Here is a 53,076-nt window from a genome sequence, read left to right as displayed (position 1 = left end):
CGGCAGAGGTTACGAAAGTGGGCGATAAAGGACTCGAACCTTTGACCCCCAGCTTGTCGAGCTGGTGCTCTAACCAACTGAGCTAATCGCCCTGGAGATGGACGGCGGCCTCGACTGGCCGGTCCAAATGACAGACCTGTAAATTTGACGCATGGTTCGCGGGTCGTCAAGGGTCGGTCGGCGATCACGGCGACGGTCCCGGCGGGCTCAACGTGCAACTGTCCCGGGAATCGTTAGAATCGGGGCCTTTCCGGTCTCCTCGAAAACGAGCCTGGTGCGCCGATGGCGGCTGATTCTGACGGCGCGCGGGAACAGGCGTTGCAATTCTTGCTCGGCCGGATCGATTTCGAGCGCTTCGTCGTCACGCCTTACAGCGAGCGGCGGCTGAAACTGGCCCGGATGCGGGAATTACTGGCTCGGCTCGGCAACCCGCAGGACACGCTGCCGATCGTGCATGTGGCTGGCAGCAAGGGGAAAGGCTCCACGGCCGCGATGATCGCGGGAATGTTGACCGCGGCGGGCTACCGGACTGGTCTGTACTGCTCGCCGCATTTGCATCGCATTGAGGAGCGGTTCACCGTCGATGGACTGCCTTGCGAAGGGAATGAGTTGGCCGAGTTAGTCGACATGCTACGGCCGGCCGTGGCGGCGATGGACGCGGCCGCCGAGGGCGATCCTGATGAAACCGGTCCGACGTTTTTTGAATTGACGACGGCGATCGCACTGCTGCTTTTTGTCCGGCGCGGCGCGGCCGCGGCGGTGCTGGAAGTGGGGCTGGGCGGCCGACTCGATTCCACGAACGTCTGCCAGCCGCGCGTCGCGGTGATCACCAGCATCAGCTTCGATCATACGCGACAACTAGGGAAAACGCTCGACGCCATCGCGCGCGAGAAGGCCGGCATCATTAAACCCGGCGTGCCCACCGTGAGCGGGGTGCGATCTGAAGCAGCGCGCCGTGTGATTCAGGAGATCGCCGCGGAACGGGGCAGCCCGTTGCTGGAAGTCGATCGCGATTTTCGATTTACGTACCGCGCGGGTGCAAAACAGCGCGCCGGCGAAGTCGATCGCGCGGCGCTCCTGGGGCGCATTGATTTTCAAATCGATCGGCCGCCGTTCGAGTACCGGCTCGACGATGTGTCGATCGGCCTACTGGGACAACACCAGGCGACGAACGCCGCCGTGGCGCTGACGTCGCTGGCTGTGTTGCGGTCTGAAGGTTGGCATATTTTGGACGACGCGCAACGTCGTGGTCTCGCCTCGCTGCGCTGGCCGGCGCGGGTGGAGGTCTGGTCGGATCGCCCGACGGTGATCATCGACGCCGCGCATAATTTGGCGTCGGCGGAAGCGCTCGTGGCGACACTCAACGAATGTTTTCAATCGCGGCGGCGATTACTGGTGTTCGCGACGACGCTGGATAAAGACGTCGCCGGGATGTTGCGCGTGCTGTTGCCGGAATTCGATCACATCTACTTCACGCGCTATTCGAACAATCCGCGCGGCGTGCCGATCGAGACGTTGGAGGCGTTAGCGAATGAACAGGGCGCGACGAATTTCGCGCCGTGCGCGACGCCGGAGCAGGCGTGGCGGTTGGCAAGCGACGCGGCCGGCGCGGACTCGTTGATTTGCGTGACGGGATCGTTCTTCATCGCGGCGGAAGTGCGGGCGATGCTGGTCGCGTCCAGTAGCTAGTTGAATCACAGCCCCGAAGGGGCGATAGACAATAGCCAGCGGTGCAAAACGCTGGTTAGTTGACCAACGCGATACCAAAGCCCCAACGGGGCGATACTTGGTAGGTTCGTGTCGCCCCGTTGGGGCTCAGGGAATTTGTTTACGTTTTTTCCCCAGGGGTTCGCACCCCTGGCTATTACCTATCGCCCCTTCAGGGCTAGTCGTCAGTTCGCCGGATGTGCACAACGCGATAACTCGTTCATCGCGATGGGCACACTTGCGTGCAGCGCAGAAAGCGCCAAGAGTTGCGTCAGGCCGCCTGCCCCGCAGGACGCATGCGGGCTGGCACTCCCGGATGCGTCCTGATTGGTCGACCCAACGGTGTTCCCTGACCCGTCGGGGTGACTTGCGTCACCCCGACGGGCAGTCTAAGTCCCATCGCGAAGCGCCTATCGGAGCGATCGACCCAGTAATCGCCAACCCGAAAAGCTTGAGCTCCTACCCAGGAGGGTGGGCACGGTTCAGGTTCCCGCAAACCCTACACCGATCGATGGGACTTCAAATGGTTCCTTGTTTGCGTTGTGTATTTTGTTTGCCGAGGTCGTCTATTCGCCTAGTGATGAGTGCGGAGTGATGAGTGATGAATGTTTCAAAATACTCATCACTCATCACTCCGCACTCATCACTTCCTACCTCACGCTCCCGCCCGGAACATTTCGCGCGGGGCGATGGCTTCGTAGAGCCAGTCGCGGGCGACTTCTCGGTCGTCGAGCGGGATGCGTTTGCCGGCGATGATTTGGTGGGCGCTGTTGCCGCGGCCCGCGATCAAGATGCAATCGCCGGGCTGCGCTTGATTGAGCGCCCAGCAAATCGCATCCGCGCGATCCGGTTCCACGTGTACGCGTCCAGGATGATCGAAACCTGAGAGGACGTCGCCGGCGATGCGGCGCGGGTCCTCGTCGTGGGGATTGTCGGTGGTCAACACCGCGAGGTCGGCCGCATTCTCGACGACCGCGCCTAAGAGCGGTCGTTTGGCGCGATCGCGTTCTCCGACGGCGCCGAAGACACAGATCAAGCGGCCTTCCGTCACGTTTCGCAATGTGGCCAAACTGCCGGCGAGGCTTTCCACCGTGCGTGCGTCGTCAATGAACACGCCGAAGGTCTGCCCACATTCGAGGCGTTCCAGGCGACCAGGGATTTTGTCCAAGGCTTCCAATCCGCGGACGATGGTGGGAAGGTCGATGCCGTAGGACAGCCCCATCGCGGCGGCGGTCAGGCAGTTGTAAATGTTGTGCGTGCCGATCAGCGGCGTGCGGACGGGAATCGTCTCACTGCCGGCGCTCAGCAAGAAAGTTTGTTCGCCGCGCGATTGCTCCAGCGGCGTCGCACTGACCTCGGCCGGCTGGTCGATGCCGATGGTCAACATCGGTCCGTCTAGCAGCCGCAGGCAAGCGTCGCAGGAAGGATCGTCCGCGTTCAGCACGGTGATCGCTTCCGGCGCCAGGTGTTGAAACAACTGGTGCTTCACGGCACGGTAGTTTTCGTCGGAGCCTGGCTGATCGAGGTGATCGTGGGTGATGTTCGTAATGCAGGCGGCGTCGAGCGTGATGCCGGCCAGGCGAGCCTCGGCCAGGGCCCGATTCGAGACTTCCACCACGGCGTGCGTGCAGCCGTTCGATTGCATCCGCTCCAGCCAGCGGGCTAGCACCGGCACTTGCGGCGTAGCACTGTCGGCTGGCGCGACTTTGATGCCGTCGTAGTAACCGAGCGTGCCCATCACTCCGGCATAGAAGCCGCCGGCTTCCAGCACCGCGGCGACCAAGTAGCTGGTGACTGTCTTGCCTTGCGTGCCCGTGATGCCAATGACTTTGAGTTGTTTGCTGGGATCGCCGACGAGGGCGTGGCAGATCCGTCCGTAGGCTTCGCGGCAGTCCGGCACGACGCAGAGCGGCAGTTCCTCGGAGGCGATCGCGCGATCCGTGACCATGCCGACGGCGCCGCGCTTGCGGGCCAATCGCATGGCGCGATCATTGGGGCCGGCTTCGTCCGCAATCGCGACGAACAAATCGCCGCGTTTGCAGCCGCGAGCCTCGCCGCAGCAACTCGTCACGCGAATATCGGCCGCACCGCGGAACACCGCCTGGGGCAGCAATTCGCGAAGACTGATCCCGCGGACCTGAGGGGTCCGATCACCCATAGCGTGAGGCCTCCTTGCCTACGCACGAACTCAACGAGGTCGAGCAAAAGGGGCGGTGCGGGGGCAATCCTTGCCTCGCGGCGACCACCCAGGTGGTTGATTTGCGGGGCGGATTGTCGCAGATTCGACTAACGTGTCAAGGCAACTTTGGGCAAGGTTGTAACCCAAAATACGAATAACGACTTAGGAGCAATGTGGCCCCCTGTGAGAGGCGTCTCCGACGCCGATGGAGAAAGCGGTGAATCCGCAAAAACATCCATGACAGCATCCGCGCCAATTCCATCGGCGTCGGCGACGCCTCCCACAGGCGCGCGGGTCAAGGCGAATCGTCATTGGCCGAAGGTTGCTTGGTGCCGTGCGTGACATACGGTTAGGATATTGAGACCGCTGCTGCGAGATCTGCCGTTGCCCTTGTGATGCCCTGATGAAACCCGTCGCCGCTCCCGAACCGAATGACGCCTCGGACCAAATTCTGGCCGAGCTGATGGAGCGCATGGACGCCGGGCAGCGCGTCGATCGGGAGGCGTTGCGGGCCGCGTTTCCGGATCTGGCCGACGAGCTTTGCGCCTACCTCGATACGGCCAATTGCGTCGAACGCATGGCGGGCCCGATTTCGCCGTCGCTCGAACAGAGCGCGCAATTGGACACCGTGGCCTTTCAGCCATTCGAGATCGCCGATGCGGTCCATGGGGCCTTCAGCACTTCCGGCGAGTTGTCAGTGCCGGCCTCCGGCACCATCTTCGGCGAATACGAATTGCAGGAAGAAATCGCCCGAGGCGGCATGGGCATTGTGTTCAAGGCCCGGCAATTGAACCTGGGCCGCACGGTCGCGGTGAAGATGATTCTTACTGGACGACTGGCGACCAAGGAGGACGTGGCCCGATTTCGTCAGGAGGCCGAGGCTGCGGCCAACTTGAGCCATGAGAACATCGTCGACATTTATGAAGTCGGCGAGGTCGAAGGGCATCATTATTTCTCGATGGAGTACGTGCCCGGCAGCGACCTTGGCCGGATGGTGCGGGATCGTCCGATGCAGGCCGAGCGCGCGGCGAAATATGTGCGCGACGTGGCGATGGCGATTCAGTTTGCGCACGATCGCGGCATTCTGCATCGCGACTTGAAACCGTCCAACGTGCTGATCGACGCGGACGATCGCCCGCAGATCACCGACTTCGGTTTGGCCAAGCGCGTGCATCAGGAAGGGCTCACCGATACGGGACAGGTCGTTGGCACGCCGAGCTACATGCCGCCAGAACAGGCCTGGCCGGGGATGGGCGAGATCGGTCCGGCGAGCGATGTGTATTCGCTGGGCGCGATTCTTTACGAGTTGCTCACCGGCCGCCCGCCGTTCCGCGCCGCGACGGTAATGGACACGCTGATGCAAGTGCTCGACACCGAGCCTGCTTCGCCGCGGCTGTTGAACAACAAAGTCCCGCGCGACCTGGAGACGATCTGCCTCAAGTGCTTGGCGAAGGACCCGCAGCGCCGTTACGCGGCGGCGTGGGAGATGCAGGAAGAACTGGATCGCTACCTCACGGGTCAGCCGATCAAGGCGCGGCCGATCAATGTGGCGGCGCGCTTGATGCGATGGTCGCGGCGCAACCCAGTCGCGGCGGGCTTGATTGCTTCGTCATTGCTGTTGTTGATGGTCGTCGGCAGCCTCGCGTTCTCCACGGCGCGGACGCTGGAAACCCAACTGCGCGACGTGATGCGGCAAAGTCTCGTGTACAGCGCCGAGCACGTTGCGCATACGGTGCGCGATCGCCTCAATGAATTGGCCGAGCCGGTGCTCGCCACGTCGCGCAGCGCGGAACTAGCCGCATTGGTCAGCGAGGGCGATTCCGCCGCGTTGCAGGCGTACATGACACCCGCGCATGGGTTCGTGGCCGCGGGGGGCACTTCGACGGAGACGACGTGGATTGTGCTGGACGCCAACGGCAAGGGACTGATGCGCGTTCCGGAGTCCGAGGAGTTCGTCGGCGTCGACTGGCGCTGGCGCGACTATGTGTCCGGCTGTGTGAAAGACGGCCGCTGGATTTCTCCGTCGATGCCGTACATCTCCCGGCCGTATCACAGTCGGCTAGGCAAGCTCCATAAGTTCGCCATCGTGGCGCCGATTTATGATCGCCAATCCGAAACGGAAGGGGCGATCGTCGGCATTGTCGCCCGAACATTTGCTACCGACGCCGATCTGGGCGTGCGCGAGTTGCATGACGAGTCTCGCAAGACGGTGGTCGTGGCGCTCGACGACCCAGACTCCAAGACCGATCTCAAAGTCGTGCCGCAGCACCGCATCATCGTGCATCACAGCTATACGCACGCTGGCGAGATGGCGGAGAAAATGGCGCCTGGCAAACTCCTCGACCATCTCAGGAGCGTCGACAATGTCGCCGCACCGGTTGAGCGGACTTTGTCCACCGAGCCGATCACAACGGACGACTACGTCGACCCGATGTCGCCCGACGCCGAATGGTTAGCGGCGTTGGCGCCGGTGCCGCGATCACCGTTCTGGGTCGTGATTCAGGAGCGGACCGACGAGGCGATCGGCTTGCAAGGCATTGCCAGCCAATTGGCGCTCGGCTTCGCCGTCGCACTCGGCCTCAGTGTATTCATCATGAGCAACGCCATCGGCCACGCCATCCGCCGCGGCACTTGGCGACGGTCGTGAGGAGGGGACTCTCCCAGTGCCTCCGCAGTTCAATCGATCCATCCCTCGCGCTTCATCAACCGCAGCGTCGCCTGAAACGCTTCCGCGGTTTGTTGCAGGTCGCGGTCGGTGTGGACCATCGATGTCGGTCCACCGGGCCAACTGAAGAGCTCCACGCCGTGGGCCAACATGCCGAGGCGCAGCGCGGTGATGACTTCCGGTCGCCGGGCTTTCAAGACTTGGTAGTCGTAGCGACAGGCGTCGATCTCATGCGGGCGGATCGACAGGTGCTCTGGATTCGTGAAGACATGGAAACCGGAGAACGTGCCGTAGACCGACCAATCGACTTGTTCCATCGCGAGCACGTCGTTGAGGACGTTGCGTAGTTGCTCCGCGAATTCGCTGGCCCGTTCGCAGGCGTCGGTCGTGGCGATGATCTCCAGCGCGGCGATGCCGGCCGCGGCGGACAACGGATTCGCATTGAACGTGCCGTGATGCGAAATTTTTTCTCGCCCCCGCGCTTTGGCGGCGACTGGGTCGAGCTCCTCCATCAGTTCAGCGCGGCCGACGACTGCCGCGCCTGGCAGCCCGCCAGCCACGATTTTGGCAAGGGTTGTCAGGTCGGGGCGAATGCCAAGCACCCCTTGCGCGCCGCCCGGGCCGCAGCGGAAGCCGGTGATCACTTCATCGAAAATCAACACGATGCCGCGCGCCGCGGTCGCTTTGCGGAGCGTGAACAGAAATTCGGGATCTAGCGGCACTTGTCCCCAACTGGCGCCGGTCGGCTCGATGATGGCGGCGGCGATATCGTCGTGCGCGGCGAGCGTCGCCTCCAACGCGGCCGCGTCTCCCGGCGGAGCGACGATCATTTGTTCCGCGACGGCCGGCAAGACGCCGGGAGTAGGGGAACCGTCGAAGTGCGATCCATAGGCCGAGGCGACGTGATCGTGCCAGCCGTGGAAGTGCCCGGCGAAGCGCAGAATCTTGGTCCGTCCGGTGGCGGCGCGCGCGAGGCGCAGGGCGAGCAACGTGGCTTCCGTGCCGGAACTGGTGAAGCGCACTCGTTCGGCGGACGGCATCAGGTGGCGAATCGTTTCCGCCCAGCGCAGTTCCAGTTCATGGCACGCGCCGTAGTGCGTGCCGCGCTCCAACTGCTGTCGCACGGCGGAAACTACCGCAGGATGATTGTGCCCGAGCAGCAACGCCCCATGCCCGCCGGAATAGTCGACGTATTCGTTATTGTCGACGTCCCACTTACGCGCTCCTTGGGCTCGCGCGACATAGATGCCATGCGGCTCCAGCAAGCGCGCATCGTGAACCACGCCGCCGGGCAAGAGTTCGCGCGCCGTGGCGGCCAACTCGGCCGAGCGTGACGTACGTGCGCGATAGAGATCGAGGATGGTGGGTTGATTCATGTGCTGGGTTTTGATCCGTGTCGCATGCAGTTGCAAAGCTATCACGTATCGCAGGGTACGATCGCGCTGACACTTGCGATTAGGCAAATTGCGTTTGCTGAGTAAGGGTTATCACCTACTCCAGTTGTGCGGGACTGTCGTGCGACTAATGCGTTGAATTCTATCAATTCAAACTGGATTTGCTCAAGCTCCCTGACAATACTGATATGCGTGTCGTACTGAATAGGCGCAACGAAGCATCGCGCAACGCATTTTCAACTAGCGCCGGTGCGACACGAGCGGCCGCCCCAGGGATCGGGGCCCAATCGTCGGCGATCCAACATGTCATCCACTCCGTTCGAGCTCCCCGCCGGGGCTCGGTTCACTTCCGACGCGCAGCATTCGCCGGTCTCGGTCGATCAGTTGTTCACGGATTTCTTGAACGACGTGCATCAGCGCTTGCTTGGTGCGCACGATCATCGCGATATCGTCCATCGCGTGCTCGACGAGCTGTTCCTCGGCCTGCGCACGCGGCGGCTTAGCAGCTCGCCGCACGAATGGGCCGAGTGCATTCAAACCAGCCGACGGCACGCGCTGCTGAAACTGGTGCATCAGGACCCGTTCACATACCGCGCGTTCTCGAAGCCGCGCGGCTATGCGGGCGACGCCCAGATGATGGACTACATCTATGGCCGCGAGGAACGCTGGTCTCCGCCAGAAGCGGAGCGGCTGGGACAGTTGATTTTCGACTTCACGACCGGGGCGCCGGCTTCCGAAGGAGTCCGCGCGCGGCGGGGCTACGTGGCCGAGATGATCGATCGCCTGGCGGATCGCTGTGCCCGGCCGCACGTGCTGGCAATCGCGTCCGGACACTTGCGCGAAGCGAATCTCTCATCGGCCATCCGCCGTGGCAAGATCGGACGGCTCGTCGCCCTCGACGCCGACTCCAAGAGCCTGACGGAAGTCGATCGTGCCTACGGGCATCTGGGCGCGATTACCGTGCCGGCCAAGTTCCGCAGCCTGTTGACCAACAAGCTCAATTTGGGCCAATTCCATTTGGTCTACTCGACCGGGTTGTTCGACTACCTGGAGCAGCCCGTCGCCCAGCGCCTGGTGGCCACAATGTTTCAGATGTTGCGGCCGCGCGGCAAGCTGATGGTGGCCAATTTCCTGCCGGGCGTGCGCGACGTCGGTTACATGGAAACCTACATGGACTGGCAGCTTGTCTACCGCACGCGGCAGGACATGATCGACCTGACGGCGGAGATCGCCGAGTCCGAAATCCACGACGTGCGGCTCTGTTCCGAGGATCAACGGAACATCATTTTCCTGGAAGTGCGCAAGCGCTAAAGCGGCTACTGGCGATTGTCTTCCGGCTGGCGACCCCAGTTTTTGGGGGTCGCGATCTGCTTTCCGACAAAGATCGCACCGCCGGCGACGAAAATCTGGCTGGGGAACAGTCGGTCCGTTAAACTGGGCCGGCGACGCCGTACTCCTGTCAGGTGAGCCAGTTATGCCGATTTCGTTTATCTGCCCGCATTGCGGGCGACACACGGACGTGTCCGAAAAGTTCGCCGGAATGACCGGTCCTTGCGCCGGTTGCGGCCGCCCAGTGGCGATTCCCAGTGTCGCGGAGTGGCAGGAGCAGAAGCACGAGCAGCCTGCGGGCAAGGGCGCCGTTGGCTTGGCCGTGGGCGGCCTCATCGCCGTGGTGCTGTGCCTGCTGGCCGCGGCTTTCGTGGTTCCCACGCTGCTCCGATTGCAGACTCAGGCTCAACTGGGCACGACGGAAACCAATCTCAAGGTCATTGCCGGGGCGATGCAGGCCTACCACGACGTCTGGGGGAGCTTTCCGCCGGCCGTGACGTTAGGGCCGGATGGAAGCCCGTACCATTCGTGGCGCGTGTTGCTACTCCCGTATCTGGAGCGCGACGATCTTTATGTCCGCTACAACCTGCGCGAACCGTGGGATAGCCCAAACAATCGCTCCTTGGCGAGATTGATTCCGGACGTCTACAGCAACGGCACGCCCGATGGCCAGGGACGCACGCAGTTCGTGGTGGTGATCGGCGAGCGCACAATGTTTCCCCCTGGAACCACCACTTCGCGGGCCGATGCGATTAAAGGCATGGGGGGCACCGTGCTGGTCGTCGAGTCGTCCTACAGTCCAGTGGAATGGATCGCGCCAGAAGACCTCGCCTTTGACAGCATGAGCTTCAAGATCAACGATTCGCAAGGAACGAGCCTTTCGGGCGATCAACCGGAAGGCGCCCTCGTCGCCTTCGTCGATGGCAGCACCGCGCTACTTTCGGAGCAGACCACGTCAGAACCCGCGGTGCAAAGTTTGCTGCTGCGAGACGCATCGCCGTTTGGCGGCAGCGCCGCTGGCGTGGCCGCGATCTACGCGCCCGCGATGGACATCACACGCATGTTTGAGCCGGTTTCGTTCACGGAACTCGCGAACCAGGGCATCCATGAAGACCTACATGGCGGCCGCGCAGGGAACAACCTGGGGACGCTCAATCCGGGCGAGCAAGTTTTGGGCGGCGTCAACTTCAACGTACCGGACCGCGTGCTTTGCCTCGGCCACAAGGACGGCACCGCGGCGCATTTTCCGGATCGCATTGACGGCATTGAGATCGGCGAAACCTGTGAGCGCCTCCACTTTTTGCACGCCACGGGCTGGCCGGCGCCGAAGGACGGCGTACCCATCGGACACTACGAAGTTCACTACGCTGACGGAGGCGTCGAAATGATGCCGATCGTCTACGGTGTCGACGTGCGCGATTGGTGGGACGCCGATGGCACTAAGGCCGTCGATCGGGGGCGAATGGTTTGGACCGGCTCGAACCAGGCGATTGGTCAGCAGAGTCCAGGCGCACCGCAAATTCGGCTGTTCCTCACCAGTTGGGACAATCCTCGACCCGAGACGCCGATCGAAACGATCGACTACGTTTCCTATCGCGAGACAGAATGTGCGCCGTTCTGCGTGGCGATCACGATCGACAATCCGCGCGATCGGCCTGAAGAAAAGTCGAGCGCGACGACCACTCCGGAGGAGCCGCCAACGCCAGCTAACGCGTTCGCAACGCCTGCGGAACCAGCCGCGACTTCCGAGTCGCCAGCGTCGACCGAGACAACGGAAGAGGCGCCGAAGGACGAAGCTGCCGAGCAAGCGCGTGAGCAAGTGACGCCGTCCGAATCGACGCCATAGCATCGCGTGAACCACAGTCCCCTTTCGCGGAGCGATAGGAGACTATGGGGCGACAACGTGGCGCGGATCGAACGCAGTTAGTCCGACCGCTCCGTGCGAGTTTCTTCGCGTGCCCGCAAGTCCAGCGTGGGGTCATCTTTCGTCGGACGCAAGGCGCCCTCGTCGCGCAGGTCGTCAACGCTGGTGGATTGATTCCAAGAACGCATCACGTAGGCCCAGAGTCCTGTGACGATGATTACCATGGCCGCCACGCCCAGCAGGCTGCGCGTAATGGCGGCCCGTTTGAGAGGCGAAAGGGCCTCGCCGATCGCTTCGTCGTAGCGTTCCTGCACGATCACGAAGAGCCCGGTCTCCTCGTCGCGCACGCGGACCGGTGTCTTTGCCGCCAGCCAATCGCCGCGGTAATCGGCGCCGAGCAGGTCTTTGGCGAACGGGTCTTGATAGCGGTCCTCGGTATCGCCGATCTGCTCGATCGGCACGCGATAGTCACGGAAACGGCGCAAGAACTCGCCGCGCTTTTGTTCCAGTAGCTTCGTGAACAACTCGTGCTGGACGATGACGCCCGGGTTGCTCGTTCGGCCGTCGACCATCACCGCGAACTCGCGATTCTGCCCACTGCCTCGCAGATCGGCGAACTGCCCGACTTCGACCGTGAGCGCCAGCACGCCCAAGAATTCGTCGCCGCGATAGACGGGCGTGGAAATGCCGACGACCCAAAGATTCGAGCTGGTACTTTGAAACACCGCCGAGAGTTGCGTCTCTTGGACGTGATCGTTCGGGCCGGGTCGCCACGTCGAGGGCTGCTCCAGCGGGCCGCCATGAAAATAGGTGCGCCAACCGAAGTTCGAGCCGATGTTCACTCGATTCGACGGTACGCGGACGATTTGAAGGCCCCGCGTGTCGGTGAAAAACCAGCTCGCCACTTTGATGCCGCGGACGTTGCTGAGTTTTTGCTGGAAATAATCTTCCAAATACAACCGGGCTTGATTCTCCAGCAACGTCTCCTGCAGTGCGGTCTGTTCCGCCCGCAACGTTGGAGTGAGTTGATTGTCGGGAACGGCGAATGCCGAAGCGCTGAGTCGCTCCATGGTTGGCCGCAGCGCCTCGTCGTCGATCAACGGAGCGAGACGCTGACGAAACTCGCTCTCCGCGGCAATGTCTTCCACCAGTTCGAAGCGGCGTTCCAATTCGTACGCCGCGGCGTTCGCCACGAACCGCGCGTAGTACTGCTTGCTGTCCAGAGCTTTTTTCGTCAGCTCCTGATCGGCGACCTTATATGCGGCCTCGAAACCGCGCCAGGCAAAAAATGCCATCACCGCCATCAACAACAGCGGGCCCAAGGCGCCGAGCAAGATCAACGGTTGTCTCGACCGCCGGGCGTCGCGCGCACGCAAGGCATCGAGCACCGCCTGTACGTTGGGATAGCGATTGTCGGGATCGATCTCCAGGCACCGTTCCAGGATTTCCGCCAGCGCCCGATCGACGCCCGGCGTTTTGCGATGGGCGTCGGGAAGCGGGTCATTGCGCAGCAGTTCACGATAGCGTTCCAACCGGTGCGCCAGGCCGCTGGGCTGCTCCAGGGCCGTGACCGTGCGGGGCGAACGATGCGGCGGCTCGCCAACAAGCATCGTGTACAGCAAAGCCCCAAGCGCGTAGACGTCCCACCGTGCGTCGGGCGCCGCTTGGAGATCGGCTTGCTCCGGCGCCATATAAAACAGCGTACCAAGCGAGGGAGTTTGCTCATGCGAGAGCCGTGCCTGGCCGAAATCGGCGAGCCGGGGTCGACCGTCTTGATCTAATAACACGTTGGCCGGCTTGAGATCGCAGTGCAGCACGCCCTTGCCGTGGGCGTGCACTAGCCCGATGGCTACGTCCCTGAACACACGCGTCGCCTCTTCGACCGGCAACCGCCCGACCTCGCCCAAGCGTTTAGCGAGCGAGCCGCGCTCCACGTATTCCATGACGTAGTAGGGAGGATCGGCATCCCAGCCGACGGCGATCAGTTGCACGACGTAGCGATCGGCGAACAGGAATCGCAGCTTTTCGACCTCGCGCGTCAGCAGCGACCAGTCGAGTCCCCCATGATGCGAGTAGAACTTGATAGCCACGCGCCGCCCGGTGTTGCGGTCGATCGCCACCCAAACCTCGCCATAGGCCCCCGCGCCGAGGAACTCCTGGGGCTCGAAACCAGGGGCCTGCCCCGGCGGCCGGGTGCGCCGCAGACTCAATTCGATCGCCTGACGCCGTTCGTCGGGAGACTGCCCTTCGGTACGTTCGGTGGACGCGGTCACGCGGTGCTAAGCGCAAAGGAACGGGAGAAATCGCGGAACAAGCGAAACTCCGCACCCGCGAAATCCCGCCTGACACGGTGTACACTAGCACTTCGCCCGGTTTGGCTCAAGAAACGACTGCGAGACGATGCGATTCGAGGTCCGAGACGGGCAAGTCCGGAGGCAGTTCGATTGCGTGGGCGCCGATGGCTTGCTTCGGCGAGTCGCCGCCATCCGCGCTCTCCCTCAATAAAATCTCGGCGCGGCAGCACAACGCCTGACTTGAGAATTGCACCATGAGCACGCGGTACTATACTCTCGACCACTGGCGAGGCCTCGCCTGCCTGATGGTGGTTGTTTCGCACTCGTTGGGCCCGGCTGTTTGGCGCGGGACCATTGGAGTTGTTCCACCGCTAGGCAGGATGGGCGTGGGGATCTTTTTTGCGATCTCAGGGTACTGCATTGCCGCCGCGGTCGACTCGTCGCGAAAAAAGGAACATAGTTTCGGCCATTTCATGTTTCGCCGCTTTCGGCGCATCTTCCCACCGTACTGGGCAGCGCTCCTATTGATGCTGACCCTCCACTTGGCACAACAAGGGATGCCGAAAGTTTGGCCGTCCCATTGGATGGTGCTGGGGAATCTCACGCTTACCGAGAGTTGGCGCTACCTGGTAGTTGGCCCAAGTGAATCGCAAATGTTTCTCACACAGGCCTGGACGCTCTGTCACGAAGAACAGTTCTACTTGACCTGCGGCCTCTTACTGCTGCTGCCGCAACGAGCGTTTCTCTCGATCGTAATTGGACTTTGCGGGCTGACTGTCGGTGTGATCGTGGCGGATCGGGTGGGACTCGTGGACCTAACCGGCGTGGTATTCGCGGGGACGTGGTTATCCTTTGCGCCCGGCGTGTTTGTATTCCATGCTTTGCATAGCAAGTCGCGCTGGGAGGTATGGGCCAGCCGGGCTGGAATTCTGTTGGCGGTGATCGGCGGCTGCGCCATCTGGAACGAATCGGTAGGCATTGCGTCGGGCTGTTTTTTCTCGGCTGTCATGCTCGGGCTGCATCGCTTTGACAAGTCAATCGCCGGGATGCAATCGCTGACTTGGCTCTACCGCTGCGGAGTAGCCAGCTATAGCTTGTATCTGACGCACACGATCGTTTGCGATCCAGTGCAACGCTGGCTGCGCGAGCACGGGCTAAGTTCACCTGCCGAGCGATTGCTGATTGTTGTGCCGATCTGCGTTGCAGGCTCCCTGTTGCTCGCCTGGCCGTTTCACGTCTTTATTGAGCGGCGCTTTATGCCCGCGGCAAAACCCGTGGGATCACAGGCGGATGATGGAGAACATAAACATCGGTCCGAGGTCGTCTCTGTTCAAACCGTGGCGTCGTAGAGCGCTCCAGCACTATCTGGCACCGGAATGCACGCAAAGAATTCCACGATTGCTGCAGCTGACCTTGAATGGGATTGGATGGGCTCGCCTTTCCCGTGACGGTGGGCCTGACATCTTTGGCGTTGCGTCGTTGTACTTTTGTCGTCGCGTACGCGGTCAAATTGGTCCTGTTGTCGCACGGCCCACCCTACTCGGACTTGGCTATGAAATCGATTTTCGTGCGACTTTCCGGCGTGGTATTCTGCCTCGCGCTGTTTGCGGACGGCGCTTCTGCGCAGCCGGCGGCTCCGCAGCTGGATGGCCGCGAGGGGCGGGATTTGGCGCTCGATCAGTTTCGCCCGCGGTCGATGCTGCAATTGAAGCAGCACGAAACTCGGCGCGCCAAGTTTCCGGTCGTGGACGTGCATCTCCATGGGCGTATCAAGTTGGAGCAGTCCGCCGAGGCGCTCGACGACTATGTGCGGATCATGGACGAGCAGAATATCGCCGTTTCGGTCAGTCTTGACGGCCATTGGGGCGAGGAGATCGACGAGCATCTCCGCTTTCTAAACGGGCGGCATTCCGGACGGTTCGTTACGTTCGCCAATATCGATTGGCAAGGCGCGGGGCGCACCGACGAACCGGCGACGTGGGATTGCAATCAACCGGACTTCGCCCAGCGGGTCGTGGAACGCCTCCGTGACGCCAAGCAGCGCGGCGCGAGCGGCGTGAAGATCTTCAAGCAATTTGGGCTCGGCTACCGCAACGCCGACGGTTCGCTGCTCAAGATCGACGACCCTCGCTTCGATCCGATTTGGCGGGCGTGCGGTGAGTTGGGTCTGCCGATCTTGATTCATGTCGCCGACCCTGCCGCGTTTTTCGAGCCGATCGATCAACACAATGAACGCTGGGAGGAATTGAACCGCCATCCGGAATGGAGTTTCTACGGGCCACAGTGGCCGCGGCGCGAAGCACTACTTCAGGCGTTTATCGCGATCGTGGAACGTCACCCGCAGACGGTGTTCATTGGCGCGCACGTGGCGGGGAATGCGGAGGATTTGCGCGCGGTTGGCGCGTGGCTGGAGAAATATCCGAATCTGAATGTCGAAATCGCCGCCCGCATCGCCGAATTGGGACGGCAACCGTATTCGTCGCGCAAGTTTTTCTTGGATCACGCGGACCGTATCCTGTTCGGCACCGACGGCCCGCGCTCGCGCGAACGGCTCTATCCGCACTGGCGGATGCTGGAAACTTGGGATGAGTATTTTCCTTACGCGAACGAACCGTTCCCGCCGCAAGGCTTATGGAACATCGACGGACTCGGCCTGCCGGACGATGTCCTGCGCAAGGTGTACTATGTGAACGCCTGTCGGATTATTCCCGGCGTCAAAGCGCTTGTCGACACTCGGTTGCCGGCGATCGAGAAATAGAGTGGCGCACAGTCGCCTTTCGCTCCGCGAAAGGCGACTATGGGGAAACGCAACAACGCTACGTAGCGGTCTGGGCGACAGTTTCTTGCGCGGCTTTTTGGCGCGTCGCGTAGGTATTGCTGAGGGCCTTGCGCCAGCGCGTCAGCCGATTGATCGTCTCCGTGAGGACGACGATCAGTTCGTCTTTGTCGAGCGGCTTCAACAAGTAGTCGGTCGCCCCGAGTTCCATCGCGTCGAGCAGCAAGTCGACCGTGGAGTGGCCGGTCAACATCAGCGCTTGCGTATAGGCGTTGCGCCGCTTCGCACAACGGACAATTTCCAGGCCGTTGACGCCCGGCATTTCCATGTCGGTGATCACAATGTCCACCGGACTCGATTCGATCATCCGCCGGGCAATGCGCAGATCTTCCGCGACCTCGACCGAGATCTGATCGGGAAACGACCGCTCGACAATGGCCCGAATCAATTTGAGCATGCTCGGATCGTCGTCCACGAGCAGCATTCGCACGGACCGGCTCTGACACCCCGACATTGCGACAACTCCCGACAGCCAAGGAATCTGAAATACCTGGGGGCGCAACAATTATAGTTTGCTCCCAAGCCTTGGCATAAACGCGGGTCGTAGCGATCGTGCCGCCGGCGGACGGCCAATTAGTCCTCGTCCGCTACGCCTTCCGCTTCACGTTCGGCGCGCTCACGTTCCTCTTCTTCCTCTTCCTCGTCTTCCGCGTTTGGATCGAAGGAGAGTCCCAGCGAGGCGAGCCCTTTACCGTGCGGACCCGCCCAATCGGCCGGATACGGCGCGTCGACTCCTTTGACCGCGTGCCAGATAATGCGGTTCAGCGAATCTTCGTCGGCGCGATCGACCTTGGTGAAGTCCTGTTTCAGGCTTAGCTCGGCCCAGTGCCTTTCTTGCGGACCGAGCTGCGCCATCGCCGGATTCAACTCGTCGAGCGGAATGTTGTTCGGCAGCACAGCGTACGGAGTCAAGTCCGGCGCAGCGACGAAGCAATCGCTCATCAGCGGCGCGAGGGCGTCCATCTGATTCATCGGCGGCAGGCTGAGCATCCGCTCGATCGTATGAATGACGGACGTCTGATTGTAGAACTTGCTGACCACCTCGCCGCGCTTCGTATAGGGGCTGACGACCAGGCAGATCGAACGATGTCCGTCCACGTGATCGAAGCCGTTCTGCGGATCATCCTCGTTGATGAAGATGCAGGTCTTCGGCCAGAACTTGCTTTTCGAGACGGCTTCGACCAGTCGCCCTACCGCAAGGTCGTTGTCCGCCATGTGTGCGCGCGGCGTCGGTGAGCCGGGCGACATGCCGGAGCCGTGATCCTGCGGCAACGTCATGATGATCAGATTGGGCAATGCGCCTGATTCCTCGAACTTGCGGAATTCCTCGAGGAAGACGTCCATTCGCTGAACGTCGCTGATGTTCATGTTCCAACCTTGAAATTCCGGATGGCTGTACTGCCGGAGCCGGTCGATGCCGATCGTGTGGCGGAACTGAATCTTGCCAGCCTTGTTTTGGTAGTCGCGATAGATTTCCAGGAACGTGGCCTGCTTCGGCACGGTTTCGGTGGTGTCGAATTCGCCATAGTTGCGGAACGACAGCCCGTGCCCCAGTGCGTTGTCCCAGATGAAGCCTGTCGAGGAATAGGTGATCGGATCGTCGCCGAACGTATAGCTCCGCGCGAACCCGCCGAAGGCTTTTTCCAGATGGTCGGTGACGTTGCCTTCGGTCGCCCAGGAGTGCCCGTCGGCGGAGAGGACGCCGTTGCAGTAGTAGTTGTCAAGAATCACGAACTGCTCGGCGATCGCGTGGTGATTCGGCGAGACATCGCGACCGAAGATGCAGAGCGACGGATCGGCGTTGGTGTGGGCAAAGTCGCCGAAAACCTGGTCGTAGGTGCGGTTCTCTTTGATGACGTAGATCACGTGCTCGAACACCGACGGCTCGCCCTGCTTCGCTGGCACTGGCACAGCGTCTACTTTGCTTTGCGACTTTTCCAACGCCCGCAATACGGCGGGAATCTGGGCGTCCGCGACGACTTGTTCCGTGTATTGTTTCAATGTCTCAGCGGACGGCAGCGGACATTTTGTGATCGTGCCGCGGTGCCAGTGGCTGTTCCAACCTTTGTTCGGCTCCTCTTCGTTGCGCGAACCTTCTCCCTTGATGTTCGCGACGTACAGATGCGTGTCGTCGACGACCACGCCGCCGGGATACCAGGCCGTGGGGATGAAGCCGAGTAAGCGGCTGGCTTCGCCGCGCGCGGCGGCAAGTTGAATCACGGCCACGGCGTTGTTGCCGCCGTTGGCCGCGTACAGCGTCCGGCCGTCGCGAGAAAGTGCGATGGCGTTCGGCATCGAACCGAACGGCAATTCCGCGAGCGGTCGCGTCGAGATCGTTTCCAGGATCTTGAAGTCGTTAGTGGAGACGCAGGCCACGGTATCGGAATTCGCATTCGCCACATACAACGTCGCGCCGTCGTGCGCAAGTTCCAAGTCGCTGGGATGCAGGCCGACTTCGACTTCGGCCGTCATGGCGCCTTGCTCCAAGTCGATCTTTCCCAAGGTGCCGCTGGAGGCCACGCCGCGTTCGTCGATCAGGGTGTCGGTGCCGGCCGACTTCGCGGTCCGTTCCCCAGTTTTCGCGCGGCGTCCGCCCCAGTTCGAGATATAGGCGGTGGCGCCGTCGGGGCTGAGCGCCACGTCGAAGGGCGCTACGCCGACCGGAATCTCTTGAATCAATCGGCCTTCCGCGAGGCTCACCACGCCCAAAGTATTGTTGCGGGACAAACAGACGTAAGCCGTGGCGCCGTCCGTCGACAATGCGATGCCGCAGCCGAAGGCGTTGTTCTCCGCCGCGTCGCGCTTGTCTGGATCTTGTTCCGGCCCGGGCAGATCGATGCTGTGCGTCCAGGTCACCAGCCCGTCGCCGCCGACGGCGCCCTCGAACAGGGTCCGCGCCGCGTCGGTCGCATACACGTGTTTCCCATCTTGCGATACAGCGATGCCGTGTAGCGAGCCGCCAGCTTCGCCAAAGGGAAGTGTTTGACGCAGCGTCCAGTCGGCGGTGTTCAGCACCAGCAGTCCGCGGTTGTCTTTCGCATACAGCGTGCGGCCATCCGGCGAGAGTACGAGGTCGACCGGCCGGCCGCCGAACGCCAAGGATTGCCCCGCGGGACGGACGTACTGCCCGCTGGCCACGACGAAACTTCCGTCCGCGGCCGGCGGTCCGACAACGGCGTCGTCCACTTCATCCGCCGCGGCGCGGGGCTCCACCGCGAGTGTCAAGGCGACGATCAACCAGGCGAGCAATCCGCCGATGAAGCAGCCCAAACAGATGAAAGTGCGAGGGCGACGCATGGGAATTCCTGCGAATGGAATGAGGTCTGAAAGGAGCCAGTCCGTAGACAGAATATACCTTGCGGCTGTGACGAGTTCGTGAGCAATTCGCGCAATGCGCTTTACGAAGTGCGCGCTCCTGCGACGGCGACCAGCGTGGCGAGCACGGCGTCGAAGTCGAACGGCTTGGCGATGATCGCGCCGCTTGCGCCGCTCGCCATGTTTGCTTCCACGAAAAGGCGATCCTCCGGTCGAGGGAAGTTTAACAGTGCGACGGTGGGCGTCCCGGGCCATGCTGTACAGAGTTTAGAGAATCGTTCGCGCCAAGCGGCACCGGGGGCATCGTCGTCCCAGACAATGGCGAGGATCTCACTGACCGCGATATTGTCGACTGCACTCAGCGGAACGGCGTCAATTCCGGCGTTGCGCAGCGAATCGACGAGCAACCGCGCCGCCTCACGTGAGTGCGCCGCAGCGACGCCGATGGTTCCCTCTAGTGCGCTTGGCGTGAACGACGTTACACCGCGAAGCACATCGTCTTCCCGACTGGTGCGCGGAAGTTGCCAGGCAGCACATTCGCCAGCTGCGAGTCGCGCGAGTTGCAGCCTCCACCAACCGGGGAAGGCGTGCCAGTAGACGCGAAGCTGACCCGGCCAGGGGGCGCCGGTGCGTGGCTCGCCTTCGCACAACGGTCCGGCGATCGTTAGGAACCGGGCCAGTGGCCAACTTAGCAGGAGCAATTCCAAGTCGCGCGGCGCGTATTCTCCCGGGACCGATTGCAGAAATACGCAAAGTTCCGGAGCGCCGTTAGCCTCGCGCGCCTGTTCCAAAGTCGTGTAGTTTGTCACCAATGCGTTAGCGCGCAACGTGGGCAGGATATCGCGAAATTCCGGGCGGTGATCGTCGCCAATCACGAACACGACGATTGGCGCGGGAATTTCCATGGTGTGTGACAGCGTAGTAACGCGAGATTGCTTACGGTGCGTCGGTCGCGACGACTTCGATGGACAGACTCCCCATCACTTGCATCACCGGCAAGAAGCTGGCGAGCGCCGAACCGTCGGCGAGATGGGAGTCGCTCAGTTTAATATGTCCGCCGCCGATGCCGCCCAGCCCGAGCGTGGCGTCGTAGGGAATCCATTGCCCGGCGACGTACAGCTCGTCCCACATGTGAAAGGCGCAGCCGGCATTTTTCGCGGAGTGCGTGTAGACCAGGCCGACAGCGACGCGAGCTGGAATTCCGGACGCCCGCGCCAATGCCGCCAATAATACGGCGTGTTCCGTGCAGTCGCCGCGATGGCTTTCGGCGACGTCCACTGCGGTGCCGAAGGCCTGCGAGAAATTCACTTCCTGAATGTACTCATGCACGAATTTCTCGATCGCCGCGGCTTGCTCCACGTCGCTGCGGGCGTCGCCGATGGCCTGCGTCGCGAGTGTGCGAATGCGCGCGTCGTCGCTTTGCACCAATGGATTTGCGGCCAAGTACGCCGCGGCCGGCGCCGGGTCTTTCTCGGCCGTCGGATCGGGTCGCAAAGCGATGACCGTCAACGTCGCAACGTGGGGATCGTCCGCTGCCGCGATCTGTTGTGAGCGCTGCGCAGGGAACGTCGCGACCGGGTCGCCATCATTGAGCCGAACGCGATAGGTCACGTGTTTCGCGCGATGCAAATCGCCGGCCGGCGCTGCGAGCCGCACCATTTGATCGCGGCCGATATCCGGCTGCGTATCGCCTTGTTGAATGCGCTGCGCCGATTCTGCCGACGTGCGCACCGTGAACATGCCAGGCGCTGGCTCCGTTTTCACGATCTCGCCGCGCTCGTTCATCCAGGCCACGACGTTCATCATCGCGCCGCCGGCGAGTTCGTGTTGGGCGTCGATCCGCAATAACTGGACGGAGGATCCTGCCAGGTCGGTCGATTGCCAGTCGCCGGCGATCAATTGGACAACCGCTCCCGTGGGTTGATCGAGCCCCGGCACCAGCGTGGTGATGCTGCGATTCTCACCGGCCTGCAAAGGCGCGCGCAGCAGGCTCTTGTTCACGGCGTCGAACCCGCCGTTGCCACCGGCCCACGGGATGGAGGCCACGGTCTCCTGGTCGCCAATGATCGTCTTGATGGTCAATTGACGGTTCGACACGCCGCCTTCACTGCGCACCAGCGCCGCGCCATGGTCGCTCGTGGTGGTGAACCGCAGCAATTGTCCGGCGTCGGTTTCAACACTCTCGATGGTGGATTCTTGCGTCGAACGCTGGCCGAATCGCAGCAATTCGATGTGCGTCGTCGTGGTGGTTCGCCAAAGTGTCTGGCCGTTATCCTCGATACGTTCGCGCTGCGTGTGCGCAAAACCGATCTGGCTCTTCTGCAGGTAGACGGCTTCCCAATAGTCCTCGGCGACGACGCCCAAGGCTTCCGGTGACCCGCTCCCTTGCGGCACAACTTTCTGGTCGCCATGGCTGTTCACGTCCTGGGGCGCCACGGCCGCCGGTGCGCAGCCCCACACGAGCCCAAGCCCGAGCAGCGCGACAGTCCGCCATTTCGATTTCATCCGAGCCTCCTCCGCCTCCTACCATACCCGGCCGCTGGCGCGGAACATACCGGGCCGTGGCGCTAGCGTTGGAGTCGAACGCCACGAACTTTCTAGCGGCATCGGCTCCCCCTCGCTGGCGCGTCGGGCTAGTATGGGCGTTGTCTAGCACAGTTGCCGGTCTGATTGCCTGGTTGTATTTCCATGTCCGAAATTGTGATCTTCGGCACGCGCAATTTCGCCGAGATCGCGCATTACTACTTTACACATGACAGTCCACACCGTGTCGTGGCGTTCACGGTCGATGGGCAGTTCGTGGAATCGTCGAGCTTCGCTGGCCTGCCGGTGGTGCCGTTCGAGGAGTTGGCGGACAAGTTTCCGCCTGCCGGTCACGGGATGTTCGTCGCCGTTGGGCATCAGCAGCTCAATTCGCAGCGCGAGGCCAAGGTCGCCGCGGCCGAGCAGGCGGGTTATGAACTGGTGAGCTTCGTCAGCACCAAAGCGGACGTCGCCCCGGATTTCGTACTGCAACCGAATACGATGATCATGGAACGGGCCACGCTGCAGCCGTTCGTGCGCGTGGGGCGCGATTCGATTATCTGGAGCACGACGCGGATCGGCTTTCACACGCAGATCGGCGATCACTGTTGGGTCGTCTGCGCACTGTTCGGCGAATCCTGCGTCGTGGGGGACAATACTTTCGTCGGCCTGAACGCCACGATCGCCCCGGGGTCAAAACTCGGCCGCGGCAACATCATCGGAGCGGGCGCGCTCATTACGAAAGACACGAAGGATTTTGAGATCTACCGCGGACAGGCGAGCACGCCGTCGCGCGTGCCGAGCACGCGGCTGAAGAGAATCTAGGGCTTAGGGAATGTCGAATTTCGAAATCCGAATGTCGAATCAAGCCCGCATGACGAATGTCTAATAGGTCAAACGACTCGCCACTTTGCACCTTGTAGTTGTAAGGGCCCTTTCGTCATTCAGACATTCGGCATTCATTCGTCATTCAGATTTAGAAATTCGTTGTTCTCAACAATGCCTTGTTTCCACGATCCTGCCGCTTTTGCCTTTGCCGCCGTGTTGGAGCGGCGTTGGGAGGAGATTCTGCGGGAGTATGGAGGCATTCGCGACGCCCTGGTTCCTTGGCATGAGCGCAAGCTGTACGAGCAAGGTTGGCAGGTGTTTGCGATCTTTAATTTTCCGCTGGGCGAAGCGGTCGACGATCATGCGGAGCGCTGCCCGGTCACCGCGGAGATCGTGCGCGAGCACATTCCGCGTCACGGCGCGGCGGGCTTTTCAGTCCTGGCGCCGGGGACGCGGATTCATCCACATCAAGGATATCAAGGCGAGTTCCTCCGCTGCCACTTGGGACTCGTTGTGCCGGACGGTGATTGCGCCTTGAAGATCGAATCCGAAGCGCGGCCCTGGCGTGCAGGAAAAGTGATGATCTTCGACGACCGCTACCAGCACGAAGCCTGGAACCTGACGGACAAGGAACGGATCGTCTTGCTGATCGACTTTGTGCCGTAGCAAGTTCGCGAAGTACTTTGGCGATGCGGGACCGTTGGCAAATACTGAAATCTGAACACTGAAAACTTCAAACTCCTCCGCATGCCTTCTCATCCACTTCCTGATTGGCAACTTGCTCCCGGCATGACGCGCGGGTTGTGGGAATACTCCCAGGCCGAGCATATCGCCGACGACTACGATGACTTCTTCGCCTACAACAGCCTGTTTGAGTTCGACGCCGAGGTGATCGATCGTCACTTTACGCGGCCAGGCCTCGTGGTCGATCTCGGCTGCGGGACAGGACGAGCCATTGTGCGACTCGCGCGGCGCGGGTTCCGTTGTCTGGCCGTCGATCTTTCCGAGCCAATGTTACGCGTCGTGGAGGAGAAAGCGGATCTCGACCAACTCGATATCTGGCGCGTGCAAGCCGACATGACTCGGATGGATTGGTTGCGCGACGGCGCGGCCGACTATTGTTTGTCGTTGTTCAGCACGATCGGCATGGTCCGCGGTCGCATGCACCGGCAACGCGTGCTTCAACAGGTGCGCCGTATCCTCAAGCCCGGCGGGTTGTTAGTGTTGCACGTCCACAATTGGTGGTTCAACCTGATGGACACGGCGGGCCGCGCGCATATCGCGCGGAGCCTGGTGCGCCGGATGTGGAATCGCGACGAAGAGCTGGGCGATCGGTTCTTCGACTATCGTGGCATCCCGAACATGTTCTTACATCTCTACACGCACCGCGAACTCACCGGCGACCTCCGCCTCGCGGGCTTGCGGATCAAGGAGATGGTCCCGCTCGCATTGACGCGCGATCGACCTCTGAAGCTGCCATGGCTCTGCGGCCGCATCCGCGCGAATGGCTGGATTGTGGTGGCGGAAAGAGTTTGAAGTTTGGGAATGGAGTTTGAAGTGTTCAGTTTTCAGTATTTGTCAGCAAACGGCTCGGCCGAAACATGCGGACTGTTTCTTCCCCACTGAAAACTGAACACTGAAAACTTCAAACTCCTTCCGTGCCGTTACAATCGGACCCCCTGCCGGCAAAGTTTCCGCCTTCCGCAAAGATTTTCTCAAGCTCGCAATTTGACTTCGTCCGGACTCGACCTAGTTTTGAGTGTCCGCGAAAGGCTCCCGCAAGGTGGCCTAACGCGAGGGACCGGGGGTTGCGAAAGCGGCCTTCGTTCCTGACGCCAGCCGGCCCGGACTCGCAATCAAAAGTTGAGGGCGGAATTCTCCGCCGAGCGAGTCCGGGATTAGGGCAGTGTCGACGGGGCCTGTCGCCTCAATGTCCTCGATAAGGGCAAACCGGTCGTAAGGCCGGGACGCAAAGCCAGGGGCCGATTCACGTCGGACGCCCGGTTGCCGAAGGGATGTTGATCAATTGTCGCAAGACGGTTGGTGAATTTTCTTGTTAGGCTGCGAGCGAAGTGAGGCGAGGAGTTGGATCTTTTCTTGGATTGGCCGTGGATGCGTGGCAGGCCAACGGCGGCGCGAGCCGACGTCGCATCGACATCAATCCAACCTATTCAACGCGGCGACCTATTTCTCGCGGTGTACATCGTTGATTTCCGCGGGGTCGCCTCAATCGACTGGAGAATGTCATGAAGAACTTCGCTTCGAAGGTGCAACGTTTCTTGGTCTCGGAAGACGGCCCCACCGCGGTTGAATACGCGGTCATGTTGGCCCTGATTATCATCGTCTGTTTGACGGCCATTAACTCGATCGGTACGAACGCGAACACCACGTTCGAGAGCGTCGCCGCCGAGTTGGCTCCGTAATCGTCGCATACTGGCCCGTCGCTCGCCGCGGACGTTTGGTCCGCGGCGGCGACTGCCGCTCACTGCGGCGACCTACGTTTCGCGACGCGCGTCGTAGCGTGCCGCGGGGTCGCCAATCACAGACATGACACCGGGGAATACCATGCAGAACTTCGCCTTGAAGGTTCAACGTTTTTTGGTTTCGGAAGACGGCCCGACCGCGGTTGAATACGCCGTGATGTTGGCCCTGATTATCATCGTCTGCTTGACGGCCATTAACTCGATCGGCACGAACGCGAACACCACGTTCGAGAGCGTCGCCGCCGAGTTGGCTCCGTAATAACGCACCAGGCCCCGTTGTGCCGGTCGTCGGGATGGCGCCGGCTGGGCAAGCTCGGTTAAGAAAAAACCCCCACGGAGTCCAGGGAACGGACTCCTTGGGGGGTTTTTTGACATACGCTTGCCATGACGACGCCAGCCACTGCGCCACGCCATCCTTCCCCGATGGCGCGGCCTAGCGGCTGCGAACGTCGCTGTTTGATTCCCCTAAGCATGCCTTGAGGTTGTGAGATGTTTGAGCCCCGCCTCCTCGCCGAAGCCTTCGCCGAAAACTGGAGCATTTGGGTGGTGACGATCACCTTGATCGTGGCCGCCGTTATCGACGGTTGGAAACTCAAGGTGCCCAACTACATCACCTTTCCTATGATTCTGTCCGGCTGGGTGTACTGCACCTGGGCGTACGGCTGGGAAGGGCTCGGATGGAGCCTGGTCGGCACGGTTGTGGGACTTGCACTGTTGCTGCCGCTCTATGCCATCGGTGGCATGGGCGCCGGGGACGTGAAGTTGCTGGCCGGCGTCGGCGCCTGGATTGGCGCGGGAGAGACGGGAATTCAAGACCTGTGTTTTGCCTTTGCGCTCTCGGCCCTGATCGGCGCCGTGATCGCCGTCGGGATGGTGCTGGTTCGCCGCAAGTGGGGGCATCACCATGCCCAGTTCTGGTCGATCCTCGCCGAGGTGTGGACGATCCGCAATCCGGAACAACTGGCGACGATCGCCGCCGATCGCAAGAGTTCGATGCTGCTGTTGCCGTATGGCATTCCGATCGCCATCGGCACGATTGTTTACTTCGCCTGGTTTGGAATGCTGCTATGAACGACACCCATGAACAACTGAAGTCCTTGCCGCGGCTTGTCTTAGACTCTGTTGAAGCCACCGCGGACCAGGCCCGGGGAACGGGCGATTTCACACTGGAGAAACCCTGCCGAAAATGCCGAAGAAAACGACGAGGCGCGGCAGTGGTGGAGTTTGCGGTCGTGGCGCCGGTGTTCGTTGCCATGGTGCTTGGCATGATTGAGTTCGGCCGCGCCTTGATGGTGCAGCAGATGCTCACCAACGCTTCGCGCGAAGGAGCTCGCGTCGCGGTGCTGGAAGGATCGTCGGCGTCGGAAGTCGATTCCGCTGTAGCGGAAAGGCTCACGACCATCGACGGCGCCACGGTCGTCTGCGATCCCGATCCGGCGGCTGCTGGTTATGGCGAAAGTATCACTGTTACCGTCACCGTGCCATTTAGTGGAGTAAGTTGGCTCCCATCGCCAATTTTCTTAGGGGGAGAAGACCTCACCGCTAGCACCGTGATGCGCGTGGAACGCGTGCAGTGACACGAATGACTGGCGGGGGCGCCCGACCTGAGTCGGACGCCGCTCGATTACCGAGAGATTCCTCGACGAAGATTTTCGCAAGGGGGGGCCCATGCGTTCGAAGTCGTTAGTGCTGTTGGCGCTCGCATTGGGCTGCGGCCTTGTGGCCGCGATCGGCATCAATCAAGTGATGGCGAATCGCGGTCAGCAATCCGCGCCGACCGAAACTCAGGCCATCTACGTCGCGATGAAGGACATTCCTTCGCGTGAGACGTTGAAGATCGAGGACCTCAAACTCGAAGATTGGCCCAAAGACAAGGTGCCCAAGGGCGCCGTCACCAAGCCGGAACAAATCGCCGAACGTTCGGCGAAGACCAAGTTCTACACCGGCGAGCCGATCCTCGAAACGAAGCTCTTTTCGCCGGACGATCCGGCGCTGGGCGCGAGCCGCCAGATTCCGCCCGGGTATCAAGTCGTCAGCCTCAAGGTGGACGACGTGACGGGGATTTCGAAATTGGTCCTGCCCGGCGACACCGTCGACGTGCAGGTCTTCATCCGCCGCAATCCCGGTTTGGGCGCCAATGAGACGATGACCGCCACGGTGCTGCAAAGTGCCAAGGTGTTCGCCGTGAATGAAATCTTCGACGGCGATCAGGCCACGGGCGAAGAAGGGACCATCGCCGCGAAGACGGTTTCGCTGCTCGTGGAACCTGACCAGGCCAAGCGGGTGATGCTGGCCGCGGAACTTGGCAAGATTCGGCTGACTTTGCGGGGGCCGGACGATAAAACCGAGTCGGAGAACACCATTGTCTCCATTCCGGACCTTTTGAATTTTGGTTCAGGCAAGAAGCCGACCGAAGACAAGGGAGGCGGGTTGTTGAGTTTGCTCAACACCGAGCCGGCGCCGGCTGCTGAGCCAGTGGCAGTCGTGCCCGCGAATATTTGGAACATGCTGGTGCTGGTTGGCGGCGAAGCGCCGCGGCAAGTACAGTTTCAGGACGGTGTGCGCCTCGACGGGGCCGCGCCAACCGACACTTCGATGCCGGCTCAAGCCGATCCGGGCGTGATTCCCAGCGTGGATCCGCCGCAGAACGAACCGGAACCCGAACCGCCGTTCGATCCGGCCGCCGACATCGATCCGGAGTTTGACCAGATCAACTAAAAGAACACCCTGGGGCGCGATGAACCGCGAGGTTCATGGACAGATCGCGCCCCGGGCATAGTCACGGACAGAGACCTTACTCACTACGGACAGTGCAAGGACTACACGGATGTTCCCACGTTCCCCTGGGCGAAGCCTCGCCCCGCGCTTGGCGCTGCTGACCGTCGCCCTGACGATCAGTCACATCGACCTGGCGAATGCCCAGCAATTGGGACGCCAGAGCATCGTGCATAAAATCGAAGCCGCTAACGAGCGGCTCGAACTGGTGGTCAACACTAGCCGCATCTTGACCTTGGGGGCGAAGATTCCCCAGGTCCAGGTCAACAACCCTGACGTGGTCGGCGTGGAGCCCTTGAGCGAAACTCAGGTGCAACTGTTCGCCAAGAAGGCGGGCGTCACGCAGGTCAACCTCTGGGACGAAGACAACAAACTGCACACGATCGACCTGATCGTGTTCGGCGACTCGCAGGAACTGCAATACCTGTTGCAATCGCAGTTCCCGAATGCGTCGTTGAAGGTGTTCCCTCTGGCCAACAACAGCGTCGTCATCTCCGGCTACGTGGATGAATTGGGCCAGGTCGAGCACATTACCGAGATGGCCAAGAACTATTATCCGCAGGTCATCAACAACATCAGCGTGGGCGGCGTCCAGCAGGTGATGTTGCACGTCAAGGTAATGGAGGTCTCACGTACGAAGGCCAGAAACTTGGGGATTGACTGGGCTGCGGTCAACGGTGATGACTTCTTAGCTTCCGGCGTGGGCGGTCTGATGTCCGCATTCGCGCTACCGGGCACGGCCGGAATCGTGCAAGGCCAGTCGGGTAGCGCCTCAATTCTGGCCGGTCCGAGCGCAACTGCCGCTTTCGGCGTTGTGGACGGCAACAGCGCCTTCTTCGGCGTTATCGAGGCCCTGCAAAGGAAGAACGTTGCGAGATTGGTCAGCGATCCGACGCTCGTCACGGTCAGTGGTCGCGCAGCCTCGTTCAACTCGGGCGGTGAGTTCCCGATCCTGGTGCCACAAAGCTTGGGGACCGTCTCGATCGAGTATAAGAAGTATGGAACCCAGATGGACTTCGTACCGATCGTGCTAGGAAATGGCCTCATCCGACTTGAAGTCCGCCCCAAGATTACGGAAATCGACCCGACGCTCAGCGTCGTGACGCAAGGCTCCAATGTCCCTGCGCTGAAATCTCGAGAGGTTGACACCGGTGTCGAAATGAGGCCTGGACAGACGCTCGCGATCGCCGGGCTTATCCAGCAGCGGAGCGAAGCACTGCACCGTGGCGTTCCTTTTCTTGCCGACCTCCCGTACGTCGGCGTGGCGTTCAGTCGCAAAACTGAGCAAATTAATGAAATCGAGTTGCTGATCCTGGTCACTCCGCAACTCGTTGAGCCAATGAACTGCGAAGAGGTCCCGCCGTGCGGTCCAGGCACCATGACGACGCTGCCGACCGATTGGCAGTACTACATGAAGAACCACATCGAAGTGCCGAAGTGCTGCCCGGACGGTTCGCCGTATCCTGGCGCTGGCAGCGAGGGGGAAGGCCTGATCCAGAGCGAGACGGTGGCCCCGGGCACGCAGCAACCAAATCCGGCGATGCAACCGGGCTCCGGCGACGCCCGTCGCCGCGTGCCAGCTACGGTTCCGGTGGCTCGCCGCCAGCAAAGTCGGCCCAGGCAGTCCAATCCGCAGGGAGTGCAAGTTCAACCCGGCCGACCGGCGCAGGCCTCGGCGGGTCAACGTCCCGGATTGGTCGGCCCCATTGGCTACGATGTAGTAGAGTAGCAACACAGGCTGCCACGAAGTGCCACACACGCGCGGCGGGCCTCAATGGCCCGCCGCTTTCGTTGGTGGTTGGGCGTTGTGGCCGCTCCCCTGGTTTCACTCCTGCGCTACATCGAATCATGAGCAACGTACTTCGCTTAGCCATCGTCGATCCCAAGGACGGAACGCGAGAAGCCCTGAAAACGATGCTGCTGGGCATGGACACGGCCTGGCTCGAGGCGGAATGCTCGCGCTACGAGTTCTTCGCCGACGTCGTGCAACAAACGCATCCGGACATCGGCATCGTCGCGCTCGATCACGATCCGAACAAGGCGCTGGATCTCGTCGTCAAGATCAACGAGATGTCGCCCGACTGCAGCATTCTCGTGCTGAGCGCATCGACGGACGGCAATTTGATCCTCCGTGCGATGCGGTCCGGGGCGAAGGAATTCCTCACGCAACCGGTCAAGCTCGAAGACCTGATTGGCGCGATGACGCGCATTCGCGAACGCCGCTTCGGCCGTGGCGAATCGAAGTCGAAGGGGAGCACCGTCATCGCCGTCACGGGCGCCACGGGCGGCGTGGGCACGACGAGCGTAGCCGTGAACCTCGGCTGCGCCATCGCTCGCGATCCGAAAAACACGGTCGCGCTGGTCGACCTGGACCTTTGCCTGGGCGACGCCGACGTGTTCCTGGACATCATCCCGGACTACACGTTATACGACGTCTCGCAGAACGTCACGCGATTGGACTTCTCACTGTTGAAGCGATCACTCACGAAACATTCGTCCGGCTTGTTCCTGCTGCCGCGCCCCGTGCAGATGGAGGACATGCAACATATCACGACCGACGATTTGACGCGCGTGATCGGGCTGCTCAAGGCCACGTTTAGCCACCTGGTGCTCGATCTCTCGAAGGGCTACAGCCCGCTCGATATCGTGGCGTTGCAATCGGCGGATCAGATCCTGATGGTGACGCAGCTCGATTTGCCGTGCCTGCGAAATATCGTGCGATTGATGACGTCGTTCAACGAGATGGACGGCATCGCCGACAAGGTGAAGATCGTCGTCAACCGCGTCGGCATCGACAGCGGACAGATCAGCTTGAAGAAAGCGCAAGACACGATCGGGCGCGAAATCTTCTTCCAACTCCCGAACGATTTCCGCACTATGGTCGACGTCCGCAACAACGGCGTGCCATTGCTGGACCAGGCGCCGCGCGCGGCGATCACGCTGGCCATCAGCGCACTAGCGGAAAGCCTCACCGGCGCCAAACCGGAAGAAGTAGCTGACGCCGACCCTGGGAAATCCAGCAAGAAAGGCCTGTTCGGCCTCTTCCCCGGCAAGAAGGCGGCGGCGAAGTAAGCGCCACGCTTATCACATAAGTCACTCGGCGCGCGTCGCTTGTCGCGGCAACGAATATGGCGGGTGCCTGGGGCAGGGGCGGTGATTGCGGAGTTACTATGGTCCAACTGCTGGGGCTTCGTTGGACTTGTCAACTAATCGCCACGATGCCCCAGCCGATTCGACTTTGTGGGGTTCATTAATTGCCTCAGCCCCAGGCACCCACGCTGAATTTTTGACTCGATAGTTGATATTTGACAGAACGCTCTCTCTCGCTGGCATGTCGCACTATTGCTTCGATTCTTCGCTGGCAAACGCCTGTCGGGCCGCTTCATAGACTTCCTTGAGCGGCACGTTCTTCTCGTCCGCCACGCGACGGCATGACTCGAACTCTGGCGAGAAGCTCGGCGGTTGGCCGGTGATGAGGCCGAGTTTGCCTTCGATCGGTCCCCAGTCGGTCGTCACGGTATGGGCGGCGCGATCGAGCTTATGCCGACTGACCGGCCAGCGCCGCACACCGAGCGTCGATGTTTCGCGGAAGAGGATCTTTTCCACCTTGGGGATCAACGGCGCGGCGCAGATCACGCTCAGAATTACGCCGGGCCGATTCTTCTTCATTTGAATCGCGGTCGTATAGACGTCGAGCGCGCCGGCTTCCCAGAGTTTCGTGATGGTGTGCCCGATCACTTCGCCGGGGACATCGTCGAGGTTCGTCTCCACGACCCAGACGAGGTCGGCGCTGAACTCGCCTTCGCGCGTGCCCACGAACAGTCGCAGCACGTTCGGTTGCTCGGCCAATTCGCGCTGCCCCGCGCCGTAGCCGATGGCCTCGACGATCATCGCCGGCAGGCCGCCGAATTCATCCACGAGCGTAGCCACGATCGCCGCGCCGGTCGGCGTGGTCAATTCCGATTGGACGTTGGAATCCAACAACGGCACGCCCCGCAACAACTCCGCCGTCGCTGGAGCGGGAATGCTGCACAGCCCGTGCGCGATCTGAATGCGGCCCTGCCCTGTTGGAATCGGAGAGCAGACGATGCGATCGACGCCGAGCAGGTCCCAGCCGATCGCCGCGCCGACGATATCGGCGATCGAATCCACCGCGCCGACTTCGTGGAAATGCACTTTGCGGAGCGTCGATCCATGGACCTTGGCTTCGGCCTCGCCAAGCTTGGTGAAAATCCGCTTAGCGAGGTCCTTCTGCCGCTCGCTCAACTTCCCGGCGTCGATCATGTCGACGATGTGATGCAAATGTCGATGGGCGTGTTCCGGCTGGTGCTCGACAATGACCTGCGTGGCCCGAAAGCCGTGCTTCTGGACCTCGCTGCGGGTAATGCTCACGCCGGGCAGGCCGAGCGATTGCACGCCGTCGTTGATGGCCGCCAGATCGACGCCGGCGTCGACTAATGCCCCGAGGGTCATGTCGCCGCTAATGCCGCTGGCACAATCCAAGTAAGCAATCTTCACGCCGTGGGGCCTTTCTCAAAGAATTCCGACTCAACGCGAGTCCGCTCGGCGACTCGCCAGCACTGCATTATGGAACGCCCGCGGTCGGCCACAACCCGGGAAAACAGCGCCCAGTCAGCAAGGATGGATGCGTCTCCCGCGCGGGTCCGGTATATTGTTCGCGACGCATTCGCACATTGCCAACTCAGCCGACGCGGGACTTCCAACCATGAAACGATTGACACACAGCCTACTGCTTTCCGCCTGCGCGATGTTGCTGGCGCCGTCCACGCTCTGCCTGGCCGCGGAAGCGGTGAAATTGGAAAACGCGGTCTCGCCTGGCGCCAATCGTGCAGACGAGCCCTTGGCGGCGGAGTATTCGCTCGACAAGGCGGTGCATTTTCTGGATTCCGCCTCGCTCACCTGGCTGAATGAGCGGAAGTGCTTCACGTGCCACACCAATTACGCGTATCTCTACGCGCGCCCCGCGACGTCGTCGGACGCCGTCGCCCATCGCCAGGTGCGCGAGGCCGCCGAGCAACTCGTGACATCACGCTGGCCAAGCGAAGGTCCACGCTGGGATGCGGAGATTATCGCTACGGCCGCGGCGCTCGCCTACAACGACGCCGCCACGACCGGCGAGTTGCACGCGACGACACGGACGGCCCTCGACAAGATGTGGACGGTGCAGCGCGAGCACGGCGGTTTTGATTGGCTGAAGTGCGAATGGCCGCCGATGGAATCGGACGATCACTACGGCGTGACATTGGCCGCCATCGCCGTCGGAGTGGCGCCAGGCAACTACGCCGACACGCCCGAGGCGCAAAAAGGAATGGCCGGCATCCGTCGCTATTTGCGCGACAATCCTCCGCCCACGCTCCACCATCAGGTGATGCTGCTTTGGGCGGCGAGCTATCTGCCCGACCTGCAGACGGACGAAGAAAAAGCCGCCACGGTCGCCAAGTTGTTGTCGCTGCAAAAAGCCGACGGCGGCTGGGGCCTGGCCACGCTCGGCGATTGGAAGCGCGGCGATGATCTCGCCCAGGACCTGGAATCGAGCGACGGCTACGGCACAGGTTTCGTGATTTACGTCCTCCGCCGCTCAGGCATGCCCGCGACCGAAGAAACATTGCAGCACGGCGTGCAGTGGCTCAAGACGCATCAACGCGAAAGCGGACGCTGGTTTACGCGCTCGCTCTACCAGGACCACGAACACTTCCTCACCCACGCCGGCACAGCGATGGCGGTGATGGCGCTGGGGGAGTGTGAGAAGTAGTTGGAAGTTTTCAGTGATCAGTTTTCAGTAATTAGATTCGACGACTTCTGGGTTACGGTCGCACCGCGGTGCCATCGCGACGGCGTACGGGCGTCCAAAAGCCGGGGTTTTCCGGGAGCGGGTATTTCGCCGCGAGTTCCTCGTTGAGGTCCACGCCGAAACCTGGTTTCTCGTTGACGTGCAGGTAGCCATTCTTGATTTCCGGGCAGCCTGGGAAGACTTCCTTGAGCTTGTCGGAGAATCGCGGGCCTTCCTGGATGCCGAAGTTGTGGATCGCCAGATCGAGGTGCGCGTTGCAGGCGTGCCCGACGGGCGAGACGTCGCTCGGGCCGTGCCAGGCGGAGCGCACGGCGAAATGTTCGGCCAGCACGGCAAGCTTGCGAGCCGGCGTCAGACCGCCAATTTGCGAGAGATGCACGCGGATGAAATCGATCCAGCGATTCGTGATCAGGTCGACCCATTCGTGCGGGTTGTTGAACAACTCGCCCATCGCAATCGGGCAGGCCGTTTGTTGACGCAGAATGGGAAAGTACCCGTTTTGCTCCGGAGCGAACGGATCCTCGATAAAGAACGGCCGGTACTTTTCCAGTTCCTTGACGAGTTGAATCGCCTCGATCGGATTCACGCGCTCGTGAATGTCGTGCAAGAGTTCGATCTTGTCGCCGAGCGTCTGTCGGATGTGATCGAACAACTTCGGCATGGCCTTCAAGTACGGGCCGCTATCCATGTGATCGTCCGCGGGCAGCCCAAAGCCGGCGTCGCGAAAATCGGGATTCTCCGAGAGATGCCCGGAGCCGTACGAACCCATCTGAATGCGCACATGCCGGAATCCCTGCTCGATGTAGGATCGCGCGCTGTCTTCGACTTCCTTCGGCTCACGCCCGCTGGCATGCGCGTACAGGTCCACGGCGAAACGGCATTTGCCGCCGAGCAATTGGTACACCGGCATGCCGGCCCGCTTGCCCTTGATGTCCCAGAGGGCCATATCGAGGCCGCTGAGGGCGTTGTTCAGCACCGGCCCGTTACGCCAATAAGAACTGGTGTAAGCGTTCTGCCACATGTCTTCGATGTCGTCGGCGCTCCGATCGCGCGCGAACGGATCGAGGTATTTTTCCACGGCTTCGACCACGGCCAGCGGTCGCTGATTGAACGTGGCGCAGCCCAAGCCGTATAAGCCCGGCTCGTTGGTTTCCACTTTTACGACGACGAGCCGTACGCGATCCGGCGCAGTAGTGATCGCCCGGACCTTGTTGATCTTGAGCGGCGGGAGGCCCTGTGTGGCGGCTTCCGCGGTTTGTGCGACAGCATGGTCTCGTAAGGCCAACGTGGCGGCTCCACCGAGAGCGCAGCCCGCGAGAAGTTGACGACGTGAAAAGATGGATGTGGGCGACATGGACGTCTCCAGAGTGCGTGCGATGGCGGCAGTATAACTGGGCGTTGACGCTAGTCCACCTTGGCGGACGGCTTTATTTTCGTGACGTAGTACCCTCAGATGCTTGCCACGCTGGTGGCCGGTTGGACACAATACCAACACACGCGGACACTTCTCGAATTCACTTCCACTGAGGCGGACTCATGCAACGGCGCGATGTACTCAAGGCGGGCTTAGGCGGTGCGGCGTCTCTGTTGGCGATTCAAACGCGGGCGTTCGCCCTGGCCGAGGAAGCCTCGCCGCGCGTCGCATTGATCGGGTGCGGGTGGTATGGGAAGACCGATCTGAACCATCTGATGCAAGTCGCCCCGGTCGACGTCGTCGGCGTTTGCGATGTCGATAGCAAAGCCGCGGATGAAGCGTCGGAAATTGTCTCGACACGACAAAAGTCCAAGCAGAAACCGCCGACGTACGGCGACTACCGCAAACTGCTGGCCGACCAGAAGCCTGAGATCGTGCTGATCGGCACTCCCGATCACTGGCATTGCCTGCCGATGGTCGAGGCCTGCAAGGCTGGCGCCGACGTCTACGTGCAGAAGCCGATCAGCTATGACGTCGTCGAGGGCCAGGCAATGGTTGCCGCCGCGCGCAAATACAACCGCACGGTCCAGGTTGGCTTGCAGCGCCGCAGCACGAAGCACTTGTTGGAAGCCCGGGATCGCTACATCCGCAGCGGCGCGCTCGGCAAGGTCGCCTACGTTGATATCCACAGCTACTACGGGGCCGGCGGCGACTTCCCGGCCGCGCAAGCGCCGCCGGAGAACCTCGATTGGGAGATGTACGTTGGGCCCGCCGATTGGCGCGAGTACAGCCCTGGCATTCATCCCCGCGCGTGGCGCTCCTGCCGGGAATTCAGCAACGGCCAAACCGGCGATCTTTGCGTCCACCTGTACGACGTGGTCCGCTACCACCTCGATCTCGGCTGGCCGAAGAGCATCTCCGCGACCGGCGGGATGCTGATGCGTGGTCCGAACTCGACATCGAACATGCACGACACGCAAACCGCGCTGTTCGACTACGGCGACACGCAACTCGTCTGGACGCAGCGCAATTGGGGCGCGAATCCGGAGCCGGATTATCCCTGGGGCGCGACGCTCTACGGCGACAAGGGGACGCTCAAGCTCAGCGTCTGGTCGTACGATTTCATCCCCAAGGGAAGCGGCGCGCCCGTGCATGTCGATTGGCTCGACGAGACCGCGCAATATCCCGAAGACGCGCAGCACAAAGAGACGGAGATCTTCGCCGCGCCGGCCACCCGCGCGCACATGAAGAATTTTCTGGAGGCCCGCCGCGATGGTCAGCGCCCGGTCGCCGACATCGAGCAAGGGTATATCTCGTCCTCCTGTTGCATCCTGGCAAACCTTTCGATGGAGCTCGGCCGCAGCCTGAAATGGGACGCTGAGAAAGGGCGCGTCGTCGACGACGAAGAGGCGAACAATCGCCTGGCGAGAAAGTATCGCGGGGATTGGAAACATCCCACGCCGGAAAACGTATAGTCGGGCTGGTGTCGAGTTACAGTCGAATATCGCGCAACGGCTTCGGAGGCGGCGCCGGGGGATCGTTGCTCGGCGGCGGAGGCGGAGCGTTGCCTTGCGGTGGCGGCGGATCGGTGACGCCGGTGCGGCGTTCGGTCCATTTCCAGCCCATCGGGTCGCGCAATTCGCGCTTCGCCAACAGCGCCCAAGGCGTGTCCGGATGCTGTTCGATCACGCGCGTCAGCAGCTCCTGGGCCTGATTGGCGAACTTCTCGATCGTGCTGCCGGCGCTGATTTCGTCGTCGCTCCGCAGCACCCAAGTGTCGTCGCGTTCTTCTTGGAATGTCATCCCCTGTTCGGCCTTGGCGAGCATGGCGTTGTAGCCTTCGGTCCGCGCGCGGGCGGCCAAGACGCGACCCAGCGCGAGATCATACCCGGCCTGCCAGCGCAGGTTGGTGAGCTTCGCGCGATCCGCTTCGCCGCGTTTCAGGATTTCGTGAAGCTGGCGCAGCTTCGGTTCGAGAATCGCCGCGGCGCGCTGGGCGACGTCCAGATCGCGCTTCAATTGGGCCTCATTTTGCACCGGGAAGAAGAGCCGCGGATCCTGCATCGGATCGACGAGAGAAAATTCCGCCGCGTCGACCAGCGCCACGCAGGCGCGGTTTTGATTGAGTTTCGACTGATACTTGTCCAGCGGAATGTATTCGGGCCGATAACTTCGCATCACATCCGGCTCGAAGAAGAACGCCAGGTTCGAGGCCATCAGGTCAGTGCGCCCGCCACGGCCGCCGACTGCCGCGTTGTTGGGATGCACAGAGAAGTAGATTCCGCCGGTCTCGTAGCACAGTCGCGTCAGGGCATACGGGCCGAAGCCGGAGTCGAGTCGTTCGAATTCGTCGTCGCGCCCGCCGGAACCGATAAACGCGAGCTGCACGTTTTCCGGCCGCACGGTTTCCGGCCCCTGTCGCACAGGCAGGTAGCGTTCCGATTGATCGAAGTTCGGGTCGGTATCGCGGAAGCGGACCAGGATTTCCTCGCGCCCGAATGGCGCCGGCACACCGACGATGTAGACCGGGATCTGCAATCGCTGGCAAAGCAACGTCGTGGGATCGGCTAAATCCTGATCGTCGCCGCACTCGTCTGTGAAGATCACGATCATCACGTTGCGCCGCTCGGCGGCGTTTCCCTGCCGGAAGCGCCGGTACCGTTCGGTGCTGAGTTTCACGGCATTAAACACGTGCTCCACGCCGGTGGGATCGTTCTCGATGCCCTTGATCGCCCGCTTCATGACCTTCACGTCGGCGGTCGGTTGCGGCGTGAGAAACGCCACGTCCTGGCCGAAGGCGACGATCGACGTCAGTAGCGGCGTTTCCGCGTGCTTGGTGAACGCCTCGTTGCCGCTGGCCTTGAGCGCACCGAGCTCTTCGTAAATCCGCTCGAACTTGGCGTGAATTTCCTCGCGCTGCGGCTGCAAGCTGGCCGATTGATCGAACACCCAGACGACCAGCGTCGGACGCTGTTCGAGCGAATGCAGGATTTCCTGCGTGATACGATCAATCGCCCCGGTGGCCGCGGCGACGGATTCGCCCGCCTCGCCTTTGATGACGAGCGTTTCATCCAATCGCGGCGCGGTCGGGATCTCCGTGCTGAGATTAACCGTGACGGTCGGGGCCATTACCTCGACCGGGTCGGTCATCCGCGGCGATTCGGAGATGTCGTCCAGGTTCGGCGCGAGCGCCACGGCGCTGTTCAAGCCGGACTCGCCCGCGGCCCCGAACTCGGTAGGGACGTCGCTGGCCTCAACCCGCAGTTCCTCGGGCGTGATCGGCTCGTAGTCGATCGAGTTGATGACCAGCGTCGATTCACGTACGGGCGATTGCAACCAGACGGCCGCGAGAATAACCAGGGCCGCCATGTGAAGCGCCAAACTGATCAGCCACGACCAGGTTTCGGAATCACCGAACCCCGCGGTCGTGCCCGACATTGCGCTCCAGTAGCTTCGCACCCTGGCCAACACAGCTCTGTTCCTGGTCGGTAGTGTCTTCCGGTCGCCCGTTTGATTATCGCGCCGATCGGCATATCAAGCAACAGAGGCATCCATTTTGGAGCCGGGAGCGTGCTAGGAGAGCCTTTTTCTCGCGAATTCAAGCGCTTCGCCGCGCGTGCGGATCTCGCCCAGCAGTTGGGCGTCGCGAATTGCCACGAGGGCTCCTGCGACGCGGGGGCCTTCGACCATGCCCAGTTCCGCCAAATCGTGCCCGTTGACCAGCGGTGGTGGATTCAGAGTTTCAGTCGGCAATTCGAGCTTTTCCTGGCAGTAGGCAATGTCGTCCAGGCTGCCGCGACCGGTGAGCGCCATGGCATGCGCCAGTTGCAGCCACTCGGCGGCCAGCGGCGCGACTAGTTGTCGTTGCAGCTTGGGCCAGGGCATGGTGGTCGCCCCTTGCCACAAGACTTGGTGCCGCACCAGCCATCGGATTTCCTCGATCTCTTGTTTCGAGAGCTTCCAGCGCCGGCCGATGCCTTCCGCCTGACGAGCCGCTTCTTGCTCCGGCGCCGCGTCGTCTGAGTTGCTGAGCGGGATCGCCAGGACGTGCAAGACGGCCGCCGCGACGAGCGAGAACTTGGGTTGTTCCACGGCGCTCACCACGCGTAACAAATAGTGCCAGACGTCGCAGGGGCCTTCGGCTAGCTCGACCGATTGTCGCCCGATCAACGCCGCGATTTCCGGCAGGATCTGCGGCAGTAGCTCCGCCTCCAGCAGCAATTCCAAGGCGCGCACCCGATGCGGATCCGTCCACATCCGTCGCATTTCCTGCGAGATGCGTTCCGCGCTGACCACTTGAACTTGCGCAGCGGATTGCCGGACTGCGGCCAGTGTTTGCTCCTCGATCGCAAAGCCGAAATGGGCTCCAAAGCGGACTGCGCGGAGCATCCGCAGTTTGTCCTCCGCGATCCGCGCGAAGGGGTCGCCGATGGCGCGAATGTGTTGATCTTCCAGATCGGCGCGCCCGCCCACGTAGTCAATCACTTGTTCCGTCAACGGGTCGAAGAACATGCCGTTGATGGTGAAGTCGCGGCGCAGGGCGTCTTCCCGAGCGTCGCTGAAGGTCACTGCGTCGGGCCGTCGGCCGTCGGAGTAACCGGCGTCGCAGCGAAACGTGGCGACCTCGATCTGTCCCGCTTCCTTGGGACCGAGCACCGTAATCACGCCGAATGCGGCGCCGAGGGGCAACGTGCGTTTCTGCCCGAAGACTTGGCGGATTTGTTCCGGCCGGGCGCTCGTGGCGACGTCGTAGTCTTTGGGCGTGCGCCCGAGCAAGCGATCGCGGACGCAACCGCCGGCCCAATAGGCCACGTAGCCGAAATCGCGCAGCTCGCGCACCACGCGATGCGCGAACGCGAGCTGGGCATCAGGGTCGTGCGTCTTCAAGGGCGGATTCCCGGGGGGCGTGCGTGCCATCAGAATACGCGACACGCCTGCCGGCAACAGGGTGCGCGTTCCTGGATGGCTCCGACACCCTACCTGGCAGTTCCGACGCGGATCCGCGTTCCTTCTTGCACCGAGAGGCGGATTTCCTCGGCCGCGACATTGAGCGGGAAGTACGTGCCGCCGATCTTGGCCTGATGCAGCGAGCAGCCTTCCAGGTCCATGTGCCGCAAATCGCAGCCACGCAGGTCGGCGAGCTTGAGATACGCGCCGCGGAGGATTACCTTGCTGAGGTCGGCTTTGCGCAGGTCGGCGGCTCGGAGGTCCCCCTCGGTGAAATCGATCGTGGCCCGGCCGGCGGTCATCCGATGAAACGCGTCGACGTCGCCGGCTCGCAACGCCCGAAAAGCGTCGTCGTTGATGAATTTTGGCTGGTTCATACCCTTTTTCTCCCGAATCGAACGGCACGCCGAACCTGGAAAAGCATAGGTCACACGGCGGAAATCACAGGCGGCCGCGACTTCTCCTTCCAGGGCCCACACAATTTCGCCGCCGAGCGCTCGAATAGCTGTCCCGAGGATCGTCACAACCCCTCCCTGAAGAATTAGCCATGTACGCTTCCACCGTTGTTGGCCGGTTGGCCGTCCTCTGTCTGGCACTCGGCATTACCTCGCCGATCGGGGCCGCCGAACCGGACGGCGAATCGGCCACGGCTGGCGTCGGCATTTGGGAGGGAACGCTCGACGTGGGTGCCGCGAAGCTGCGGCTCGCGTTTCACTTCGAACGCGATGGCGACGGCATATGGACCGGCAAGATGGACAGCCCGGATCAGGGGGCGCTGGGATTGCCGCTCGATACCGTGGTCTGGAAGGACGGCGCAGTCGAATGTGGGATGCAGGCCATTCGTGGAGGTTTCAAGGGTAAGCTCGATGCGGATGGCCAGCAGCTTACCGGCGAATGGAGCCAGGCGGGGCAATCGTTCCCGCTGGTGCTCAAGCGCGTTAAGGAAGTCACCAAAGTCGAACGCCCGCAGGAACCGAAGCCGCCGTTTCCATATCGTGAAGAAGAAGTCGCCTTCGACGGTGCGAGCGACGGCATCCATCTGGCGGGCACGCTTACGTTGCCGCCGGGCGACGGTCCCTTTGCCACCGCGATTTTGATTTCCGGCTCCGGGCAGCAAGATCGCAACGAGACGGTTTTCAATCACAAGCCCTTCTTAATTCTGGCGGATGCCCTGGCGCGCCGCGGCATCGCGGTGTTGCGCGTCGACGACCGTGGCGTGGGCGGTTCGTCCGGAGAAGTCGCGAAGGCCACAACGCTCGATTTCGCCGACGATGTGCGCGCTGAGTTGAAGTACCTGCAAGGCCGCGCGGAGATCGATTCGCGGCGAATCGGGCTGATCGGGCACAGCGAGGGCGGGTTGATCGCGCCGATGGTGGCGGCCGGCAACTCAGATGTGGCATTCGTCGTACTGTTGGCGGCGCCAGGCGTCACCGGCGAAGAGACCGTCTACCGGCAAAGTGAACTTATCTCCCGGGCGATGGGGGCCGACGACGCGGCGATCGCGCAGAATCGGTTACTGCAGGAGTTGTTTTTCGGCATCCTGCGCGAAGGGCTCGACGAGCAGGCCACCGAGGCGAAGCTGGAGGCCAAGCTACGAGATTTCGTGAAGGAAACTTTCGCCAAGTTACCCGAGGCGGAACGCGCGAAGCTGGACACGCAGCAAGAGTTTCTCAACCAGCAGATCAAAGTCGTGCAATCCCCGTGGTTTCGTTTCTTCTTTGCGCACGATCCACGCACGGCGCTGAGCAAGCTGCGTTGCCCGGTGCTGGCGCTCAACGGAGAAAAAGACGTACAGGTCGACCCGAAGCAGAACTTGCCGGAACTGGAGAAGGCGCTTGCCGCGGCCAAGAACGACGACGTAACGCTGCGAGAAATGAAGGGCCTGAATCATCTCTTTCAGACCTGCAAGACCGGCGCGCTGTCCGAATACGCGCAACTGACGGAGACGTTCTCGCCGGCGGCGTTAGAGTTGATCGGCGATTGGGTGGTGGAGCGGACGAAGCGATAGACACGAGCGTCAACGATTCTCCCAATACGCCTCGTCGCGTTTGGCGTGCGCTACGGCGATGATGACAATTTCGTCGTCTTTTTGGCGGAAAATGATGGAATGCGGGAATCGACGAAGTGATATCCGCCGTGTGTCGTGCAGGTATTTTTCGGCCCACTCGGGCTGATTCACAGCCGAGTCCTGGGCAACTCTTAGTGCTGCACGGAACTCTTGGGCCGCTTTTTCACTGCGCGCCGCGTACCAGTCGAACACTTCAGCAATTTCATCGTACGCTTCTGCTTTAACTTTCAGACTTAGCTTTGGCATATCGCTCGGCGAGCCGTCGCTCGACTTCCTCCCAAGTTAGCAAGACCGCTTTTCCCGACTCCAGATCTTCAACGCGCCGGCGAATTTCCTCGGCCCAGGGATCGCTACGGTCGTGCGTCTCGGCGGCCTTGACGCTTTCCATAAGCGTCGCGGCCAGGTCGGCGCGATCGCTGAGCGGCAGCTTGAGCGCGGCCTGATAGAGTTCCGTGAGGTTTGTGGACGTTGCCATATTAATAGCTCCTGGTCGATGACCGCTTCGCGACGAATCTATTGTACCACATGGGCGCAGCATCGCTCATGGCCTTTCTATCCCTCCGGGTTCGCTCGTTCCACGACGCGAACGTCGATGATCTGATCGTGAGGGCCGGACGCCGCTTGACTGGTACTTGCGCCGGTGCCGAAACCGGTGGCGCGAAATTGAATGCGGGTGCGGGCATAGCGGCGCAGCAGTGCTCGGGTCGGCGGGAACACCAGCGAGATGCCGATCAAATCCGAAAGCACGCCGGGCGTGATCAGCAGCACGCCGCCGGTGAAGACCATCAGGCCGTCGACGAGGGAATCGGCCGGCATGCGGCCCGCGTTCAGATCACCGTGAAAACGGTTCCAAGCCCGCCAACCTTCGCGCCGCACGAGCCAGGCGCCAAATAGTCCGGTGCTGATTACCACGCCCAACGTGGTCTTCCAGCCGAACAGATCGGACACGTAGATCAACAGCGCCAACTCGATGAGCGGGCCCAGCGTGAACAACAGGAACAGTCGACCGAACATCGCGCTGCCAAGGAGGACGTAGGAACTCAAATGCGGATGTGAATTCTACGCCGGTAGAGCCAGTAGAGGAGGGCGAATCCGAGCGCGAATTGCACGAGGGCGTTGACCAGCATCGCGCTGGAACCCAGGGCCTCCGCCACGCCGCCGCCGACCAGGCGGTCGGCCAGGTCCTGAAAGGGAACGAAATTCGTCGCCAGGTAAATGACCAGTGGATTCGCCCCAATGACCACGAACGGAAACGCCCAGGCGCGGAAGCCCCAGACGTCGATCAGCAGGTAGAACGCCGCGAGCAGCAGGCAACTGTATCCACCGGCTGCGAGCACAAAGCTCGAAGTCCAGATGCTCTTGATGATCGGGAACGATTGCCCCCAGCCATAACCCGCGGCGAGGCACGCCACGCCGAGCAACGCGATCGAGCCGGCCTTGCGGCTGCTGGACCAATCGCAGCGTTGCAGTATTTGTCCGCAGAAAACGCCGAGCAAACAGGTTCCTACGGCGGGAATAGCGCTCAGGATGCCTTCGGGATCAAAGCCCCACTCCTTGAAGTGCGGCCGACCGATGAGCAACTGTTGATCGACATAGCGCGTGAGATTGCCGAGCGGCGAGTAGTCGCCCGCGCCATAGTCGGGCACCGGAATGAACGTGAGCGCCGCCCAATAGCCGAACAGCGCCGCGACGAACCAAGCGATCTGTCCCCGCGGGCGGAAATATAAATAGATCAAGCCTGCGCCGAGGCTGGAGATGGCGATCCGTCCGAGCACGCTGAAGACGCGGATATCACTCCAGCCGGAACGCATCCCGCCGTTGTAGATGATGCCGAGTAGAAACAGGATCGCCGCCCGCCAGGCAAGGTGGCCGGCAATGGTAGCACGGGATTCACCCTGCTCCAGACGGCGCGAAATCGACAGCGGGAGCGAAATGCCGGCGATGAAGACGAACAGCGGGAAGATCAAATCGTAGAAAACAAAGCCTTCCCATTCGACATGCGTCAATTGCCGCTGCACGCCCTCGATGAAGCGCGATGGCGAGAGGTGGTGCAGGCCCTCGACGATCTCTTCGGCGGCCACGATCCAGAACATGTCGAAGCCGCGCAGGGCGTCGAGCGAAATCAACCGTCCGGGCGTTGCGGCCGGCGCGGCTTCCGGTTTATTCACGGATCTCTCCGGGCAGGATTTCCGAGGTTTGTTCACCCAGCCACGATTCTAACGCGTCAAGCGCTTCGCGGGCACGGCCAAAACGCAGATCGGTTTGGATGTTTTTCAGACGAGCGACTTGTGCCGGCGTGAACGGCACGGCCGCGCCGCGCGGCGGCGTCTCCGGCACGAGGCGTTGGGCGATCGCCGCGACCAGCGATTCGATTCCCTGCCCGGTAAGGGCGCTGGCCAGCAGTCCGCCGCCGATTGTCGGCGTTGCCGAATCGAGGAGATCGCACTTATTCCAAACGACCAAAGGCTCGCGCGCAATTTGACTTGGCAACTGCAGTTCGTCATCAGAACCGCTCGTGGCGTCGCGAACCCAGAGCAACAGATCAGCCTGCTGTAACTCTTGCGCAGCGAGCGCGACGCCGGCGCGTTCGATCGGTTCTGCCGTCGCTCGTAGGCCAGCTGTGTCGACCAACAAGCACGGCCAGCCGGCAAAGGCGGTGATTCCGGTGACGAGATCGCGCGTCGTGCCGGGCTGATCGTGAACGATGGCGCGGCCGAAGCCGAGCACTGCATTCAACAAACTACTCTTGCCGACGTTCGGCGACCCTACGAGCGCGACGCGCCAAGTTGTGGTCAAATGCAGACCCAGTTCGGCGAACGATAACAGTCGATCGATCGCCTCCACGGCCGTCGCCAGATGGTCATCGCGGATTCGTACCTTCAGGTCCGCGAGTGCGCGTACCAACGCGCCGGCGTACTGATCCCACAAAATCGCCGCGGCCGGTTTCGTGGTCGCTTCTGTCAGCGCGCGAAACGCCGCCGCGCGAATCGAGTCGCCAGCCCTATCGCGCCAGGTTTGCACGGACGCGCCATGTTGGGCAAGGTCGGCGAGAATCCGCGCTGCCGCCGCCTCGCCGCCGTGGCAATGCACCTCGATCGTTTCCTCGTCGACACGACAGACGACGACTTCTTCTCCCGATTTGCTGCCCCAGCGGCCGTACATGATTTGCGCCACGGGCGCTTCCTGAAGTGCTCTTGTGCCGGCGGGAAGAAATGACTGCGCCACACATGTAATGGCACCGTGCCCAGTTATCGAAATCGTTGCTACTGCGCCGCGGCCGGGCGGAGTCAGTAGCACCGCTAGCGGAGCAATGTCGCTGTTACACGCTGCGTTCATCAGCGCCTCGGGCGGCTAAGGCGATGCCGGCCAGCGTGAGGTGCGGCTCGTGCCGGGCGTCGTTGCCCAAGAGATCGGCCACGACATGCGAGCTGCCGCCGGCAACAATCACCACGGGCTGCGCCGCCAGTTGTTCCGTATATCGCGCGACCAATTCCCGAATGCCGCCGACCGCGCCCCAGAACAAACCGGAGCGCATCGCTTCGAGGGTTGATTTCCCGAGCGCGTTCGGCGCGCCGTCCAACTCCGCCAGCAACGGTAGCATGTCGGTGAATTGATTCAACGCTTTCGCCGACGTCATCAGTCCCGGCAGAATCGCGCCTCCTTGAAAGGCGCCATCGGCGGAAACGAGATCGACGGTGATGGCAGTGCCGAGGTCGACCACCACGGCGGCGCGGTCCGCCGGGCGCAAACGATTCGCGGCCACGGCGTCGAGCAAGCGATCGACGCCGACCATGTCCGGCAGTGGCAAGTCGACGCGCAATGGCAAGTCGCCGGCTGCCAGCAACATCGTGTTGGCAATCGCGCCGCGCTCGCGCAGCAAATCGATTAGCCGCGACTGCGCGGCGCGATTCACGCTGCCCAATCGCCAATCCAGCTCAGCCGGCGCCACGCCGCCGAGCCAGTCGTCGAGTTCGGTCCAGTCGAGCGCATCCAAGGTCAAGCGTAAGGTGCGATCCGGCAATGGAAAATCACTCGCCAGCGCATGCTCGAACCAACCGAGCTTGATGCGGCTATTGCCGACGTCCACGGCGATCAGCGGCCGAGTGGGGGTGGCGGTCATGCAGGAAATGTTGGCGCTAAGAACGAGAACGACACGAGTTTGGCGTGCATTTACCGGTCGTCGGCGAAGCGGCGGCCTTTGCCTTCGAAGCGTGGGAGCGAACCGATGGTCACGCAGCGCACTTCGATGTTCAGTCCTAGCCGGAGCCGCAGTTCCTCGGCCACGCGGGCCGGCTGTTCGAGGCGATCTTCGATTTCGACCTCGAGCTGATCCAACTGCGCGGCCTTGAAGGCGCGGAGCCGGTATTCCAACACTTCGGGGAAGCTGCGGAGAATTTGTTCCACGGCGCTTGGGAAGACGTTGACGCCGCGGATGATCATCATGTCGTCCGTGCGCCCCAGCACGCCTCCTTCGAGCAACACGAAGCGATTTGCATACCCGGCGGGCCATTGCGGGCGGACCAGATCGCCGGTGCGGTAACGAATCAACGGGCCGCCGTAGCGCCCCAGGCTAGTCAGCACCAATTCCGAGAGTTCGCCAGCCGCGGCCGGACCGCCGTGTTCGATCGACAGGAACTCCGCGATGAACTCGCTTTCCACGACGTGCAGGCCGCGACGTTCACTGTCGCTGTAGCCCCAGGGACCGACTTCTGTCGCGCCGCTGTGATCGATCACTTGGGCGTTCCAACAGGTCGCGATTTTTTCGCGAATTATTGACGCCGAAGCGCCGGGCTCGCCGGAAAGAATCAGTTTCTCTACGCCCATGGTGCGCGGATCAAGTTGATGATTCTCCGCGACTTCCGCGAGGTGCAGCGCGTAACTCGGCGTGCAGAGCAGGATGTTCGCGCGCAGCGTGCGAATGAGTTCCAGCCGTTGCAACGACGTCATGCCACCGCCGGGCGCAGCCAAGGCGCCGCGCCGCGTGAGGGCGTCGAAGGCGCTCCAAAAGCCGATGAAGGGGCCAAAGGAAAAGGCCAGCAGTGCGCGATCGCCCGGCGTGATCTCAGCCGCGTCGAGCGTGAACTGCCAGGTGTTGACCCACCAGTTCCAGTCCTCGGCGGTATCGAGCACCATAATCGGCCGGCCGCTGGTGCCCGAGGTCTGGTGATAGCGGACGTAGCGCTCTACCGGATAGGTCAAGTTCGCGGCGAAATCGCCATGATGCCGACGATCGATCAGCTCTTCCTTGAAGGTATGCGGGAGTCGATCGAATTGCTCGAAGGATTCCAGCGGCAGCGAAATCCCGTCAAGCTTTTCCGCGTAGAGGCGATTCGTCGGCAGAATGGTCGCCAGCAGCGCATTCAAGCGCGCCAATTGATGCTGGCGCAATGCCCAAGGCTCCAGCGATTCCAGCTTTCGGCGTTCGAAAAAGGCGGCGTCTTTCATCAAGTTATCATACCGGGACCGACACAGCCCGGCCAGCGCCCGCTGACACTAGCCCGTCGCGCCAGCGCGTGAGAGTTGACACCGGAAAAATACTTCCGAATGAACTCTCAGCGACGTTTTGATGGCTCATTCGCGGTGTCGTTGAGGGTTTGATCCTGACAATGTTCGCAGGGTCAACTCTCCCTCGCTGGCGCTACGAGCTAGTGTTGGTTGGCGACACGTTCGAGCCGCGCGCCACTATTCCGCACAGGCGATGTGCGGCACACTGGGGCGTCGATTCTTCCAAAGGATGCCTGATGCCTGACGCTCCGCGACGTGGTTCTCTGTTGGTCATCTTCCTGACGGTCTTTATTGACCTGTTGGGTTTCGGGATGGTGTTGCCGCTGCTGCCGATCTACGCGAAATTGTTGCCTGAGATGCGCGAAATGACCGCCGGCCGGCAGGAGTTGACGGTTGGGCTGTTGATGTCCAGTTTTTCCGCGATGCAGTTTCTGTTCGCGCCGCTGTGGGGACGGTTGTCGGATCGGATTGGGCGGCGGCCCGTGTTGATGGTCGGCCTGGCCGGTTCCGTGGTGTTTTATACGTTGTTCGGCCTGGCCGCACAGTGGGGGAGCTTGACCTGGTTGTTCGTGGCGCGGATCGGTGCGGGTTTGGCCGGCGCGACGATCTCCACCACCCAGGCGTACATCGCCGATTCAACCACGCTCGAAGGCCGCTCGAAGGGCATGGCGCTGATCGGCGCGGCGTTCGGACTGGGCTTTACGTTCGGGCCAGCGCTCGGCGCGTTGAGTCTATGGCTGTCCGGCGAGGAGGCTTTGAGCCCTTGGCCGGGCTATCTGGCCGCCGGGCTGTCGGTAATCGCGCTCATGATGGCAGTGTTTCGCTTGCCGGAATCTTTGCCGCCGGGCGGCGCCCGATCGGAGCACAAGTTGCTCGACTGGCGCGCACTTTCCGACGCAATCTCGATGCCGTCCGTGGCGCTGTTGATTCTGGCGTCGTTCGTGTCGATCTTCGCCTTTGCGAATTTCGAGTCGACGTTGTCACGGCTGTTGCTCTACAAGGCCGACGCCGCGCAGCAGGTGCAGGAGCACGGGACGCATCATTTTCCGGCGCAGCTGCTGCTCGTATTCTGCTACATCGGACTTGTGCTTAGCTTCGCGCAAGGGTTCCTGGTGCGCCGTCTCGCGGGCAAGATCAGCGACGAGCGCCTGACCACCATGGGCGCGACGGTGTCGATCGTGGGCTTTGGTTTGCTCGCGCTGGCTAGTTACCAGGTGCATATCCCGAGTTTGCTCGGCGCGCTGACGGTCGCCATTGTCGGCTTCGCGATGGTTACGCCGTCGTTGAACGCGCTGATTTCGCGGCGCAGCGATCCCGCCCGGCAAGGGGGCATTCTGGGCCTCAATCAGAGCGCCGGCGCGCTGGCGCGGATCGTCGGCCCGGTGACGGGCTTCTCGTTGCTCGGCTGGGCGCATGATCGCCCTTGGGGGCACACACTGCCTTATTGGGCGGCAACGGGGTTGATGATTGTCGGTGCGGCCTTGATCGCCGTCGCCGTCCGCAGCGGGAAGGACTTTGGCAAGTAGCAATACTGCGGCTGAGACTGGCACGCTCATCCGCGTTGACTTACGCTTAGCGGCATGCCTTCGCAGCGCATTACTCGACCGCTCAGCCCTCGACGTCGCGCTTGGCGGACGGCGCATGTGCAGGCGGTGCTGTGGTCCGCCGGCAACGCGCTGACCTCGGGCACGCCGCTTTATTTTTTGGCGATGGAGTTTGGCGCGAAGAATACTGTCGTGGGCTTTCTACTCGCCTTGCCGACGCTACTAGGCTTATTGCGCTTGGCGACGCCGTGGGTCATCCACCGCACCGGCGGCGACGTCAAGCGCGCTTGCGTCGCGTTGATGACGGCGAGCTATCTGGTGGCGATCGGCATGCCGGCCGTGGCTTATCTCGCCGGCGCGGCGCAGCTACAGCGTCCGCTGTTGGGCTTGATCGGGGTGCTTTGCGTTCATCAGACGCTGGAATATCTGGGACTCGTTGCGCTGTACGCCTGGTTGGGCGATCTTGTGCCCCGGCGGATACGCGGCACGTACTTTGGCGCGCGGCAGTTCTGGCAACTATCGATCGAGATTCCGGTTATCCTGCTGAGCGGCTACCTGATTGACGCCTGGGGCAAAGCGCATCCGGAGGCGAAGCTTGTCGCCTATGCCGTCGCGCTGGCGATTGGCGTGCTATTCCTGTTTGCGTCGGTCGGCGCATTGTTGGCGCTGCCTCGGCCCGGCAATTCTCCGCGCCGTGCCGCGACTTCGTTTCGTTGGCGGGAAATCCTGGCGCCGTTCGCGGACTCGCGGTTTCGGCGATTGCTTTACTACGGTTGCTGGTTCTCCACGTTTAACGGTTTGACCGCATCGCCGCAGCAGACGTATCCGCGCTGGATCTTGGGACTCGGCGTGTTCGAGATGAACGCGTTGCGGACCGGGATGCGGCTGGGGCAGTTCGCGCTGAGTCGGCCCGCCGGCGTGTTGTGCGATCGCCTCGGACATCGTCCGGTGTTGATCGCGTCGCAACTTTGCGTGGCCGCCGCGCCGCTGTGCTTTCTCATGGCGACGCCTGCGCATCGCTATTGGATCGCCGGCGCATTTCTGTTGTGGTCCTGGTACGTCGGCCTGAACGTTGGCCTGCCGAGCCTCACATCGGGTTAAGGGCAAGGATGGCTCATCGTCAGGGTTGCCTTGGCAACCTAAACATCGGGCGATGACCTCCACTATTCTCCGGTCATCTTTCGACCTGGCCACGCGTCAACGCAAGAAAAGGTCTGCAAAGGCACTCATTACTTGCACTCATTGAACAAAGGAGATGTACAAGCTGTACCAGTGCGGTCTAACGGTTAGTTGCCGCATACGATTCACGCAGTCACACACCAATCCAAAGGCAACAGCTATGGAAACCCCAAGGAAACCCAGACCGCGATATGGCCCGGCGGCTGGCGAGATTAGAAACCCGGGAGAAGGTCATCACTCCTTCCCCCGGGCATGTGCGGGCCAGTTCAAATTGCCCAGCGTTCAGTCAGTCAGTCCAACGTCATTATAGACGTGGCCGGTCGCTTGGCGGAATGGATGACGTCAAGTGTCCAACGCAATGTATGAGGCGGCCTGCCGCTACAAGGAACTCGGCTGCGAGGTGATCCCGCTGCGTCGGGATACCAACACCCCAGCCATTCGCTACAAGTCGATTGTTCGTAATGGTGGCTTTAGTGCCACTGAGTTGCGAACTCACTTCGCCGATGATCGCCACAACATCGGATTGCTTACCGGCTCCGCATCCCGGGGCTTGATGGCCATCGACCTGGACAACTATGCGGCCTATCGAGACTTCGAAAAGCGGCATCGCAATTTGGCTAAGTGTCTGCCTTACGCCATCAGTCCAAGGGGCTGGCACTTTTACTTTCTCGGCGTCGAAGGTCAGCGTGATACTCACTCGTATCGCGTGGGCAATTCTGAACGCTCACCGGTCCATCACATTAAAGGCGATGGCAACTACATCACTCTGGACCCAAGCTGGCGAGAACCAACGCCCAAGAAGCCACACCAACGCCGCGAGTATCGCTGGGTCCGTCCACTCCCCGACCTCTCGCAACTCCCCACCATCCACCCCCACGACCTCCTACCCAAGGCTTTGCTGGGGACAGGCGGGGCTATTTCATCCTATCAATACGATGCTTCTGGGGGGGTGGCTCTATCGATGTGGTTGGCGGCTCGTGCGGCGGCCGTGCGATATCAACCCCTGGGTCGGAGAACGAGAGGCAGGGCACTGTTCGCGTTCGTGCGATACCTGCGTGGCCTGTTTGGCGACGCCGTCACGGTGAACCAGTTGTCGAATGTATTCGCCGATTGGCATGCTCGGATTCAGTCGAAGGCCTATGTCGAAGACAAGAGCTACCAGTCGAACTGGCGGCAATTCTGTTTCGCGTGGGAGCACGTTCGCCTCAATAACCGTCAAGCATTGGCCCGGCTGATCGCGGCCTACGATCCCGCTCCCGAGGCGTCTGCGGCGGAACGAGTGTGGCATCTCTGCCAGGTCCTCGGTGCATGGAACAAAGGCAGGTTTTATTTGGCTGGCGAAACCGCCGCCGGAATCGTGGGATGCAGTCAACCTTACGCGAGTAAGTGCCTTCGCGAATTGGTCAAAGAAGATCGGCTCGAAATCAGCAAGGGTTGCGATCGGTGGCGACGCAAAGCCAAGACTTATCAACTCGTTCTGGGAGGACAACATGACTAAAGGCAGGGAAGCCAATTCAAAACCCAGGCATACCTGGATTCCGGCAAAACAGGCTGAATGGCAAATCACGGCGATTCGTCCATCGCCAGAGAACAACCGTGTCTATCGACCGGTGCTGCCCGACGATCCAGAGATTCAAGACCTCTCGGCAAACATCAAGGAACGCGGAGTGCTGCAGCCGCTGGTGATCTCCGAGGATGGCTTCATCATCTCTGGGCACCGTCGACATGTAGCTGCCCAACTGGCTGGGTTGATTACCGTCCCGTGTGTTGTCGAGCCGATCCGGCATGACGATGATCCCGAGGCCTTCCTGCAGTTGCTCGTCAGTCACAACAAGCAGCGGGTGAAAACCCATGATGAACGAGTCCGGGAAGAGTTGGTGAACATCGACCCGGACGATGCCTACAACCGGCTGCTGTCCCATCGACACAAGCGGTCGAAGATCGAGATGGCTCCGATGGCGATCCTGGGAGCAAAGACTCGCTCTGAGATTTCGGCGGCCAAGCAGCCATTCCTGGCTGCGATCAAACGGGTGCTGAACGACTTGCAGGACTTCTGGCCGCTGTCGGATCGCCAGATTCACTATGGGCTTCTAAACGATCCTCCCCTCCGTCACGCCCGCAAACCTGGCTCACGATACGTCAATGACAAAAAGTCCTACAACGATTTGGTGGATCTGCTCACCCGTGCTCGCTTGGCCAACGAAATCCCGTGGAACGCCATTGACGATGAAACGCGGCCGGTGGAAGTCTGGAGCGTTCATCAGGACCCCAGTGGGTTCATTCGGGCCGAAACCAGCGAATTCCTTTTCGGCTACTGGCGTGTAAACGGCGCTTGAATTGTGCAGCGCTTGGCGGTTGAAAAGTGTGGCGCTCGGGGGTGAACGGGGTTTAGTTTAGGGACGCTGGAGGGGGAAT

42 protein-coding genes, 1 tRNA gene and 1 riboswitch are annotated in these 53,076 nt (G+C 61.6%); of the genes, 23 read left to right on the top strand and 20 right to left on the bottom strand.

The window, feature by feature from the left end; genetic code table 11:
* Positions 1–18: 18 nt before the first annotated feature.
* Positions 19–92 (bottom strand) — tRNA-Val (locus tag SGJ19_22610).
* A gap of 190 nt (positions 93–282) precedes the next feature.
* On the opposite strand from SGJ19_22610, the gene SGJ19_22605 reads away from it, so the two are divergent.
* Positions 283–1,689 (top strand): folylpolyglutamate synthase/dihydrofolate synthase family protein, encoded by a 1,407-nt coding sequence (locus tag SGJ19_22605; protein MDZ4783047.1) that lies wholly within the window; start codon positions 283–285, stop codon positions 1,687–1,689.
* 673 nt (positions 1,690–2,362) lie between these two features.
* On the opposite strand, the gene SGJ19_22600 is transcribed toward SGJ19_22605, so the two are convergent.
* Positions 2,363–3,865 carry a UDP-N-acetylmuramoyl-L-alanyl-D-glutamate--2,6-diaminopimelate ligase gene (locus SGJ19_22600; GenBank protein ID MDZ4783046.1) on the bottom strand — a complete coding sequence of 501 codons (1,503 nt, stop codon included), beginning with the start codon at positions 3,863–3,865 and terminating at the stop codon, positions 2,363–2,365.
* A gap of 424 nt (positions 3,866–4,289) precedes the next feature.
* Here SGJ19_22600 and SGJ19_22595 point away from each other — a divergent pair, with 424 nt between their 5' ends.
* Positions 4,290–6,533: a serine/threonine protein kinase gene (locus SGJ19_22595; GenBank protein MDZ4783045.1), complete on the top strand. Its 2,244-nt coding sequence runs from the start codon at positions 4,290–4,292 to the stop codon at positions 6,531–6,533.
* 29 nt (positions 6,534–6,562) lie between these two features.
* Here SGJ19_22595 and SGJ19_22590 read toward each other — a convergent pair whose 3' ends face one another.
* On the bottom strand, positions 6,563–7,927 hold the full coding sequence (locus tag SGJ19_22590) for an aminotransferase class III-fold pyridoxal phosphate-dependent enzyme (protein MDZ4783044.1): 1,365 nt from the start codon (positions 7,925–7,927) through the stop codon (positions 6,563–6,565).
* Between the two features lie 321 nt (positions 7,928–8,248).
* Between SGJ19_22590 and SGJ19_22585 the strand changes: the two genes are divergently transcribed.
* A complete protein-coding gene (locus tag SGJ19_22585; GenBank protein ID MDZ4783043.1) occupies positions 8,249–9,256 on the top strand; it encodes a class I SAM-dependent methyltransferase in 1,008 nt (335 codons plus the stop codon).
* 163 nt (positions 9,257–9,419) lie between these two features.
* Positions 9,420–11,120, top strand: coding sequence for a DUF1559 domain-containing protein (locus SGJ19_22580; GenBank protein MDZ4783042.1), 1,701 nt, complete (start codon positions 9,420–9,422; stop codon positions 11,118–11,120).
* Positions 11,121–11,197: 77 nt separating this feature from the next.
* On the opposite strand, the gene SGJ19_22575 is transcribed toward SGJ19_22580, so the two are convergent.
* Positions 11,198–13,411, bottom strand: a complete 2,214-nt coding sequence (locus tag SGJ19_22575) for a serine/threonine protein kinase (GenBank protein ID MDZ4783041.1) — start codon at positions 13,409–13,411, stop codon at positions 11,198–11,200.
* A 275-nt stretch (positions 13,412–13,686) separates the two neighbouring features.
* On the opposite strand from SGJ19_22575, the gene SGJ19_22570 reads away from it, so the two are divergent.
* Together SGJ19_22570 and SGJ19_22565 are read left to right on the top strand one after the other, a co-directional pair.
* Positions 13,687–14,781, top strand: a complete 1,095-nt coding sequence (locus SGJ19_22570) for an acyltransferase (GenBank protein MDZ4783040.1) — start codon at positions 13,687–13,689, stop codon at positions 14,779–14,781.
* 203 nt (positions 14,782–14,984) lie between these two features.
* Positions 14,985–16,190 carry an amidohydrolase family protein gene (locus tag SGJ19_22565; GenBank protein ID MDZ4783039.1) on the top strand — a complete coding sequence of 402 codons (1,206 nt, stop codon included), beginning with the start codon at positions 14,985–14,987 and terminating at the stop codon, positions 16,188–16,190.
* A gap of 58 nt (positions 16,191–16,248) precedes the next feature.
* Here SGJ19_22565 and SGJ19_22560 read toward each other — a convergent pair whose 3' ends face one another.
* The 4 genes from SGJ19_22560 to SGJ19_22545 all read right to left on the bottom strand — a co-directional run bounded on the left by SGJ19_22560 (position 16,249) and on the right by SGJ19_22545 (position 22,088).
* Positions 16,249–16,692 carry a response regulator gene (locus SGJ19_22560; protein MDZ4783038.1) on the bottom strand — a complete coding sequence of 148 codons (444 nt, stop codon included), beginning with the start codon at positions 16,690–16,692 and terminating at the stop codon, positions 16,249–16,251.
* A gap of 149 nt (positions 16,693–16,841) precedes the next feature.
* Positions 16,842–19,565 (bottom strand): bifunctional YncE family protein/alkaline phosphatase family protein, encoded by a 2,724-nt coding sequence (locus SGJ19_22555; protein MDZ4783037.1) that lies wholly within the window; start codon positions 19,563–19,565, stop codon positions 16,842–16,844.
* 101 nt (positions 19,566–19,666) lie between these two features.
* Positions 19,667–20,488 carry a hypothetical protein gene (locus SGJ19_22550; protein MDZ4783036.1) on the bottom strand — a complete coding sequence of 274 codons (822 nt, stop codon included), beginning with the start codon at positions 20,486–20,488 and terminating at the stop codon, positions 19,667–19,669.
* A gap of 31 nt (positions 20,489–20,519) precedes the next feature.
* Entirely contained in the window at positions 20,520–22,088 is a 1,569-nt protein-coding gene (locus tag SGJ19_22545; GenBank protein MDZ4783035.1) for a transglutaminase-like domain-containing protein, read from the bottom strand.
* A gap of 183 nt (positions 22,089–22,271) precedes the next feature.
* Here SGJ19_22545 and SGJ19_22540 point away from each other — a divergent pair, with 183 nt between their 5' ends.
* The 10 genes from SGJ19_22540 (at position 22,272) to SGJ19_22495 (ending at position 31,264) form a co-directional block, all read left to right on the top strand.
* The gene (locus SGJ19_22540; protein ID MDZ4783034.1) at positions 22,272–22,931 is read left to right on the top strand and encodes an acetyltransferase; all 660 of its coding nucleotides are present in this window, start codon (positions 22,272–22,274) and stop codon (positions 22,929–22,931) included.
* 216 nt (positions 22,932–23,147) lie between these two features.
* Positions 23,148–23,600, top strand: coding sequence for an aspartyl/asparaginyl beta-hydroxylase domain-containing protein (locus SGJ19_22535; protein ID MDZ4783033.1), 453 nt, complete (start codon positions 23,148–23,150; stop codon positions 23,598–23,600).
* Positions 23,601–23,681: 81 nt separating this feature from the next.
* Positions 23,682–24,470 carry a class I SAM-dependent methyltransferase gene (locus SGJ19_22530; GenBank protein ID MDZ4783032.1) on the top strand — a complete coding sequence of 263 codons (789 nt, stop codon included), beginning with the start codon at positions 23,682–23,684 and terminating at the stop codon, positions 24,468–24,470.
* 398 nt (positions 24,471–24,868) lie between these two features.
* A riboswitch (cyclic di-GMP riboswitch) is annotated at positions 24,869–24,946 on the top strand.
* 234 nt (positions 24,947–25,180) lie between these two features.
* Positions 25,181–25,357 carry a Flp family type IVb pilin gene (locus tag SGJ19_22525; protein ID MDZ4783031.1) on the top strand — a complete coding sequence of 59 codons (177 nt, stop codon included), beginning with the start codon at positions 25,181–25,183 and terminating at the stop codon, positions 25,355–25,357.
* A 142-nt stretch (positions 25,358–25,499) separates the two neighbouring features.
* Positions 25,500–25,676, top strand: a complete 177-nt coding sequence (locus tag SGJ19_22520; GenBank protein ID MDZ4783030.1) for a Flp family type IVb pilin — start codon at positions 25,500–25,502, stop codon at positions 25,674–25,676.
* Between the two features lie 230 nt (positions 25,677–25,906).
* On the top strand, positions 25,907–26,488 hold the full coding sequence (locus SGJ19_22515; protein ID MDZ4783029.1) for a prepilin peptidase: 582 nt from the start codon (positions 25,907–25,909) through the stop codon (positions 26,486–26,488).
* On the top strand, positions 26,485–26,994 hold the full coding sequence (locus SGJ19_22510) for a TadE/TadG family type IV pilus assembly protein (GenBank protein ID MDZ4783028.1): 510 nt from the start codon (positions 26,485–26,487) through the stop codon (positions 26,992–26,994). Before SGJ19_22515 ends, SGJ19_22510 begins: the two co-directional genes overlap by 4 nt.
* Positions 26,995–27,085: 91 nt before the next feature.
* On the top strand, positions 27,086–28,135 hold the full coding sequence (cpaB, locus tag SGJ19_22505; GenBank protein ID MDZ4783027.1) for a Flp pilus assembly protein CpaB: 1,050 nt from the start codon (positions 27,086–27,088) through the stop codon (positions 28,133–28,135).
* Between the two features lie 109 nt (positions 28,136–28,244).
* Entirely contained in the window at positions 28,245–29,921 is a 1,677-nt protein-coding gene (locus SGJ19_22500) for a pilus assembly protein N-terminal domain-containing protein (protein MDZ4783026.1), read from the top strand.
* A gap of 119 nt (positions 29,922–30,040) precedes the next feature.
* Complete coding sequence (locus tag SGJ19_22495) at positions 30,041–31,264, top strand: pilus assembly protein CpaE (GenBank protein MDZ4783025.1); 1,224 nt, start codon at positions 30,041–30,043, stop codon at positions 31,262–31,264.
* A gap of 267 nt (positions 31,265–31,531) precedes the next feature.
* On the opposite strand, the gene larC is transcribed toward SGJ19_22495, so the two are convergent.
* Positions 31,532–32,710 (bottom strand): nickel pincer cofactor biosynthesis protein LarC, encoded by a 1,179-nt coding sequence (gene larC, locus SGJ19_22490; protein ID MDZ4783024.1) that lies wholly within the window; start codon positions 32,708–32,710, stop codon positions 31,532–31,534.
* Positions 32,711–32,918: 208 nt separating this feature from the next.
* On the opposite strand from larC, the gene SGJ19_22485 reads away from it, so the two are divergent.
* Positions 32,919–33,965, top strand: coding sequence for a squalene--hopene cyclase (locus SGJ19_22485; protein ID MDZ4783023.1), 1,047 nt, complete (start codon positions 32,919–32,921; stop codon positions 33,963–33,965).
* 52 nt (positions 33,966–34,017) lie between these two features.
* Here the strand turns inward: SGJ19_22485 and SGJ19_22480 are convergent, their stop codons facing one another.
* Positions 34,018–35,358, bottom strand: a complete 1,341-nt coding sequence (locus SGJ19_22480; GenBank protein MDZ4783022.1) for an enolase C-terminal domain-like protein — start codon at positions 35,356–35,358, stop codon at positions 34,018–34,020.
* A 182-nt stretch (positions 35,359–35,540) separates the two neighbouring features.
* On the opposite strand from SGJ19_22480, the gene SGJ19_22475 reads away from it, so the two are divergent.
* Positions 35,541–36,893, top strand: a complete 1,353-nt coding sequence (locus tag SGJ19_22475; protein MDZ4783021.1) for a Gfo/Idh/MocA family oxidoreductase — start codon at positions 35,541–35,543, stop codon at positions 36,891–36,893.
* 16 nt (positions 36,894–36,909) lie between these two features.
* Here SGJ19_22475 and SGJ19_22470 read toward each other — a convergent pair whose 3' ends face one another.
* The 3 genes from SGJ19_22470 to SGJ19_22460 form a co-directional block, all read right to left on the bottom strand.
* Positions 36,910–38,856, bottom strand: a complete 1,947-nt coding sequence (locus tag SGJ19_22470; protein MDZ4783020.1) for a vWA domain-containing protein — start codon at positions 38,854–38,856, stop codon at positions 36,910–36,912.
* 135 nt (positions 38,857–38,991) lie between these two features.
* Entirely contained in the window at positions 38,992–40,305 is a 1,314-nt protein-coding gene (locus SGJ19_22465) for a CCA tRNA nucleotidyltransferase (GenBank protein MDZ4783019.1), read from the bottom strand.
* Between the two features lie 89 nt (positions 40,306–40,394).
* Positions 40,395–40,742, bottom strand: a complete 348-nt coding sequence (locus SGJ19_22460; GenBank protein ID MDZ4783018.1) for a pentapeptide repeat-containing protein — start codon at positions 40,740–40,742, stop codon at positions 40,395–40,397.
* A gap of 170 nt (positions 40,743–40,912) precedes the next feature.
* Between SGJ19_22460 and SGJ19_22455 the strand changes: the two genes are divergently transcribed.
* Entirely contained in the window at positions 40,913–42,373 is a 1,461-nt protein-coding gene (locus SGJ19_22455) for an alpha/beta fold hydrolase (protein ID MDZ4783017.1), read from the top strand.
* A 9-nt stretch (positions 42,374–42,382) separates the two neighbouring features.
* On the opposite strand, the gene SGJ19_22450 is transcribed toward SGJ19_22455, so the two are convergent.
* The 7 genes from SGJ19_22450 to SGJ19_22420 form a co-directional block, all read right to left on the bottom strand.
* Positions 42,383–42,679: a type II toxin-antitoxin system RelE/ParE family toxin gene (locus tag SGJ19_22450; protein ID MDZ4783016.1), complete on the bottom strand. Its 297-nt coding sequence runs from the start codon at positions 42,677–42,679 to the stop codon at positions 42,383–42,385.
* Positions 42,654–42,908, bottom strand: a complete 255-nt coding sequence (locus SGJ19_22445; protein ID MDZ4783015.1) for an addiction module protein — start codon at positions 42,906–42,908, stop codon at positions 42,654–42,656. The genes SGJ19_22450 and SGJ19_22445 overlap by 26 nt, the downstream gene beginning before the upstream one ends.
* A gap of 77 nt (positions 42,909–42,985) precedes the next feature.
* Positions 42,986–43,477: an FxsA family protein gene (locus SGJ19_22440; GenBank protein ID MDZ4783014.1), complete on the bottom strand. Its 492-nt coding sequence runs from the start codon at positions 43,475–43,477 to the stop codon at positions 42,986–42,988.
* A complete protein-coding gene (locus SGJ19_22435) occupies positions 43,474–44,601 on the bottom strand; it encodes a heparan-alpha-glucosaminide N-acetyltransferase domain-containing protein (protein MDZ4783013.1) in 1,128 nt (375 codons plus the stop codon). Before SGJ19_22435 ends, SGJ19_22440 begins: the two co-directional genes overlap by 4 nt.
* Positions 44,594–45,607, bottom strand: coding sequence for a GTPase (locus SGJ19_22430; GenBank protein MDZ4783012.1), 1,014 nt, complete (start codon positions 45,605–45,607; stop codon positions 44,594–44,596). The genes SGJ19_22435 and SGJ19_22430 overlap by 8 nt, the downstream gene beginning before the upstream one ends.
* Positions 45,608–45,752: 145 nt before the next feature.
* Positions 45,753–46,553 (bottom strand): type III pantothenate kinase, encoded by an 801-nt coding sequence (locus SGJ19_22425; GenBank protein MDZ4783011.1) that lies wholly within the window; start codon positions 46,551–46,553, stop codon positions 45,753–45,755.
* Between the two features lie 50 nt (positions 46,554–46,603).
* Positions 46,604–47,878 (bottom strand): phenylacetate--CoA ligase family protein, encoded by a 1,275-nt coding sequence (locus tag SGJ19_22420; GenBank protein ID MDZ4783010.1) that lies wholly within the window; start codon positions 47,876–47,878, stop codon positions 46,604–46,606.
* 296 nt (positions 47,879–48,174) lie between these two features.
* Between SGJ19_22420 and SGJ19_22415 the strand changes: the two genes are divergently transcribed.
* From SGJ19_22415 to SGJ19_22400, 4 genes are all read left to right on the top strand, one after another.
* A complete protein-coding gene (locus SGJ19_22415) occupies positions 48,175–49,464 on the top strand; it encodes an MFS transporter (GenBank protein MDZ4783009.1) in 1,290 nt (429 codons plus the stop codon).
* Between the two features lie 54 nt (positions 49,465–49,518).
* Positions 49,519–50,583: a hypothetical protein gene (locus SGJ19_22410; protein MDZ4783008.1), complete on the top strand. Its 1,065-nt coding sequence runs from the start codon at positions 49,519–49,521 to the stop codon at positions 50,581–50,583.
* Between the two features lie 424 nt (positions 50,584–51,007).
* Positions 51,008–52,159, top strand: a complete 1,152-nt coding sequence (locus SGJ19_22405) for a bifunctional DNA primase/polymerase (GenBank protein MDZ4783007.1) — start codon at positions 51,008–51,010, stop codon at positions 52,157–52,159.
* On the top strand, positions 52,152–52,997 hold the full coding sequence (locus SGJ19_22400; protein MDZ4783006.1) for a ParB N-terminal domain-containing protein: 846 nt from the start codon (positions 52,152–52,154) through the stop codon (positions 52,995–52,997). Before SGJ19_22405 ends, SGJ19_22400 begins: the two co-directional genes overlap by 8 nt.
* Positions 52,998–53,076 lie beyond the last annotated feature (79 nt).

This window comes from Planctomycetia bacterium (assembly GCA_034440135.1).
Taxonomy (GTDB): Bacteria; Planctomycetota; Planctomycetia; order Pirellulales; family JALHLM01; genus JALHLM01.
Note: the sequence above shows the minus strand (reverse complement) of the source record. Positions and strands in the feature narration are given on the sequence as shown.

What these genes read in the sequence shown, in the direction of transcription:
- SGJ19_22605 (MDZ4783047.1), top strand. Translation starts at nt 283, where the DNA reads ATGGCGGCTGATTCTGACGGCGCGCGGGAACAGGCGTTGCAATTCTTG.
- SGJ19_22425 (MDZ4783011.1), bottom strand. Translation starts at nt 46,553, where the DNA reads ATGACCGCCACCCCCACTCGGCCGCTGATCGCCGTGGACGTCGGCAAT.
- SGJ19_22410 (MDZ4783008.1), top strand. Translation starts at nt 49,519, where the DNA reads ATGCCTTCGCAGCGCATTACTCGACCGCTCAGCCCTCGACGTCGCGCT.
- SGJ19_22525 (MDZ4783031.1), top strand. Translation starts at nt 25,181, where the DNA reads ATGAAGAACTTCGCTTCGAAGGTGCAACGTTTCTTGGTCTCGGAAGAC.
- SGJ19_22570 (MDZ4783040.1), top strand. Translation starts at nt 13,687, where the DNA reads ATGAGCACGCGGTACTATACTCTCGACCACTGGCGAGGCCTCGCCTGC.
- SGJ19_22595 (MDZ4783045.1), top strand. Translation starts at nt 4,290, where the DNA reads ATGAAACCCGTCGCCGCTCCCGAACCGAATGACGCCTCGGACCAAATT.
- SGJ19_22500 (MDZ4783026.1), top strand. Translation starts at nt 28,245, where the DNA reads ATGTTCCCACGTTCCCCTGGGCGAAGCCTCGCCCCGCGCTTGGCGCTG.
- SGJ19_22545 (MDZ4783035.1), bottom strand. Translation starts at nt 22,088, where the DNA reads ATGAAATCGAAATGGCGGACTGTCGCGCTGCTCGGGCTTGGGCTCGTG.
- SGJ19_22520 (MDZ4783030.1), top strand. Translation starts at nt 25,500, where the DNA reads ATGCAGAACTTCGCCTTGAAGGTTCAACGTTTTTTGGTTTCGGAAGAC.
- SGJ19_22565 (MDZ4783039.1), top strand. Translation starts at nt 14,985, where the DNA reads ATGAAATCGATTTTCGTGCGACTTTCCGGCGTGGTATTCTGCCTCGCG.
- SGJ19_22590 (MDZ4783044.1), bottom strand. Translation starts at nt 7,927, where the DNA reads ATGAATCAACCCACCATCCTCGATCTCTATCGCGCACGTACGTCACGC.
- SGJ19_22455 (MDZ4783017.1), top strand. Translation starts at nt 40,913, where the DNA reads ATGTACGCTTCCACCGTTGTTGGCCGGTTGGCCGTCCTCTGTCTGGCA.
- SGJ19_22580 (MDZ4783042.1), top strand. Translation starts at nt 9,420, where the DNA reads ATGCCGATTTCGTTTATCTGCCCGCATTGCGGGCGACACACGGACGTG.
- SGJ19_22400 (MDZ4783006.1), top strand. Translation starts at nt 52,152, where the DNA reads ATGACTAAAGGCAGGGAAGCCAATTCAAAACCCAGGCATACCTGGATT.
- SGJ19_22470 (MDZ4783020.1), bottom strand. Translation starts at nt 38,856, where the DNA reads ATGTCGGGCACGACCGCGGGGTTCGGTGATTCCGAAACCTGGTCGTGG.
- SGJ19_22450 (MDZ4783016.1), bottom strand. Translation starts at nt 42,679, where the DNA reads ATGCCAAAGCTAAGTCTGAAAGTTAAAGCAGAAGCGTACGATGAAATT.
- SGJ19_22480 (MDZ4783022.1), bottom strand. Translation starts at nt 35,358, where the DNA reads ATGTCGCCCACATCCATCTTTTCACGTCGTCAACTTCTCGCGGGCTGC.
- SGJ19_22550 (MDZ4783036.1), bottom strand. Translation starts at nt 20,488, where the DNA reads ATGGAAATTCCCGCGCCAATCGTCGTGTTCGTGATTGGCGACGATCAC.
- SGJ19_22475 (MDZ4783021.1), top strand. Translation starts at nt 35,541, where the DNA reads ATGCAACGGCGCGATGTACTCAAGGCGGGCTTAGGCGGTGCGGCGTCT.
- SGJ19_22420 (MDZ4783010.1), bottom strand. Translation starts at nt 47,878, where the DNA reads ATGAAAGACGCCGCCTTTTTCGAACGCCGAAAGCTGGAATCGCTGGAG.
- SGJ19_22515 (MDZ4783029.1), top strand. Translation starts at nt 25,907, where the DNA reads ATGTTTGAGCCCCGCCTCCTCGCCGAAGCCTTCGCCGAAAACTGGAGC.
- SGJ19_22460 (MDZ4783018.1), bottom strand. Translation starts at nt 40,742, where the DNA reads ATGAACCAGCCAAAATTCATCAACGACGACGCTTTTCGGGCGTTGCGA.
- SGJ19_22555 (MDZ4783037.1), bottom strand. Translation starts at nt 19,565, where the DNA reads ATGCGTCGCCCTCGCACTTTCATCTGTTTGGGCTGCTTCATCGGCGGA.
- SGJ19_22445 (MDZ4783015.1), bottom strand. Translation starts at nt 42,908, where the DNA reads ATGGCAACGTCCACAAACCTCACGGAACTCTATCAGGCCGCGCTCAAG.
- SGJ19_22530 (MDZ4783032.1), top strand. Translation starts at nt 23,682, where the DNA reads ATGCCTTCTCATCCACTTCCTGATTGGCAACTTGCTCCCGGCATGACG.
- cpaB (MDZ4783027.1), top strand. Translation starts at nt 27,086, where the DNA reads ATGCGTTCGAAGTCGTTAGTGCTGTTGGCGCTCGCATTGGGCTGCGGC.
- SGJ19_22485 (MDZ4783023.1), top strand. Translation starts at nt 32,919, where the DNA reads ATGAAACGATTGACACACAGCCTACTGCTTTCCGCCTGCGCGATGTTG.
- SGJ19_22510 (MDZ4783028.1), top strand. Translation starts at nt 26,485, where the DNA reads ATGAACGACACCCATGAACAACTGAAGTCCTTGCCGCGGCTTGTCTTA.
- SGJ19_22560 (MDZ4783038.1), bottom strand. Translation starts at nt 16,692, where the DNA reads ATGCTGCTCGTGGACGACGATCCGAGCATGCTCAAATTGATTCGGGCC.
- SGJ19_22585 (MDZ4783043.1), top strand. Translation starts at nt 8,249, where the DNA reads ATGTCATCCACTCCGTTCGAGCTCCCCGCCGGGGCTCGGTTCACTTCC.
- SGJ19_22415 (MDZ4783009.1), top strand. Translation starts at nt 48,175, where the DNA reads ATGCCTGACGCTCCGCGACGTGGTTCTCTGTTGGTCATCTTCCTGACG.
- SGJ19_22600 (MDZ4783046.1), bottom strand. Translation starts at nt 3,865, where the DNA reads ATGGGTGATCGGACCCCTCAGGTCCGCGGGATCAGTCTTCGCGAATTG.
- SGJ19_22495 (MDZ4783025.1), top strand. Translation starts at nt 30,041, where the DNA reads ATGAGCAACGTACTTCGCTTAGCCATCGTCGATCCCAAGGACGGAACG.
- SGJ19_22540 (MDZ4783034.1), top strand. Translation starts at nt 22,272, where the DNA reads ATGTCCGAAATTGTGATCTTCGGCACGCGCAATTTCGCCGAGATCGCG.